This is a genomic window from Providencia alcalifaciens DSM 30120 (assembly GCF_000173415.1).
Taxonomy (GTDB): Bacteria; Pseudomonadota; Gammaproteobacteria; order Enterobacterales; family Enterobacteriaceae; genus Providencia; species Providencia alcalifaciens.
On record NZ_ABXW01000052.1, the window covers coordinates 173,015 to 230,685 of the forward strand.

The 57,671-nt window shown below is 41.4% G+C and carries 54 protein-coding genes (2 of these 54 running past the window's edge); 29 read left to right on the forward strand and 25 right to left on the reverse strand.

Going from position 1 to position 57,671, the window contains the following annotated elements:
- From paaF to paaY, 8 genes are all read left to right on the forward strand, one after another.
- Positions 1–397 carry the 3' portion of a 2,3-dehydroadipyl-CoA hydratase PaaF gene (gene paaF, locus PROVALCAL_RS12715; RefSeq protein WP_006659689.1) on the forward strand. Its footprint begins 377 nt before the window's first position, so 397 of the gene's 774 nt are visible here — the last part of the coding sequence; its start codon lies off the left edge, out of view; it ends in the stop codon at positions 395–397.
- A gap of 2 nt (positions 398–399) precedes the next feature.
- Positions 400–1,209, forward strand: a complete 810-nt coding sequence (paaG, locus tag PROVALCAL_RS12720) for a 2-(1,2-epoxy-1,2-dihydrophenyl)acetyl-CoA isomerase PaaG (RefSeq protein ID WP_006659690.1) — start codon at positions 400–402, stop codon at positions 1,207–1,209.
- Between the two features lie 2 nt (positions 1,210–1,211).
- Complete coding sequence (locus PROVALCAL_RS12725) at positions 1,212–2,780, forward strand: 3-hydroxyacyl-CoA dehydrogenase (RefSeq protein ID WP_006659691.1); 1,569 nt, start codon at positions 1,212–1,214, stop codon at positions 2,778–2,780.
- On the forward strand, positions 2,777–3,217 hold the full coding sequence (paaI, locus tag PROVALCAL_RS12730; RefSeq protein ID WP_006659692.1) for a hydroxyphenylacetyl-CoA thioesterase PaaI: 441 nt from the start codon (positions 2,777–2,779) through the stop codon (positions 3,215–3,217). The genes PROVALCAL_RS12725 and paaI overlap by 4 nt, the downstream gene beginning before the upstream one ends.
- Positions 3,214–4,416 carry a 3-oxoadipyl-CoA thiolase gene (pcaF, locus tag PROVALCAL_RS12735; RefSeq protein ID WP_006659693.1) on the forward strand — a complete coding sequence of 401 codons (1,203 nt, stop codon included), beginning with the start codon at positions 3,214–3,216 and terminating at the stop codon, positions 4,414–4,416. Before paaI ends, pcaF begins: the two co-directional genes overlap by 4 nt.
- A gap of 111 nt (positions 4,417–4,527) precedes the next feature.
- Positions 4,528–5,877, forward strand: a complete 1,350-nt coding sequence (paaK, locus tag PROVALCAL_RS12740; RefSeq protein WP_006659694.1) for a phenylacetate--CoA ligase PaaK — start codon at positions 4,528–4,530, stop codon at positions 5,875–5,877.
- Positions 5,878–6,081: 204 nt separating this feature from the next.
- The gene (gene paaX / locus PROVALCAL_RS12745; RefSeq protein WP_226890347.1) at positions 6,082–6,972 is read left to right on the forward strand and encodes a phenylacetic acid degradation operon negative regulatory protein PaaX; all 891 of its coding nucleotides are present in this window, start codon (positions 6,082–6,084) and stop codon (positions 6,970–6,972) included.
- A gap of 22 nt (positions 6,973–6,994) precedes the next feature.
- Positions 6,995–7,588, forward strand: coding sequence for a phenylacetic acid degradation protein PaaY (paaY, locus tag PROVALCAL_RS12750; RefSeq protein WP_006659697.1), 594 nt, complete (start codon positions 6,995–6,997; stop codon positions 7,586–7,588).
- Positions 7,589–7,640: 52 nt separating this feature from the next.
- On the opposite strand, the gene PROVALCAL_RS12755 is transcribed toward paaY, so the two are convergent.
- Both PROVALCAL_RS12755 and emrA read right to left on the reverse strand, forming a co-directional pair.
- Positions 7,641–9,170 (reverse strand): DHA2 family efflux MFS transporter permease subunit, encoded by a 1,530-nt coding sequence (locus PROVALCAL_RS12755; protein WP_006659698.1) that lies wholly within the window; start codon positions 9,168–9,170, stop codon positions 7,641–7,643.
- Between the two features lie 4 nt (positions 9,171–9,174).
- Positions 9,175–10,347 carry a multidrug efflux MFS transporter periplasmic adaptor subunit EmrA gene (gene emrA / locus PROVALCAL_RS12760; RefSeq protein ID WP_006659699.1) on the reverse strand — a complete coding sequence of 391 codons (1,173 nt, stop codon included), beginning with the start codon at positions 10,345–10,347 and terminating at the stop codon, positions 9,175–9,177.
- A gap of 477 nt (positions 10,348–10,824) precedes the next feature.
- Between emrA and PROVALCAL_RS12765 the strand changes: the two genes are divergently transcribed.
- The gene (locus PROVALCAL_RS12765) at positions 10,825–12,876 is read left to right on the forward strand and encodes a TonB-dependent receptor domain-containing protein (protein WP_006659700.1); all 2,052 of its coding nucleotides are present in this window, start codon (positions 10,825–10,827) and stop codon (positions 12,874–12,876) included.
- 15 nt (positions 12,877–12,891) lie between these two features.
- On the forward strand, positions 12,892–13,812 hold the full coding sequence (locus PROVALCAL_RS12770; protein ID WP_006659701.1) for an alpha/beta hydrolase: 921 nt from the start codon (positions 12,892–12,894) through the stop codon (positions 13,810–13,812).
- Positions 13,813–13,868: 56 nt separating this feature from the next.
- On the opposite strand, the gene PROVALCAL_RS12775 is transcribed toward PROVALCAL_RS12770, so the two are convergent.
- The 19 genes from PROVALCAL_RS12775 to PROVALCAL_RS12865 all read right to left on the reverse strand — a co-directional run bounded on the left by PROVALCAL_RS12775 (position 13,869) and on the right by PROVALCAL_RS12865 (position 34,004).
- Positions 13,869–14,120, reverse strand: a complete 252-nt coding sequence (locus PROVALCAL_RS12775) for an acyl carrier protein (RefSeq protein ID WP_006659702.1) — start codon at positions 14,118–14,120, stop codon at positions 13,869–13,871.
- Between the two features lie 9 nt (positions 14,121–14,129).
- A complete protein-coding gene (locus tag PROVALCAL_RS12780; RefSeq protein ID WP_006659703.1) occupies positions 14,130–15,935 on the reverse strand; it encodes a hypothetical protein in 1,806 nt (601 codons plus the stop codon).
- A gap of 53 nt (positions 15,936–15,988) precedes the next feature.
- The gene (locus tag PROVALCAL_RS12785) at positions 15,989–17,098 is read right to left on the reverse strand and encodes an IpaD/SipD/SspD family type III secretion system needle tip protein (protein ID WP_006659704.1); all 1,110 of its coding nucleotides are present in this window, start codon (positions 17,096–17,098) and stop codon (positions 15,989–15,991) included.
- Between the two features lie 6 nt (positions 17,099–17,104).
- Positions 17,105–18,418 carry a hypothetical protein gene (locus tag PROVALCAL_RS12790; RefSeq protein ID WP_006659705.1) on the reverse strand — a complete coding sequence of 438 codons (1,314 nt, stop codon included), beginning with the start codon at positions 18,416–18,418 and terminating at the stop codon, positions 17,105–17,107.
- Positions 18,419–18,437: 19 nt separating this feature from the next.
- Positions 18,438–20,582: a type III secretion system translocon subunit SseC family protein gene (sctE, locus tag PROVALCAL_RS12795; protein WP_006659706.1), complete on the reverse strand. Its 2,145-nt coding sequence runs from the start codon at positions 20,580–20,582 to the stop codon at positions 18,438–18,440.
- Positions 20,583–20,592: 10 nt separating this feature from the next.
- On the reverse strand, positions 20,593–21,111 hold the full coding sequence (gene sicA, locus PROVALCAL_RS12800) for a type III secretion system translocator chaperone SicA (RefSeq protein ID WP_006659707.1): 519 nt from the start codon (positions 21,109–21,111) through the stop codon (positions 20,593–20,595).
- 128 nt (positions 21,112–21,239) lie between these two features.
- On the reverse strand, positions 21,240–22,325 hold the full coding sequence (locus PROVALCAL_RS12805) for an EscU/YscU/HrcU family type III secretion system export apparatus switch protein (RefSeq protein ID WP_006659708.1): 1,086 nt from the start codon (positions 22,323–22,325) through the stop codon (positions 21,240–21,242).
- 17 nt (positions 22,326–22,342) lie between these two features.
- A complete protein-coding gene (sctT, locus tag PROVALCAL_RS12810) occupies positions 22,343–23,137 on the reverse strand; it encodes a type III secretion system export apparatus subunit SctT (protein ID WP_006659709.1) in 795 nt (264 codons plus the stop codon).
- Positions 23,134–23,406 (reverse strand): type III secretion system export apparatus subunit SctS, encoded by a 273-nt coding sequence (gene sctS / locus PROVALCAL_RS12815; RefSeq protein WP_006659710.1) that lies wholly within the window; start codon positions 23,404–23,406, stop codon positions 23,134–23,136. The genes sctT and sctS overlap by 4 nt, the downstream gene beginning before the upstream one ends.
- A 16-nt stretch (positions 23,407–23,422) precedes the next feature.
- Positions 23,423–24,088: an EscR/YscR/HrcR family type III secretion system export apparatus protein gene (locus tag PROVALCAL_RS12820; RefSeq protein WP_006659711.1), complete on the reverse strand. Its 666-nt coding sequence runs from the start codon at positions 24,086–24,088 to the stop codon at positions 23,423–23,425.
- Positions 24,089–24,090: 2 nt separating this feature from the next.
- Positions 24,091–25,020, reverse strand: a complete 930-nt coding sequence (locus PROVALCAL_RS12825) for a FliM/FliN family flagellar motor switch protein (RefSeq protein WP_006659712.1) — start codon at positions 25,018–25,020, stop codon at positions 24,091–24,093.
- Positions 25,020–26,216: a SpaN/EivJ family type III secretion system needle length determinant gene (locus PROVALCAL_RS12830; RefSeq protein ID WP_039861997.1), complete on the reverse strand. Its 1,197-nt coding sequence runs from the start codon at positions 26,214–26,216 to the stop codon at positions 25,020–25,022. Before PROVALCAL_RS12830 ends, PROVALCAL_RS12825 begins: the two co-directional genes overlap by 1 nt.
- Positions 26,188–26,643, reverse strand: coding sequence for a hypothetical protein (locus PROVALCAL_RS12835; RefSeq protein ID WP_006659714.1), 456 nt, complete (start codon positions 26,641–26,643; stop codon positions 26,188–26,190). The genes PROVALCAL_RS12830 and PROVALCAL_RS12835 overlap by 29 nt, the downstream gene beginning before the upstream one ends.
- The gene (gene sctN / locus PROVALCAL_RS12840; protein ID WP_006659715.1) at positions 26,643–27,935 is read right to left on the reverse strand and encodes a type III secretion system ATPase SctN; all 1,293 of its coding nucleotides are present in this window, start codon (positions 27,933–27,935) and stop codon (positions 26,643–26,645) included. The genes PROVALCAL_RS12835 and sctN overlap by 1 nt, the downstream gene beginning before the upstream one ends.
- A gap of 2 nt (positions 27,936–27,937) precedes the next feature.
- Positions 27,938–28,342: an InvB/SpaK family type III secretion system chaperone gene (locus PROVALCAL_RS12845; RefSeq protein ID WP_006659716.1), complete on the reverse strand. Its 405-nt coding sequence runs from the start codon at positions 28,340–28,342 to the stop codon at positions 27,938–27,940.
- Between the two features lie 11 nt (positions 28,343–28,353).
- A complete protein-coding gene (locus PROVALCAL_RS12850; RefSeq protein WP_006659717.1) occupies positions 28,354–30,420 on the reverse strand; it encodes an EscV/YscV/HrcV family type III secretion system export apparatus protein in 2,067 nt (688 codons plus the stop codon).
- Between the two features lie 23 nt (positions 30,421–30,443).
- Entirely contained in the window at positions 30,444–31,541 is a 1,098-nt protein-coding gene (sctW, locus tag PROVALCAL_RS12855; RefSeq protein ID WP_006659718.1) for a type III secretion system gatekeeper subunit SctW, read from the reverse strand.
- Complete coding sequence (gene sctC, locus PROVALCAL_RS12860; RefSeq protein ID WP_006659719.1) at positions 31,532–33,235, reverse strand: type III secretion system outer membrane ring subunit SctC; 1,704 nt, start codon at positions 33,233–33,235, stop codon at positions 31,532–31,534. The genes sctW and sctC overlap by 10 nt, the downstream gene beginning before the upstream one ends.
- Complete coding sequence (locus tag PROVALCAL_RS12865) at positions 33,225–34,004, reverse strand: AraC family transcriptional regulator (protein ID WP_006659720.1); 780 nt, start codon at positions 34,002–34,004, stop codon at positions 33,225–33,227. The genes sctC and PROVALCAL_RS12865 overlap by 11 nt, the downstream gene beginning before the upstream one ends.
- Positions 34,005–34,222: 218 nt before the next feature.
- Here PROVALCAL_RS12865 and PROVALCAL_RS12870 point away from each other — a divergent pair, with 218 nt between their 5' ends.
- From PROVALCAL_RS12870 to PROVALCAL_RS12930, 13 genes are all read left to right on the forward strand, one after another.
- A complete protein-coding gene (locus PROVALCAL_RS12870; protein ID WP_006659721.1) occupies positions 34,223–35,416 on the forward strand; it encodes a PrgH/EprH family type III secretion apparatus protein in 1,194 nt (397 codons plus the stop codon).
- A 13-nt stretch (positions 35,417–35,429) separates the two neighbouring features.
- Positions 35,430–35,741, forward strand: a complete 312-nt coding sequence (locus tag PROVALCAL_RS12875; protein WP_006659722.1) for an EscF/YscF/HrpA family type III secretion system needle major subunit — start codon at positions 35,430–35,432, stop codon at positions 35,739–35,741.
- Between the two features lie 55 nt (positions 35,742–35,796).
- Positions 35,797–36,090 carry a type III secretion system inner rod subunit SctI gene (sctI, locus tag PROVALCAL_RS12880; RefSeq protein ID WP_006659723.1) on the forward strand — a complete coding sequence of 98 codons (294 nt, stop codon included), beginning with the start codon at positions 35,797–35,799 and terminating at the stop codon, positions 36,088–36,090.
- Between the two features lie 26 nt (positions 36,091–36,116).
- Positions 36,117–36,839 carry a type III secretion system inner membrane ring lipoprotein SctJ gene (sctJ, locus tag PROVALCAL_RS12885; protein ID WP_006659724.1) on the forward strand — a complete coding sequence of 241 codons (723 nt, stop codon included), beginning with the start codon at positions 36,117–36,119 and terminating at the stop codon, positions 36,837–36,839.
- Entirely contained in the window at positions 36,823–37,374 is a 552-nt protein-coding gene (locus PROVALCAL_RS12890; RefSeq protein ID WP_006659725.1) for a hypothetical protein, read from the forward strand. The genes sctJ and PROVALCAL_RS12890 overlap by 17 nt, the downstream gene beginning before the upstream one ends.
- The gene (locus PROVALCAL_RS12895; protein WP_006659726.1) at positions 37,352–37,996 is read left to right on the forward strand and encodes a hypothetical protein; all 645 of its coding nucleotides are present in this window, start codon (positions 37,352–37,354) and stop codon (positions 37,994–37,996) included. Before PROVALCAL_RS12890 ends, PROVALCAL_RS12895 begins: the two co-directional genes overlap by 23 nt.
- Positions 37,986–38,468, forward strand: a complete 483-nt coding sequence (locus PROVALCAL_RS12900) for a hypothetical protein (protein ID WP_006659727.1) — start codon at positions 37,986–37,988, stop codon at positions 38,466–38,468. The genes PROVALCAL_RS12895 and PROVALCAL_RS12900 overlap by 11 nt, the downstream gene beginning before the upstream one ends.
- 339 nt (positions 38,469–38,807) lie before the next feature.
- Positions 38,808–39,236, forward strand: a complete 429-nt coding sequence (locus tag PROVALCAL_RS12905; protein ID WP_006659729.1) for a winged helix-turn-helix domain-containing protein — start codon at positions 38,808–38,810, stop codon at positions 39,234–39,236.
- Between the two features lie 26 nt (positions 39,237–39,262).
- Positions 39,263–39,688, forward strand: coding sequence for a YbaY family lipoprotein (locus tag PROVALCAL_RS12910; RefSeq protein ID WP_006659730.1), 426 nt, complete (start codon positions 39,263–39,265; stop codon positions 39,686–39,688).
- Positions 39,689–39,939: 251 nt separating this feature from the next.
- Positions 39,940–41,673 (forward strand): inverse autotransporter beta domain-containing protein, encoded by a 1,734-nt coding sequence (locus tag PROVALCAL_RS12915; protein WP_039862008.1) that lies wholly within the window; start codon positions 39,940–39,942, stop codon positions 41,671–41,673.
- 870 nt (positions 41,674–42,543) lie between these two features.
- Positions 42,544–42,828 carry a helix-turn-helix domain-containing protein gene (locus tag PROVALCAL_RS12920; protein WP_006659732.1) on the forward strand — a complete coding sequence of 95 codons (285 nt, stop codon included), beginning with the start codon at positions 42,544–42,546 and terminating at the stop codon, positions 42,826–42,828.
- 228 nt (positions 42,829–43,056) lie between these two features.
- Positions 43,057–44,883, forward strand: a complete 1,827-nt coding sequence (locus PROVALCAL_RS12925) for an FUSC family protein (RefSeq protein WP_039862010.1) — start codon at positions 43,057–43,059, stop codon at positions 44,881–44,883.
- A 406-nt stretch (positions 44,884–45,289) separates the two neighbouring features.
- Positions 45,290–46,531 carry a Zn-dependent hydrolase gene (locus PROVALCAL_RS12930; RefSeq protein WP_006659735.1) on the forward strand — a complete coding sequence of 414 codons (1,242 nt, stop codon included), beginning with the start codon at positions 45,290–45,292 and terminating at the stop codon, positions 46,529–46,531.
- 82 nt (positions 46,532–46,613) lie between these two features.
- Here PROVALCAL_RS12930 and PROVALCAL_RS12935 read toward each other — a convergent pair whose 3' ends face one another.
- A complete protein-coding gene (locus tag PROVALCAL_RS12935; protein WP_006659736.1) occupies positions 46,614–47,879 on the reverse strand; it encodes an amidohydrolase in 1,266 nt (421 codons plus the stop codon).
- Between the two features lie 15 nt (positions 47,880–47,894).
- On the reverse strand, positions 47,895–49,169 hold the full coding sequence (gene dcuC, locus PROVALCAL_RS12940; RefSeq protein WP_006663154.1) for a C4-dicarboxylate transporter DcuC: 1,275 nt from the start codon (positions 49,167–49,169) through the stop codon (positions 47,895–47,897).
- Positions 49,170–49,966: 797 nt separating this feature from the next.
- Between dcuC and codB the strand changes: the two genes are divergently transcribed.
- From codB to PROVALCAL_RS12970, 6 genes are all read left to right on the forward strand, one after another.
- Complete coding sequence (gene codB / locus PROVALCAL_RS12945; protein WP_036966377.1) at positions 49,967–51,214, forward strand: cytosine permease; 1,248 nt, start codon at positions 49,967–49,969, stop codon at positions 51,212–51,214.
- Positions 51,207–52,505, forward strand: coding sequence for a cytosine deaminase (locus PROVALCAL_RS12950; RefSeq protein ID WP_006659739.1), 1,299 nt, complete (start codon positions 51,207–51,209; stop codon positions 52,503–52,505). The genes codB and PROVALCAL_RS12950 overlap by 8 nt, the downstream gene beginning before the upstream one ends.
- Positions 52,506–52,682: 177 nt before the next feature.
- Complete coding sequence (locus PROVALCAL_RS12955; protein ID WP_006659740.1) at positions 52,683–53,354, forward strand: heavy metal response regulator transcription factor; 672 nt, start codon at positions 52,683–52,685, stop codon at positions 53,352–53,354.
- Positions 53,351–54,715: a heavy metal sensor histidine kinase gene (locus PROVALCAL_RS12960; protein ID WP_006659741.1), complete on the forward strand. Its 1,365-nt coding sequence runs from the start codon at positions 53,351–53,353 to the stop codon at positions 54,713–54,715. Before PROVALCAL_RS12955 ends, PROVALCAL_RS12960 begins: the two co-directional genes overlap by 4 nt.
- Positions 54,716–54,804: 89 nt before the next feature.
- On the forward strand, positions 54,805–55,812 hold the full coding sequence (gene msrP / locus PROVALCAL_RS12965; protein ID WP_006663158.1) for a protein-methionine-sulfoxide reductase catalytic subunit MsrP: 1,008 nt from the start codon (positions 54,805–54,807) through the stop codon (positions 55,810–55,812).
- Positions 55,812–56,420, forward strand: a complete 609-nt coding sequence (locus PROVALCAL_RS12970) for a protein-methionine-sulfoxide reductase heme-binding subunit MsrQ (RefSeq protein ID WP_006659743.1) — start codon at positions 55,812–55,814, stop codon at positions 56,418–56,420. The genes msrP and PROVALCAL_RS12970 overlap by 1 nt, the downstream gene beginning before the upstream one ends.
- A gap of 37 nt (positions 56,421–56,457) precedes the next feature.
- Here the strand turns inward: PROVALCAL_RS12970 and dmsD are convergent, their stop codons facing one another.
- Both dmsD and PROVALCAL_RS12980 read right to left on the reverse strand, forming a co-directional pair.
- Positions 56,458–57,072, reverse strand: a complete 615-nt coding sequence (gene dmsD / locus PROVALCAL_RS12975; RefSeq protein ID WP_006659744.1) for a Tat proofreading chaperone DmsD — start codon at positions 57,070–57,072, stop codon at positions 56,458–56,460.
- Positions 57,073–57,175: 103 nt separating this feature from the next.
- Positions 57,176–57,671, reverse strand: partial view of a DmsC/YnfH family molybdoenzyme membrane anchor subunit gene (locus tag PROVALCAL_RS12980; RefSeq protein WP_006659745.1) — the 3' portion only. Its footprint extends 362 nt past the window's final position; the window shows 496 of its 858 coding nt (coding positions 363–858); its start codon lies beyond the right edge, outside the window — the gene reads right to left on this strand; it ends in the stop codon at positions 57,176–57,178.

Here is a 57,671-nt window from a genome sequence, read left to right on the forward strand (position 1 = left end):
TTTTGGTCTGCCTGAAATTACCCTTGGGCTCATCCCCGGAGCCGGCGGAACCCAGCGTCTTATCCGCGCAGTGGGTAAGTCCCTCGCCATGCAAATGGTACTGACGGGAGAAACCATTAGTGCTCAACAAGCGCAACAAGCCGGACTCATCAGCGAAGTGTGTGTGGACGCTCTCACTCTCGAACGTGCTCAAACCATCGCCAAACGCATTGCAGGGCATGCGCCTTTAGCCGTAAACGCCGCCAAAGCTGCGCTAGTGAGCGCCCAAGAATCTCACCTGACCGAAGGCTTAAAACTGGAGCGCCAATACTTTGTCAGCCTTGCGGGTACTGACGATCGCCAAGAGGGGATCGCCGCCTTTTTCGAAAAACGATCCCCGCAATTTACAGGACGCTAATCATGATAAATGACACCACTCTCACCGAAGAGATGATCCTTACCTCACTGCAAGATGGCGTATTAACGATTACGTTGAATCGCCCTGAGCGCCTCAATAGCTTTAACGACGAGATGCATCGACAATTGAGCGCAGCGATTAAAATCGCCGAACAAGACGAAAGCGTCCGTTGCTTAGTGATCACCGGAGCGGGTCGCGGTTTCTGCGCGGGGCAAGATCTTAACGATCGCAATGTCGCCGTCGGATCCGAAGCCCCTGATCTGGGCTTTTCAGTCGAAACTTACTACAACCCGCTGATCCGCCGTTTAACATCATTACCGAAACCCATTATTTGTGCTGTTAACGGTGTTGCTGCGGGTGCAGGTGCCGCCATTGCCCTTGCAGGGGATATTGTCATCGCCGCAAAAAATGCCAGTTTTATTCAATCATTCTGCCGGCTTGGGTTAGTGCCAGACTCGGGTGGAAGCTGGTTCCTGCCGCAACTTGCGGGTCGTGCTCGTGCCATGGGAATGGCAATGCTGGGAGACAAAATTAGCGCCGAACAAGCACTACAATGGGGCATGATTTGGCAAGTCACTGACCATGATCAGCTTGCTGCTACCGTCAATAATCTCGCCAAACACCTTGCAACTCAGCCAACTTATGGATTGGGGTTAATCAAGAAAGCCATTCATAGCGCAGCCACCAATACCCTCGATCAGCAACTGGATTTAGAGCGTGATTTACAGCGTTTAGGTGGTCGTAGTCACGATTACCGTGAGGGCGTAGATGCATTCTTAAACAAACGCGAACCGACGTTCCAAGGGAAATAGCCATGACGGTACCTTCAAGTTTATCCCTACAAAACGTTGCCGTTATTGGTGCAGGCACCATGGGGATTGGCATTGCGCAAGTTGCCGCAAATGCGGGTCTACACGTGCAACTTTTCGATATGAATGCTCAGGTATTGCAGCAATCTGTTACCGCACTCACAGTGCGCTTACGCAAACGGGTTGAACAAGGAAAAGCGGATGCAAAAAGCACAGAAGAAACCTTGAGTCGCCTCCATGTGGTTGACAATCTTGCTGCGCTAACATCTGCTGACTTAGTGATTGAAGCCGTGGCAGAAAAATTGTCAGTCAAGCAGGCTATCTTTAGTGAACTTGAAGGTATTTGCCGCGAAAACACTATTTTTGCAAGCAATACATCATCTTTATCGATTACCGCCATCGCCAGTGTACTTAAGCGCCCTGAGCGCATGGCTGGCTTGCATTTTTTTAACCCTGCGCCTGTGATGAAACTGGTTGAAGTGATCAGAGGGTTAGATACTGCCGAAAATGTCATTGAATGCCTAAAAAAGCTGACGCTTGCGTTTAATAAGATCCCCGTTATTTGTCGCTCAACACCGGGGTTTATTGTGAATCGTGTGGCAAGACCCTTCTATGCGGAAACATTGCGAGCGTTGGAGGAGCAAGTCGGTACACCCGCTACATTAGACAGTGTTATTCGTGATGCAGGGGGCTTTTCAATGGGACCTTTGCAACTGACGGATTTAATCGGGCATGACGTCAATTATGCGGTGACAGAATCCGTGTTTCAGGCATTTGGCTATGACCCGCGCTTTCAGACTTCCTTTGCGCAATTAGCACTGGTACAAGCGGGTTATTTAGGGCGTAAATCGGGTCGCGGGTTTTACCCTTATTCTTCCGATAATCATGATGATCATAATAAATCGTCATCTGAGATTGAAGTGACTCCTACTGTCGTACTGTCACACCCGCTTAACGTGAAAGCCTTCGGAAATTGGCAAATATTTCCTGAGCTTAAGCAACTTTTGCAGCAAAACGGGATCAGCATCGAAGAAGCTGAACAAAAAACACGCCAACCTCCATCACTGGTTGTTAATGACGTTATTATTATATTAACAAATGGTGAACTTACATCCACACTTGCGCAAAAGCTTAAGCAACCCGTCGTGCAATTTGACTTATCCGCCAACTATGTTGCGGCAACCACGATAGTTATCAGTTGCGCGACACAAAATAGCCACCAGCAAAACCAAGATGCCATTGCCTTTTTTCAATCCATTGGTAAGCGCGTCATTGTGCTGCCAGATTACCCAGCACTCTTAACCTTACGTACCGTTGCAATGCTCTGCAATGAAGCGCTGGATGTGGTGAACAAAGGGATCGCTAGCGCCCAAGATAGCGATTTGGCGATGCGCTTTGGGGTTAACTACCCAAAAGGTCCTTTAGCATGGGGAGCGCAAATTGGTTGGGCGCATATTTTGCAAACGCTTGAGCATTTAGCCCATTTCTATGGCGATGGGCGCTATCGCCCTAATCCATTACTGCGCCAGCTCGCTGCCGGTTTTCAGTCATTATCATTGGAGGCATTACCATGAATTCACTGCCTAACATCACCCTCGCTCAGCAAGCTGCTCATGCTATGTATCGTGATGACACGTGTGCTAAAGCGATGGGAATGGTGATTGAAGAAGTCGCCGATGGCTATGCGCAACTCACCATGGTAGTCACGCACAATATGCTCAACGGACATAAAACCTGCCATGGCGGACAGTTATTCAGTCTAGCGGATACGGCTTTTGCTTACGCGTGTAATAGTCAAGGTTATGCCGCCGTTGCCTCTATGTGTTCCATCGATTTTTTACGTCCCGGTTTTGAAGGGGACACCCTCACCGCTATCGCCAAAATGCAACACCAAGGCAAACGTAGCGGACTATATGAAGTGGAGATCATCAATCAAGATGGCAAACCACTTGCGCTGTTTCAAGGTCGTTCCCACCGTCTAGGTCACCGTTTAGTTGGAGAAGCATCATGAATGACGCCTACATTTGCGATGGTATTCGCACCCCGATTGGTCGCTATGGTGGCGCTTTATCTTCTTTGCGTCCCGATGACCTCTCCGCCATTACGCTCAAAGCACTGATGGTACGTAACCCACAATTGGACTGGAGCCTAACCGATGACATTATCCTCGGATGCGCCAACCAAGCGGGTGAAGATAATCGCAATGTTGCACGAATGGCAGGTTTACTTTCCGGCTTACCCATTTCTGTTTCAGGCACCACGATCAACCGTCTATGCGGTTCAGGCTTAGATGCCATCGCCCTTGCCGCACGTAGCATCAAAGCAGGTGAATCTGGCTTGATGATCGCAGGCGGTGTGGAGTCGATGAGCCGCGCCCCATTTGTCATGGGAAAACAAGACGCGGCGTTTTCTCGCCAAGCCCAAATGTTTGATACCACAATTGGCTGGCGGTTTATCAATCCGCTGATGGAGCAACAATTCTCCACCGACTCGATGCCTGAAACTGCTGAAAACGTCGCGCAGACCTACAATATCAGCCGAGAAGACCAAGATGCATTTGCGCTGCGCAGTCAGCAACGTACCGAAGTCGCGCGTCTCAACGGTGTGTTTGCCGAAGAAATTGTGCCAGTCACCGTGAAGCAGCGCAAAGCCGAGCAACAGGTTACGGAAGACGAACATCCACGCCCTGAAACCACGCCCGAGCAGCTACAAAAACTGAAAACACCCTTTCGTGAAAATGGCAGTGTCACCGCAGGTAACGCCTCTGGCGTCAATGATGGCGCAGCTGCGCTGATCATCGCCTCAGAAAATGTCGCTAAGCAGCAAGGATTAACACCACGCGCACGCGTGATAGCAACCGCAACCTGTGGTGTCGAACCGCGTTTAATGGGGATTGGTCCCCTACCTGCCACCCAAAAAGTATTGAAAATGGCAGGACTGACTATCGAACAAATGGATGTGATTGAGCTAAACGAAGCCTTTGCCGCTCAAGCACTCGCTGTTTTACGGGGTTTAGGTCTTCCTGATGATGCACCGCAGGTAAACCCTAATGGGGGCGCTATCTCCTTGGGTCATCCACTCGGTATGAGTGGGTCTCGCTTGGTGATTTCCGCCATGAATGAGCTGCACCGTAAGCAAGGTCGCTACGGGTTATGCACGATGTGCATCGGTGTGGGTCAAGGCATTGCAATGATTATTGAACGCGTCTGAATAACAAGAAAACCGCCGAGTTACCTTACACCTGCTCAGGCGGATAACAGACCTTTTGAACGGCATTTGTCACCTAAGTGCAGATAGCAATAATAATAAGGATTGGCAATTATGAGCATGACACAACATAACCGTCTTGATACAACAAAAAGTCTCGATCCAAGAGAAAATATCGACCCGATCGAGTTTGCTTCTCGCGATGAGATCGAGGCACTGCAATTCTCGCGAATGAAGTGGACACTCACTCACGCATACGAAAATGTGCCAATGTACCGCAAAAAATTCGATGCCGCGGGCGTACACCCTGACGATTTTAAACAGCTTAGTGATATCGAAAAATTTCCCTATACCACTAAGCAAGATTTACGTGAAAACTACCCATTCGACACCTTTGCTGTGCCAATGGACCAAATTACCCGCATTCACGCCTCTTCCGGGACGACGGGTCGCCCAACCGTAGTGGGTTATACCCAGCAAGATATTGATAATTGGGCAGACTTAATTGCACGTAGCCTACGATCTGCTGGCGCTACCCGAGGTGACAAAGTCCACGTTGCTTATGGCTATGGATTATTCACAGGCGGATTAGGGGCGCACTATGGCGCAGAACGCCTTGGTGCGGCGGTTATTCCGATGTCTGGCGGTCAAACCGAGAAACAAGCACAATTAATTGTCGATTTTAAACCTGACATCATCATGGTTACCCCATCTTACTGCCTCAGTATCATTGATGAACTTGAGAAAATCATGGGTGGAGATGCTAGTAAGTGCTCACTAAGGATCGGGGTCTTTGGTGCGGAACCTTGGACCGAATCACTGAGAGCCGAAATTGAAACGCGCTTAGGAATCAAAGCGTTAGATATTTATGGTTTATCTGAAGTCATGGGACCTGGCGTTGCCATGGAATGCGCAGACTCAAGTGAAAGCGGTCCTACCATCTGGGAAGACCATTTTTACCCTGAAATTATCTGCCCTAATACCCTAAAAACCCTCGGTGATGGAGAGCATGGTGAGTTAGTGTTCACTACCTTGACAAAAGAAGCCATGCCAGTGATCCGCTACCGAACCCGCGACCTTACCCACCTAAAAGCAGGGGAAAATCGCCAGATGCGCAGCATCGGTAAAATCACAGGTCGCTCCGATGACATGATGATTATCCGAGGCGTTAACGTATTCCCTTCACAAATTGAAGAGCAAATCATGCAATTCAAAGAGTTATCGCCACACTACCAATTGGAAATAGGTCGCAAAGGCAATATGGATAACCTCTCTGTTCGCGTCGAGTTAAAACACCCTGATCAACTCACATTCGACGAACGTTGTAATATCTGCCATAACCTCAAACACCGCATCAAATCCATGGTAGGGATCAGTACCCGTGTCAGTATCGTCAATTGTGGTGATATTCCCCGCTCGCAGGGCAAAGCTCAACGAGTGATTGATACACGAATTGCCATTTAATTTTAAAGGATTAGGCATATTCATCAAGAATGCGCCTAATCCCTAGTTTCCCTACTGTACTCACACTCTTTAGCGTGAAAACAAGACAACCCTCTCGTTTTTGTCTAAGATTTGCAAAGTATCTGATACATAAATTTTAGGGATAAGCCCATAATGGAAACCAAACTCACCCAGTTCATACAGCATGCTATCGGCAACCAATAGATCAGCGGAACCTCGCTGATCAGCTCTTTATATGGTGACGCCCTACACCATCGGGGTGGCGAAGTCTGGCTCGGCAGCTTAACCAAATTGCTTGAACCTATGGGTTTTTCTGACCGCTTTGTTCGTACTTCGGTCTTCCGTTTGCAAAAGGAAGGCTGGCTAGATGTTGAAAAAATGGGACGTCGCAGCTACTACCGCATATCAGAGCGTGGGCAAAACCGCTTCCGTCGAGCTGAGAACAAAATCTACCTCAGCGAACAACCTGAGTGGGATGGAAAATGGGATTTACTGTTGTTGGATAGTGCCGATAAAGACGAAAAAATCCGTCTTAAAAAAGAATTTAGCTGGTTAGGCTTTGGGCAATTTAACAGTGGATTAATGGCTGCACCGAGTCGAACACAAAGCGATATTCCTGCCTTATTGGGAGAACTGAATGCCGCTGAACACGTGATTTACTTCCGAGCAGATTATCCGTTTAATCGCTCAGAAAAGAACTTAAAAGAGTTGGTTTTTAATGCATGGTCACTCCCCGATATTTCAGAGCATTATCACCAATTTATCGACTTGTTCCGCCCAGTGGCACTCTTGCTAAAAGAGCATGCTGAACACGTTATTTCCCCAGAATTATGTTTCCAACTACGCTTATTACTGATCCATTTTTATCGACGCGTCGTATTGAAAGACCCATTGCTCCCAGATGAGTTACTACCAACTCAGTGGGAAGGGCACATTGCGCGCCACTTATGTACCAATATCTACCAACGTATCGACCAAGGTGCTACCCAATACGTCACCGAGATGTGTGAAACCACCGTGGGCGAGCTGCCGCAACCGTCTAGCGCCTATTACCGCCGTTTTGGCGGTATTATTCGGGATCTGGTCGCCGCATAATCACTTTGCTAGAGGAGCCACAATGCCATTTTATCAAATTGATGGAATTACCCCTGTTGTCAGTCCAGAAAGCTTTGTCCATCCCACCGCGGTAATCATCGGTGATGTGATCATTGGTAAGCGAGTTTATATTGGACCCAATGCCAGTCTGCGTGGGGATTTTGGACGCTTGATCATTAAAGATGGCGCGAATGTGCAGGATAACTGTGTGATGCATGGTTTTCCGCAATTCGATACCATCATCGAGGAAGATGGGCACATTGGTCACGGTGCTATTTTGCATGGCTGCCATATCAAACGTAATGCACTCGTCGGCATGAACAGTGTCATCATGGATGGTGCAGTTGTTGGCGAAAATTCGATTGTTGGGGCTTGCGCATTTATCAAAGCCGATGCGCAATTTCCTGATAACAGTTTAATTGTGGGTACACCAGCCAAAGTGCTGCGCAATCTTTCAGAGCAAGAAATTGAATGGAAAAGTAAAGGCACACTGGATTACCAAGCGTTAGTTACCCGCTGCCTAAATACTTTCCAAGAAGTGACACCACTTGCGGAAGAAGAGCCGAACCGTCCAAAACTGGTATTTGACGATATCATTCCAAAATCCAGATTGTAAAACTATTCCGTAAAAGATAGGGCGCGTGCCAACAACTCCGCGCCCTATCCTGTTAATGTTTATTCGCTTTGCTGCCAAAAGGCGGCTTAGCAAACCACACCGTCACAATCAGTGCGATAAACACCCAGCCACATAGCCAGAAAATTTCGTTCGCGGCAATAATCAGCCCTTGGCTGGTGATCTGCTGGGCAATAAAACCAGATGTTTGCTCCGTCGTCATACCATGAGCCGCCATGCTTTGGTACATATCAAGAGACTCTGGATTATAATCAGTAATAAATTCAGTTAATTGGCTATGATGTACGGATTCTCGATCGCTCCACATTGTGGTGGTAATTGATGTGCCGATAGAGCCTGCCAAGGTACGGAAAAAGTTTGCCAAACTGGACGCCGATGCTAATTTTTCTGGAGGCAACCCTGACAAGGTCAACGTGGTGAGCGGCATAAAGAAACAGGCGACTGCCATGCCCTGCACTAATTGCGGCCATACGACTGCAGTAAAATCCATTGCGGGTTCAAAGGTGTACGCTCGCCAGAAGAAACAAATTGCATAGAACACAAAACTGAAGGTGACTATCCACCGAATGTCTAAAAAGTCAGATAGTTTTGCCACAGGCGCCGAGAATAAAACAGGTAAAAGACCAATTGGAGCCAGTGCTAATCCAGCCCACGTCGCGGTATAGCCATACACTTCCTGCAATAACTGAGGTAATAAGACAATCGCCCCAAAATACGCCATATACGCCAAACTGACTGAAATCGTGCCGATAGTAAAATTACGAGATTTAAACAGTGCTAATTCAACAATCGGGTTCTTGTCCGTTAGCTCCCAAATGACTAAGAAAATTAAGGCAACCGCAGAAATTACCGCCAAAATGATAATTTCATTGGATGCTAACCAACCCAGCTCTTTTCCTTTATCCAGAAGCACTTGCAAACAACCTACACCAACGGATAACAGTGCCAAACCAATCACATTAAATGGCACTTTGATCACCTTGGACTCCATTCCTTTAAGAACGATCGCACCCACAATGATCACGAAGATCCCTAGCGGGATATTCATAAAGAAGATCCAGCTCCAATGGAAATTATCACTAATATATCCACCGAAAATAGGACCAAAAACAGGCGCTAAGATAATCGTCATCGACCAAAATGCCAGTGCCATATTTTGCATTTTAGGTGGGTAGCAGCGCATGATTAAGCTCTGCGAGAGTGGAATAACCGGTCCCGCCACCGCGCCCTGTAAGACGCGATATAAAATCAGCATACCAAGGCTGTCAGAGAAACCACACAGCAAAGAAAAGAGCGTGAACAGTGCCGTCGCCCATAGGAAGACTCTTATCTCACCAAACCGTTTAGCAAGAAAACCCGAAATCGCGATAGAAATTGCATTCGATACCCCGAATGAGGTGATCACCCAGGTTCCTTGAGAGACCGACACTCCCAAGTTTCCTGCAATGGTTGGAATGGCGACGTTTGCAATCGTCGAATCGAGCACTTGCATAAATGTCGCCAGAGATAGGGCAATCGTCGCCCAGACTAATTTGGCGCCTTTTAGCGGTTGAATATCGGCCATGGGGCTAGTCCGCGTTATCACTAATAATGGTGTTGATGACTTGGTCTACGTCATTCAACTTCAGTACAAGCACATCGCTTTCAAACGCTGGCGTGGTACGTTGAACTTCTGACAACACAGGACCATTTTGGTCTTTAATATCAATGGTCACATTCATTGATAAGCCAATACGTAGTGGATACTTCGCCACTTGCTCAGGGTCAAGTTCGACACGCACTGGCAAACGTTGCACGACTTTAATCCAGTTTCCTGTCGCATTTTGCGCTGGTAGCAATGAAAACGCACTTCCCGTTCCCATATCCAACCCGACCACCGTACCTTTATAGCTGACATTGCTACCATAAAAATCACTGTTGATAGTAACAGGCTGACCGATACGCACATTTTCGAGCTGAGTCTCTTTAAAGTTGGCATCGACCCACACTGGCTGAACAGGCACAATTGCCATTAACGAACTTTGCGAACTGACTTGTGAACCCACCTGTACATTGCGGCGAGAAACATATCCCGTCATGGGGCTTTTTATCTCTGTCCTCTGCAAGTTGATCCATGCGCTACGCACACTGTCTGCGGCTTGTTGTACTGCGGGCTGATTTTTCAATGCGGTGTTACGCAACAACGCGCGGTTTGCATTATATTGTTGAATTGAAATGTCCAATGCGGCTTGCGCCAATTGCACCGCTTCTTGCGAATGCTGCAAATCTTCTTTTGAAATGGTACCACTGCGCCCTAATGCAGCACGGCGTTGATAATCTTTTTGCGCTTGCGCAAGCGAGACACGATTTTGTTGGATCTGGGCTTGGTATTGGTCGCCATTAATATACAGCTCCTTGGTTTTGCGCACCGTTGAAGCTAAGTCATGTTTCGCCTGCTCATATGCCAGTTGTGCATTGGTTTTATCCAATACCACCAACACATCACCCGCTTTTACCAAATCGGTATTTTCAAAGTTTACCTGTGTGACATTTCCCGTGGTTTGCGCAACGATAGGAATTTGTAAGCCCGACACATAAGCATCGTCGGTATATTCTTGAAAACGCAGTACCAAGAACCAATAGACACCATAAGCAACAAATAATAGAACGATGATAATCGTAGCAATGATCATCCATAGCGTTCTTTTATTTTCTTTATTCGTTTTCTGATGCTCTTCAATTGAATTTGTCGGTTGTTCCATAATAACTCTCAAGGAAAATAAACTTAATTTTAGCAATAATCCTATCTTTACGAAGTCACCGTAATAATGCAATAGCCAACGGTTTTATATTAACTAAATATCGATTTTAATTTTTAATTTCTGTTTTAAATCAATCTTTAATTGATTCTTTAATTCGAAAAATCAATGCCAGTCAAAAAAAGAAGTAATTATTAAATCATTATTGGAGCAATACTCTAAATAAGATAATCAATGTTGATTAAATAATTGCTGATATTTGTCCATGACATGAACGATTGATAGCGCATCACTTTTATAACTCTATTTTCGCCCCTTCGCACCGCGTTTCACCACCATCCCTTCGTGCACAAAAATGTTAACCGCGATCAAACTTTGCCCAAAAATTAGCACGCTAATTATTTATTTTCGATCCATATCGGTGATAGTATTCGCAAGCATTATGATTATCATTATCATTTGGTTTCGCTAGGGAAAAATATGAAAAAGCACTATCACTACTCTTTACTTGCTGCTGGTGTTTGCGCAGCAATTGCTTCATTTAGCGCCACAGCAGAAGAAAATTCAGACAAAATGATTGTCACGGCATCGGGTTATTCCCAGCAATTGCGTGATGCCCCTGCCAGTGTGACCGTCATTACCGCCGAACAGTTACAAAACAAACCCGTCCGCGACTTAGCCGATGCAGTCAAGGATGTGGAAGGCGTGAGTGTGGTCGGCAGCGCCAACAAACAAGACATTAATATTCGCGGATTATCCGGTGAATACACCCTGATTCTAGTGGATGGTCGCCGCCAAAATAGCCGCGAATCTCGCCCAAATGGGAGCGGTGGTTTTGAAGCGGGCTTTATGCCACCGGTTGAAGCTATCGAGCGAATCGAAGTGATCCGTGGACCTATGTCCTCACTGTATGGATCTGATGCCATGGGTGGCGTCATTAATATCATCACCAAAAAAGTGACGAATGAGTGGCACGGCAGTGTCACTACAGGGGCAATTATTCAGGAAAACAGCGAAAGCGGTGATTCCATGGATGGTAACTTCTATCTTTCTGGTCCGCTGATTAAAGATAAATTAGGTCTACAACTGTATGGCGGTGGCGATTACCGCAAAGAAGATAAAATTCCGGATGGTCATGATAAGAAAGATAATAAAAGCCTGACGGCAAAATTAACTTTCACGCCAATGGAAAACCAAACCTTCTTATTTGAAGCGGGTAGAACAACCCAAGAACGCTATGCTGAACCGGGTAAATCCCTCGCTGAATACTCCATGTTTAATGGTGTAAAACGCGATAATACCAAATCAGAAACTCACAATAACCGTAATCATATGGCGCTGACGTACAAAGGCGACTGGGATGTGATTCAAACAGAAGTGAGTGTGTACCAAGAACAGACCAAACGCAAAACGAAAGCAGAAACCAAAGACGCGAAAACAGGGTTGTATAATTACGCTTATGAGGCTCGCGTACCTGAAATCACGAATACCGTCGTGGATGGTAAAGTGGTCGCTTTCCTACCAGACAATATTTTGACGGCAGGTACCCAATACCAGCATGCGAAGCTGAAAGATACCTCAGCGACAGGCGCAAAAACCACTGAAAATGTCTCTCTGACTGCAGATCAGTACGCACTGTTTTTAGAAGATGAGTTTACTGCCACTGAAAATCTGATTTTAACCGGTGGTATCCGTTTAGATCATCATGAATTCTATGGTGACCACTGGAACCCACGCGGTTATGCCATTTACCATCTAACTGATGAAATCACCATCAAGGGTGGGGTATCTCAAGCCTTCCGCGCACCCACTCTGCGTGAAATTAGTCCGAACTACAAAACATCGACAGAAAAAGGCAAAGGAATCATTTACGGTAACGACAATCTGAAACCGGAAAAAAGCTTCAACCAAGAAATTGGTATCGCCTATGACCATGAATCTGGTTTCAATGCGAGCGTCATGTTCTTCAATACCGATTTCAAAAATAAACTCACCAGCTACTACACTGGCGACAAAGACCCTGTAACAGGTTTAAACCTGTATACCTATGACAACGTGGGTGAAGCGAATATTAAAGGGGTTGAAGTGGCAGCAGGCATCCCATTCGCCGAAGATTGGAACCTGAGCTTGAACTACACCTACACCGATTCCGAACGTAAAAGCAATGATGAAAAGCTAACGAGTGGGGAATCACTCAAAGGTTATCCATTGGATAAAACGCCAAAACACTTAGCCAATGCCAAACTGGATTGGCAATATAGTCCTGATCTCAACCTGTACACTCGTGCGCATTACGAAGGTGAACAAGTTTGGGCAGCACAACGTAATGGCTCTTCCGTTCCTCGTTATCGTAAAGGCTACACCACGATGGACGTAGGCGCGACATATCAGCTGCTGAAAAATACCAAGCTGAACTTTGCTGTCTTAAACATCGCTAACGAGAAAGGCTCTAAAATTGATGCCGAAAATGGTGGAAACTGGGATGTTGAAGACGGTCGCCGTTACTGGGCGAATGTCAACGTGACATTCTAATCCCTGAGAGCGGGTATGACGCAAACAGCCGATTACCCGCCGATTCTTTTTCGTTCGATGGCAATCCCAATGATAAAAAAACTGTTTATGGCGAGCCTATTGATGTGTATCGCAAACAATACTTGGGCACGTCCCAGCCCCAATATTCCCGAATTTGATGCGCGCGTGGCTGAGGTTTATACCGTACAGCACCATGATATGCGCAATGGTCAGCGTGAACTACGTATCTATAGTGCCGTTCCTAAAGACGTTTCAGGAAAACGTCCGGTGCTATTTATGCTTGATGGTAATGGGCTCTACCCATTAGCGGTAAACCAAGCGGCTCAACAATTTGCCCGCGATAAATTGCCGATTATTATTGGTATTGGCTACCCCAGCCCTGAAGCGTTCCCGAAAAAAGAACGGACATACGACTACACGCCAAAAGTCGCTGGAGAAGCCTTTCAACATGGTGGTGGTGCAGAATCGCTTTATCAGTTTCTCACCTTCACTGTTCGCCCATGGGCTGAACAACAGTTTCCGATTGATACCCAACGAGAAACCCTATTTGGACACTCATTTGGCGGTCTCTTTACGTTAATGGTTTACCAAAATCACCCAACCGATTTTCAGCATTTTGTTTCTGCTAGCCCATCATTATGGTGGGGAGAGGGAGAAATGGTGGATTTGGACAAATTGACGCGTTCATCAACAGCATCACCCATTGCCATCACGCTTGGAGAGCTAGAAGAAACACCGGATTTAAGCCGTTTAACCGATGAACAAAAACAGAATTATCAAACCCGTAAAAGTTGGATTTCCCCTCGGGAAGTGTGTGAGGCAATCAGCAGCCATCAGCGATCTTGCGAGTTTACTTTATTTGCCGGAAAAACCCATGGCAGCGTCATTCCCGATGCCATCCATAAAGCTTTAGACCTTACAGTGGCTCAACCATAAAAAATAGGTTTCCTGCATGATGTGCAAGAAACCTATTGGCAATATAAAAAACTATCTCAAGCGGTGGCGTTAATAAGATAATCAACAATATCTTGTAAATGCCGCCATTTCATCCATACTTCATCCCGTAATGGCTGCTCAGTATACTCTTCGATAGCGGCTATCAATTCCAATAGCTCTAAAGAATCGATATGTACATCGCGAATGAGCTCATCGTCCATTGAGTACGTTTGGTTAATACCGGAATATTCACGTATCTTCTTGAGATGAGTTTCTAACCAGTGCTGTGCTGTGTCCTGCGTTGTCATTGCGTTACCTTACGAGAAGTGTTTTCCATTGTCGTCATACTTCTCTTTGCCGACTTGGTCACGGGTTAGCGCCCCCATTTCCGTTAAAGTCACAGGTTTGCTGGTTTTTGCGTCCGCTAATTGCCATGTTTTTTTACGCTGTCCAGTGAGCTCATCTGTCACTTCAACAGCTTCAAATCGATTAGCAAACACCGTATTTTGAGCCGAACTGTCTGTCTCTGTTGTCTGTTGATAGCGCTCTTGCGCCGATTGATCTCGTGTTAATGCCCCACGCTCGCTTAACGTCACTGAGCTTGTCCCTGCATTTTCTGAAAGCCAAGAACTCCGTGTATTTCCTGTCACAGAGTCCACCGCTAAAACTCGTGAATATTTATTGGGTGATACCTCTGTGTGAAGTTTTTCAGCCATCAACACAGGCTGGCTTGTGAGCTCATTTTCATCCACTAGCTTCCAAGAACTACGCGTATTTCCCGTTACAGGATCGATATCTAATACTTTCGTATACCGATTCGCAAAAGATCCCATTGGCACGTTTTCTGTCGGTATAGACTGACGACTCAAGGTCGCTTTTGCATCAATTTTTGGTTCTTCAATTTTTGGCTCATCAACCGTTCGTTGTTGATAATCAACTGTAGGAATATCGGGTTGTGTTACGGTATAACCTGATTTTTCTACTGCCGTTGGTGGCGTTAACTCGATATTCATCACTGATTTAAATGACGTTGGTAGTAATGGTGCTTTCTCTTTATTATCATTGTTCGACTGAACAGAATTGATGTGGGTGTTTTCTGCCGGTGATGTATAGTAATTGTTTGTAATATAAGTATTATACATATTTTCATTATGGCTAGTATTACTTGGCAATAATGGTGCAGTCGGCGTTAATAGCTCGGGTGAGGATGGTGCAAAACGCGGTTTAACTCCATCAACCTCATCATCGGTAACTGGCGTTTTTTCCGGAGACAAAGCAGGTGAGGAAGCTAAGTCCATGTGAACTGTCAACGGTCGGATTGTTTCAATTTTCTCTTCTAACGCTAAAAACAAGTTATGAATTTGACACGCTTTATCCACAAACGATTTACGTGTATGTTTCTGATACTCTTGAATAGCAGCATTCGCCCTCATATCACAGCCATGGCTGAGAGAGCTCACTAGAAAATCGCTAACAGGATGGAGAGCAATCTCATCCTTGCTAAAATAATGACCAAGCGATTCCTTAATTGCGGGGTCGACATACCTTTGTTGGTAACGCTGCCCCAATATTTGCAACTGATCTTTTCCTAACGTCGAAATAGCAGATTCAATTAACTTATCAAACAGTTTTTCTTCATGGCTTAATAAATGTTTTGCTTGCGTATTTTTTTCACCCATTTTATTCAATTTCTGAATCAAATTAGCCGCTGCATCCAGCAAGCCAGTTTCTTGGCTCAATTCTTCTGGTTTTAAAAGTGCTAAAATAATTAAATGATTCTCTGGTCGATAATTAATTTCTTGCTGGGCTAAATTTCCACTCGCCCCTGCGCATAATACAGAGTTAATCATCTCTTTCGTAATCTCAGGGTGAGACTGCGTTAATATCTGGTGAATATCTTCAGATTGCTGAACATGATTATGCTGATGTAATGTATTACGATTTCCAGAGATGGAAACTTGATTATTCATTTCTTGATATAAAGGTAAAATGCTTTCACTACCAGCAGAGTGTACCGATGCAATTTGTGAGGCAACTGAATCAGTTTTGGTAATCTGCATGGGCGTTAATTGCGCATTTGAAAAACGCCGATTTTCAGATACAGTGCTTCCATTAATAGGCATAACAACTCCTCATAATTACTTATGATAAAATTTATAATTTTTATTCGCTTAAATCAGATATTGATTAAACTCATATTGTTTTGATTTAAGTCTTTTATCAATTGAATTAACAACTGCACCAAAGTTTCGAAATGACTATTATCTTGGCGGAATGTTTCTAATAACCTCGAGACACTGCTATTCACCGAGTTTTTTTGGGCATCTATCGCTGTTTGTAAACTTTGGAATGATTGAGACATCATATCGCTTCCGTCCCAGTCAACCGGTGCATTTCTGATACTTAAGTAAATTTCCCTGATTGCTTTGAAGTCTGGATAAACATGTATTTCTTTTCCAATTTTTTTAACCACAAAACCTTGCCCAGATAATTTTTTTTCCCAAAAATTAAATTCAGTATCGATGTCTGAACCAGCTTTAATTGTATATAACTGTGGGGTTCTCTTTCCATATTCGCTGGAATCTAGAGTACTAAGATACTCCCTCATACTACCTTTACTGCTGGTATTGTTATCCGTTGTATTTTTCTTGCCGAGATCTTGCCCCCACATTTCACAATATTCAGCTAATAATTCACTTTCAGAATATGAAGATGACTCGTAAAAAGAGTAATAATCTCCATATGACATCCCTGAATATTTTGATACGACTTTGTCAAAATCCATCAGAAACGCTTTGGGTTTGAATTTTATTTTTCCGTCACTACCAGAGCTAATATTAGCGCTCAACTTACTTAATGCAGTATTGATGTCTTGCATATATTGTGTCGAGGCTTTAACAATTTCGCCGTATTTTTTCTGGTAATCTTCGTGAATTTCGCTAATTAAATTTTGTGTTGCCGTAATATGACTTCGACCATCCTCAATAGGTTGGGAAGCTCGTTTATACCCATCGGATGAGTATTTCATCGCCATCATTACTGAGCGGTATTGCTCTTTAATTTTATCAAGATTATCCGAAATAGACTCTTCACGGAATGGAACATCAGTGGCTGGCGCCCCCAATTGTAATGCCAGCTGAGCACCTTTTTGATAAACATCTAAAGATGAATCCAATGCCAAACTTTCCCCCATAATGGGCGAATGATTCTGAACATTTGTGCTTTCTGTTACTGGCACTTTTACTGAAACAACCTGATTTGAATGTACATATGGGGTAATATTCATCGCAAGTTAGCCTCTCACCACACTTTGGAAGGTGCGTAATTGGCTCTCACGGATTTCACGCAAATGTTCATTCATCTGTTTGACTAAATCACTGCTTTTATCGACTTGCTTATCTTTATCAGCAGATACGCTACGCGCCATATCCGCAACGGATTGCTGGGTCATTTTGTTGGCTTCTTCTGATTTTACATTCACCTGATTCGCTGAAGTCACCATTTGACCTGCATTATCTGACATGCGAGAGCCTTGCTCAGCCATACCTATCTGAGTACGCGTTTTGTTCATGATGCGTTCATGCTCATCTCGCTCCGCTAATCCTAATTTATTGGTACGCTGAGCGGCCTCTGTACCACGCTGATTAGCCAGTGCTTGCTGTGCGGGTGTCGCTTGGTCTGCCAGCTCCACTTTTACGCCGTTTTTAGTTTTTAATTCAAGAGAATTACTTTTAGGTGATGACAGTGAATTCGTATTAAGTTCATTTAAACGATCCGCAGCGGCACCATTTTGGTTTGCTTTGACTAAATTGTTTTTAATTGACTGATTCTGTTTATGCAGTCCTCGTGCTTGAAAAGCCGTTCCTGCCGCGGTAATCGCTAAAGAGGTGAAAAAGCCGGTCAGCGCGCCACTGAACATCTCCTTACCTTCTTTAATCGTCGAGTCAGCAGCTGCTTCAACCTTTTTCGCATTCAGAGTCAAAAAATCCGCACTGATACGACGGTCCGATATATTTAGCTCAGCAACCACTTTACAAACAATCTTAAGTAATTCCAGCATGATATCACTGCTGATAATGCCAACAAATTGCTGTTCTTTTGCCCCTTCTACTGATTTAGCTGATTTCTGATCAGTCTCAATCATGCCTGAATTTTGTGGCACTCTATCAAAGAAGCTACTGCCTATCATGACTTGAATGGCAAGAGCAATTTGTTTGTAATCACCTTCATCAAGTTGCTGATTATTTGATAACACTTGATTAAGTGTTTTACTTTCTGCCGCAAAGACTTTCTCTACAGCTTGTTGCGTTTGTTCCGGTGTTACTCGAATAAAACCATATAAGTCATTTAATAGCGTATTTTTTTCCACAGACCCCAATTCGGATAATGCAACTTGCATTTGCGTTGCAGCCATCATGGATGTAGGAACAGATAATGCAGGCTTTTCAATAGAATTTTCAGCGAAATTAGCGGAAACATCATGTAATTTAACGTCCTGACGTACTCCATTTGTTGTAAAAGACTGCGTTTTAGGCATCAGCGCAAATTCAGCGCCATTCTGTTGAATCTGTGCAGGTAAGTTTAATGATTGAGCGATAGTCGTCATATAAAAATTCTCCAAAAATTTAAGCGAAGCGAGCCGTTTTCAGCATATCGACTTTATTGTTATTTGATTGAGTAAGAGAGGTCATCATGCCACTGAACATGTCATCCAGTTGGGCATAGCTTTTTGACAAGGATTTGATTAACTCCTCAAGTAATGCCGTTAGGGCTTGAATAGTTTCATCATTCAACATCATACCCGCTAACATCTCTTTCATATCACGCATCTGAGCCGATGCTTCTAGGCGTAAGCCTCCGGAAGTTGCCGCGTTTGCAACAGAAAGGCCCGCGCCAGTTCCTTTCATTCCAACTTCTAAACGTGCCATTTTTACGCTTTGTGCTTTTCCTGAAAAAGCCGCTTTTTCTACTGTCTTACCAATGTCTTTGACATCATCAAGTTTGTCAGCAACCTTAGCGACTTTGGCAGAATCACCAACTTTCACCATTTGCCCACCCAAGGATACATAATCAGAGGATTTATCAGCGGCTTTGGCGACATTTTGAACGTCGTCGAATTTATCGGCTAATTTAGAGAATTTGGTCAGTTTCACCATTTCATCACTACTATCAGCCACAGAATGACCCACTTTTGAGCCTTTCGTTGCTATATTCCCCAATGCATTTGTTAAACTTTTTGGCATCGCTTTAATTGCGCTTTTCAACAATGCCCCTGCATTTTTTACAAGAATTTTCGCGACGTTTTTAACGGTATTGGCGATATTTTTGACAAAAGAGGACATAGAAAGCAAAGAGATAGCTAAAAAAGCAACAGCGGCTAGTACCATCCCCACGATGCTACCAATTTTCTTCGCTTCTGCTTCCGGCACACCAAAAGTGATCAACATGTCAGTGACTGCATTAGAGATTTCAGTTGCTAACATTTGCATCAAACTGCCCTGACCGGTCTCTTCCAGTACAATGTCGGCAATAGACATCGCAATACCAATCGCGGCAACCGCAAGCGTTAGAGGCGCAGCAGCACCGAATGTTGCTACCGTCGCGATTACCGATACCGCAAGCATCACATAACTAAAAATTTTACTGGCACAAGAGGCAGCCTTGTTAGCATCTGCCGCTTTACGCTCAGCCTCTGCAGCTTCTTTCGCCTTTTTATCTGAATCTTTACGAGAGGCTTCATTGATTTTCATCATCACCTCTTCTTGCTCTTTCATATTGCGAAGCGAATCTTCATTCATCGCTTTTTTTAATTGAGCCGTTAACATCGTCAAGAGCGATAATGTGTTTTCCCACTTATCACCTTCAACTTCGAGAGAACGAGGGGCAGAATCAATAAATTGATTAAGTTTTTGACGATCAGCATCTGCGACCGCTGTAATATCAGAAGCTTGATCTAGTAATGTCTCTAATGAGGTTTGTAGCTGATTTACTTCCAACTGCAATGCATCACCTTGATGAATCAGAGTATTTTCACTTGCAACCAACTCATGCTGTTGCTGAGTTAATACATCTATTTGCATCGCTAAATGGGTGATATTCGCTTCTAACGTAACAACTTGCTGATGTACAGCCTCTGTGTGAGGTTTTGGTTGTGCATCAACTTGAGCCAACAACGCTTTTTCAGTCGATAGCTGCTTTTCTAAATGCGTCAATTGCCCTTGATTAGCCTGTAATTTTATTTTTTGATTCTGGTGCTGGGCTGCAACTGTCGATAATTGGGATTTCGCCGAGGATAAATTATCTTTACTGATATTCACTTGATGCGTGAATTCACTTAATTGTTTCGTCGAAGAGGAAAACGTATCGAGTAACTTCTTCCCTTGTTCACGCAAAGCTTCGGTCTCAAAATTAAGAAACTGAATACGATTACTCAATTCATTCAAGTTACCTTCATGCAACAATTGACGTAATGATACAAAAGATTCAATCAGTAATGCATTAACATTAAAGCCTTTCATTTGTGCAGTTTCTGGTGATGATTTCATCGCCATCATTTTGGGTTTTAACAACTTTGGAAGGCTTTCACTGCGTTGGTTCTTTAGTTGTTCATTAGATGCTAGTTCACCACATGCCGCTTCTAATGCCAGCACAGCTTTAACACTTTCATCCGCCAAACCAAGGGGGTTCGCCCCCTGTAAAAATTTGTGAATATTATTAATTCGCTCACTTGTCGATGTACTAGAAGCATTTGACGTTACAACTTGGCTCATGTTGTTTCCTTTATTCCGTATTTGAGTCTGCAGAGGCAGGCTCAACTTGCTCAAGGTTTTTCTTTAAGGCTGTTAAATACGCTTCCGATTTTTTCTGTAAATCGATATCGGTGCTATTTTCAACCACACTTTCAAAACAATGGATGGCAGCACTGCTTTTTTTCAGCATCAAATTACATTGCCCTGCATGGAACAAGGGACGGTAATCATTTTTCGCCAATACAAATGCAAGCGCGTATAATTCTGTCGCTTTCTCATAACGTTTCGTTAGTTGGTATACGGCGGCCAGACCCATCACGTAGTCTGTATTGTAGAAATCGTAAATACTTAAGAATCGAAAGAATGTTTCCGCTTCTTCTAATTTTCCTTGCTGATAAAATTCATAGGCATAAGCATAAATACCATCCATAGTTGCCTGTGGAATACCATGAATATCTTTATATGTTGCACCATCCATAAGCGCTGTTGTAATTCCGTCTAGTAATGTTTCCATTTCAATTTGTGTATTTTCTGTTTCAGTATGATTCATATTTTCACCTCGTTTATCATGCGTGACATATGATGCAGACCGCTACCTTGCATCATAATTAATCAAATTCTTCATTTCTTATAAAAAACGATTTAATATGCAAATAATTAATTTACAGTGAAATCATTTTATGAATGAGAGTGGGATGGAATAAGTTTTTCCAATACTTCATCCACATCAATTCCTAATTTTTCTAATTCAATACGGATTAACCACGTCACTATTTGCATTACGTCCTGTAATCCTTGTTCATCAATAAAACTATCCTTTTTATAATTCCGCCATATTTGGCGGGCTAATATAATATCTCTCACTACAGGTATGTTTTGTTCTTCCGCATATTTAATTACTGCTTTCGCTTGTAAGCCCCGAGTCTTAAACATTAAGAACGGTAATGGTGAAATATTCGCATCGTAATAAATCAACATGGCAATATGCGTCGGATTCGCCATAACAAATGTTGAGTTCTGAATACTTGACTTAACTTCTTCTGACAAAATTTCTTGGTGCAAACCTTTGCGAGCACTTTTAAGATGCGGATCCCCTTCATTATCCTTATGCTCTTTCTTGACCTCTTGTTTTTCCATTTTTAGGTTTTTAATAAACAAGAAAAATTCAGCTATCGCATCCACTAATACAATGATGACAGCAACAGCCAAAAAAACAAAAACAAATATAATACAAAGGGTTACCCATTGTGTTGTCATACCGTTAATTGTCGTTCGATATAACATAAAAATTTCGTGTCGCCATACAATAAAAAATGTTGTGGCAGAGACACTAAATACCAATAAGTACAGAATGGCTTTAATGAATTCCTTTAAGGAATTCAAAGAAAATATTTTTTTAAATCCCGCGATTGGGTTTAACTTTGTAAAATCTAACTTTACTGCTTCCGTTGCCAATCTAAATCGACTTTGTAATAAAGAAATAATGGCACCAGACAAAAAACAAGCGATTAAAATCGGTAAAACAATGCTCATAAATATTTTTGAAAATTGCCACAGCAAGTCATCAATATAAATATCATTAGGGTTTAATAATATCTTCTTCATTAAACCGCCAAGGTTATACAAGCTGGACATACCATCAACAACAAATGCACCAGTGACTAATACAATTGCTGCAATCGAGTCTTTACTTTTATAACTTTGTCCTTTTTTAGCGGAATCTTTTATTTTTTTGTCGGTAGGCTTTTCTGTTTTTTCAGCCATGCAAACCCCTACCTTAATTAAGGAGAAAGAAATATTTCATGTAACGGTGATAACGAAATCATATTAACCAAGATATCTGGAACTTCATTTTGAAAATAAAGTAAAAATACAATAAACGCGATAATCGATTTAATCGCTAGCGATAATGAAAACGCATTCAATTGTGGACAAAATCGAGAATATAATCCCAATGCAACTTCAGAAATAAATAGAGTGACAATAATGGGTGCTGTTAAAATCACACCGTTAACAATCGCTTTATTTAACCACTCACCTAAAGGCAAACTCTTGAATGACGTAAATCCATGGGCAAATGGCAATAGCTGGTAACTTTGAGCAAATACATTTGCCAGTTGATACATGCCACCTTGTGCAAGGAAAACCATACAAACAATATAGCTAATAAAAACGGCTAATTCAGAGGCTTCGCTACCACTTGCTGGGTCCACAATACTACTAATTGTTTCCCCTCGTTGAGTATCAATCAATTCACCAATAACATTAGCAATCATAAAAGGCAGACCTAAAATGAATGCTAATACCAACCCAATGCATACCTCATACAGAAAGACCTCACTGATGTTCATTTCACCCCAATTAATTTCATTGGTCGAAAGATAAGGCCACATTCCTAATGCTAAATACGCCACGACACAGTTCTTAATAATCCCGCCATTGAGCAACTTATTGCTCAGGAAAGGTAAGAAAAACATCACCGGAGCGATTCGCAACCAAGCAAATGCAATTTTAATTAACCCCTGCTGGAACGTGAAATACATGGAGGACACTAATCCAAGCATCTCCTGGTTCATCCAAATAATCCTATTGCAGGTAATGCCGTTGTCATCACTTCAAGGGTGTAATTCATCACTTTATCGGCAAGCCAGCCTGAAATCATAAATAGAGAGCCAAATACCGCTAACAATTTGATTCCAAATGGCAAAGTTTGCTCTTGAAGCTGAGTCACTGTCTGTAAAAGACCCACTAATACTCCAACAACCGTCGCAACGATGACAGGAATAGCCGACAGTATCACGATCAACAGCATCGCTTTATTACTGACATAAATGATTGCATCCATCTTCTATTCCTCTAGGTCAATGCTGCGCAAGTTCGAAATACTGCATCACTAATCCTTTAGAAATCAGCGACCAACCATCAATTGCTACAAACAAAATCAATTTCACAGGAACGGAAATAGTCACAGGGCTCATCATCATCATACCGAGTGCCAGTAAGATACTCGAAATGACTAAATCGATAACCACAAAAGGCAAATAGATATAAAAACCGATTTCAAAAGCCGATTTAATTTCACTTAATGCATAAGCAGGTAACAATGAAAATAGCGTAGGCTCAGCCTGTTCTTCTTGAACTTCTATTTCCGTTTTACCTTGCTGGACGGACTCAAAAAAGGTGACCAACTGAGGGTCTGAATATTTCATTAAGTAACTTTTATACCGCCCTAAACCGTTATCTACAAAGTTATCAACCGATTCAACATTGCTAAAATCAACACTTTCATGACGCATATACTGATTCACGTCTTGCAAGACAGGCATCATCACAAAGATAGACAGTAACAAAGCGATGCCATTCAGTGCCATTGTAGAAGGTACTTGCTGCACCCCCATCGCATTACGCACCATAATCAATACAATCGATATTTTTAAGTAACAGGTTCCTGCTGCAATAATAAACGGCAGTAATGTCGATAATGCGATAATAGCTAATAAAGGGATTTCATTTGGAACCGTTGGCATGCTTATAACCTTTTATCCCCTAAGCTCACCAATCTTTTGATTTCTAAGCCCAATTCATCGCTATCGCCAATATAAGTTAGCTCACCTTCAGCAATCAGCTGCTTATTCGCATACACCTTAACTTCACGCTCTTTATTTTCCCCAATGGAATAGACTGTCCCTGGTTGAAGCGTATCGAGTTCACCCACTGTGATATCTGAATGGCCCAGTACAAACGTTAATTTCACAGTAAGACCATGCAAATGAAACGGACGAACCGTCTCATCAACAAACTCCTCTTCCATTGCAGAGTCTATTTGCTCATCTTCTGCTACCGCTAACTGTTCAATCATAAAAATGCCTTCTTGTTGTTTCTTAAAATGAGCAACTAAACGCCCCGCTACAGACATATGAAGCTGTAAATTTTGAATTCGTAATACGTCTCGCAATGCCAGAGATTGCAATATTTTCCCACTGATGTGGCTATAACCTAGAATCCACTCTGCTTGTAATGTGAGCGTCTCAGATAGACCATTCATCGGTTTGGCTTCCTTCAATCCCTTTATCGGCTCTGCTAATAGCACAATGCCAAGCGATTTTTCTTTGAGTGTTAGCCATGGTTGTTGAGGCTGTTCATCATCAATAATTTCGACATGGTGACAACGGAATTGCTCGGAGAAAAATGCATTTCCAGTATTTTCATAAGTAAAAACTTTGCATAAGCTCTTGGTATCCAAAAGATCCCAAGCATAATGAGCCAATTTAGGCCAACGGTGACGACACCAATCCTCCGCGTTCACCAACACTTGAATTTGCTGCTTTTCGCTATTCAACGTAATTTGGAAATAACGCTCTCCCACTTGAGGGATATAGGGAGCTAAATCCTGTTGGAAACGTTGCTGCCACTCGCCAATTTGTTTTTCACGATGGCTAATACGACGAATATTCAGCATTAAAACTCCTCGTCTTGTTGTTTATTCTGCTGTTGCTGTTGACGATGCTGACCTTCACGCTCTTCACGCTCTTCACGCTTAATCACCATTTTCTGCTCACCAGTAAACAAATGCCGATTGTCTTCTAAAGCCTGTTGAACTTCATGACTATAGGTAGAAGCAACCATGTTTTCATGACTTGCCTGAGCTAAAGAAAACGAGACTGATGGCATATTTTGCCATTGGCTAAAGGTGTAACTTAGTGTGCGTTCAGGTGCCACGTTCAATGTTTCACTTGCCATCATTGTTGCTACAAGCTCTGCTGTCAGCTTTGGCGATGTCTGAGGAGACTGCACTTGCGAACTTACCGCAGATCTTACAGCCGATTCTGATTTCATTTGCGCTAGGATATTTTTAGTTATATCCATCTCATCAGATTGAACTAATTCCGATTTTTCAATATTAAAATTTTGTACATCAGAAAATTTTTGCATTTCCAGAGATTCATTTGATGCTAGCTCTAGCTTTCCTGTATTTATTTCTCGTGTGTTCTTATTTGCCTGTACATCTTCATAGGGGCCAGCAGCACTCTGTGTTTGCGTAATTAACTCAGATTCTGTTGAGACCTTTACCTCAGAGGATAAATTTAATGCACTATCGTGCTGAGATGATTTCAATGTTGTCATCTCCGTCAATTCAGCTGACTGCACTAATGAAATCTCCTTCCATTGAGATTGGTGGTCACTCATCGAATGGTTTGACAAAAAGCGAACAATTTTCTGTTCCATTGTTTTCGTGTTAAAAACGGGTGCCACGGATACAGCTGCAACATGGGTAGGTACATTTCCCAGAGGTATATTGTCTTCTTGTGCCTTTTGCCCATTAATCAGTTCACCCGCCGTCTGATTCGCCGAATGACTTTTTACCTCAGCCACAATTCCAGAGGATAAGAACGCCACTTTTGTATCAACGTAAACATTTTGAACTTGCGCTGAAACATTCAGCAAAACAGGAATAGCTAGCTCCTCAGCCGGTTTTTTTTGCTTTTTCTGATTATTGTTTCTTTGGGTCAGTGTTTTTTGCAAAATTTCCTGAGCGTTTTTTTTCACGGAATGCTGCTGACTATATTTTTGATGATTAAAGCCGAATGATGAACTTTTCGCTTCCATTACGGAATTAAACGTACTGTCACTTGGCAGTGATTTGATTGTCGACATGAACAAACAGCTCCTCGATTTCATTCTGTTGCTGGAGCTCTAATTTTAACCACCGAGCCCTACGTTGTTGTTTGAGATATTTTTGGAATTTCTCGCACTTATTACGCAAAATGAGCATCCGTTCTATCATTTGCTGCTTCAATAAATGGTACTTCGATAATTCAGCGTCTAAATTTTCTATCTGATATTCAAATTGGGCTACTTCTGCTAAAACCACGGCTTTTTGTCGTTGACGCTCCCAAAAATCCATTTGTGTTAACTCTTCAGATTTTTCATAGACACTCACCTGAGTGACCAAGATGGCGATACGTTGGCGAATATCCTGATGCTGCTGCTGTAACTGTAAAATGGCGTTGTGTAATTTATTTTGATCTAATTGCACCCTTTCAAGGCGTTTCTCAGTCAATGCTAATAATGAGCTAATCATCAGGATGCCAAACGACCTAAGTGGGTTAACATTCCATCAAAATCTTCTGACTCATCCATACTTTGCTGTAAAAACTGATTGATATTCGATTGCTTATCTAAGGCTCGGTCATTCTCCTGACTTTCACCTCGTTGATATTCCCCTAGCTCGAGATACAACTGAATCTGTTCTAGGCGAGATAAATTTTCGCGCACATCTACGGCAAACTGACGATGCTCTGGCGTTGTCACCTTTTGAAAAACTCGGCTAATACTGTGTAAGATATCAATCGCAGGGTAATGCCCACGCCCCGCTAATTTATGGCTAAGGTAAATATGTCCATCAAGAATAGAACGAATTTCATCACCAATCGGATCCGCCTCGTCCTCGCTTTCTAACAATACGGTGTAAAATGCCGTGATTGCCCCCTGTTTTACACGCCCAGGGCGCTCAAGTAACAACGGTAATTGCTCGAAAACAGAAGCTGGATAGCCTCTCCGCGCAGGTAGCTCTCCCGTCGCGAGCGCCACATCGCGTAACGCCCTTGCGTAACGAGTCATTGAGTCGACATATAACAAAACATGACGCCCAAGATCGCGAAAGTATTCCGCCATCGCGGTCGCCAATAGCGCTGCATTACAACGCTCAATGGGCGGACTGTCGGAAGTGGCATAGACTAAAATAGTTTTATCTGCATGAGGCGACTGCTTAAGTTCCTCAATAAATTCAATTACTTCTCGACCACGCTCACCAATCAATGCCACAATATGAATATCACCATGGGCCTGGTTAATCAGCATGTTCATCAGGGAGGTTTTTCCGCTCCCCGCCGCCGCAAAAATACCCATTCGCTGCCCTAACCCACAGGTTAATAACCCATCAATGGCGCGAATGCCCGTGACCATCGGTTCATTGATGGGACGACGCATATTCACATTCACTGGCGGATTATCAATACGCTGTAATTTGGTTTTTAATTGGGTCACTTCGCTAGGCTTCTGGCTTAATGGACCTTCTAACTCTCCGGACGCATTAAAAATATTACCTGCTAAATGCTCACCCATTTGAAACACAAACGGATACCCACTAGGTCGAATAACGACTTCACGGGTTAAGCCTTGCGCACGACCAATTAAGCTCAGAACCGTTAACCCTTCTTTAAAACCAATCACTTGCGCTTTGGCGATAATATTAGGCTGTGCTAACGACTGCTCAATAAAGCAGATTTCACCGATGAATACCCCATCTAGCGGGGCTTCAATCAAGCATCCATGAATGCGCACAGGATGTGCGCACGAGTCAAATAGCTTCATAATTACGATAATTGAGTCCGTAATTCATTTGCACGTTCAAAAAACTCTTCGAACGAGTCTGCAAATAACTGCATGTTATCTAGCGATGTTGTTTTTAATACCGCCGAAAGCACTAAGTTATCCTCAGCTAAACTTAATGCGGGCTGCCCCACATAAAAATTACGCGGTGGATACTCCAGCATATTTTTTAATAATGCCGCACTGGATGAATCTAAGCGGCTATGGTTACACTCATCTAAACTGCACCAAATAATTAAATCATCCGTAGATAAATCAATATTAATTGCCGGAGCATCACTCATTTCTAATTGAATATTCGAATGGCAATCTAACTGTGAATTCACTAAATCACCACGCCCCATTGAATTCAGAAATGCATTTAATTGTTCAACAAAACGGTATTTCATTCTCGCGTTCCTTATATAGTTTTAATGACGTTTACCCTGACCATTTCAGAGACTTCATTAAATGAAAGCACCTCAAGTTCAGGGAAACGACCTTCCAAGATTTTTTTCACAAATCGGCGGATATCCACGGGAACCAATACATTGACATCCCTCGCAGATAAGTAACTGTTTTCTAATGCCACTTCAGCAGCTTGAATAAGCTCGTTGCTTTTTTCAGGTTCTAAATGCAGGTAAACTCCACCTGATGATTGACGAATACCTTGGCGAATGGTGTCTTCCAGCTCAGCATTAACCATTAATACATTCAGACGCCCTTCCACTGAAAAACGCGAAGAGATATAGCGCGCCATGGAACTTCGAATGTGCTCCACCAACATCATGCTGTCTTTTTCTTTAGGTACCCATTGCACTAAGGTTTCGATGATCAATTTCATATTGCGCACTGAGATTTTTTCCATCAATAACCGCTGGAAAACCTCCGTCACTTTCTGCACCGTGGCATGGCGATAGCATTCTTTCAGTAATTCAGGGTATTTTCTTTCAAGATCATCCAGTAAATTTTTAGTTTCTTGAATCCCAAAGAACTCATTAATGTGTCGGAGTAATAGCGTACTAACACAATCAATCATTTCGGTAATGTCATCTCGTACCAATAAGCCAAGTTGCTCTACATTTTCAAGATATTGGTTATCGAACCATGTATTAACAAAGCCATACTCATCGGTATATTTGGTCAGCTCTAACCCAAGATATTCCAGTTCATCATTTGCCGTCAGTAAGCGATGACCATGGAAATAGACATCATATTCGCCCGCTTTCACTTCATTAATCAGCACAACAATTTTGTTTTCAGGTACGATGGGGGAATAGTTAATCGCGATATCAGGAATGCGATATCCATAACGAATAAATACATCCTTTTTCATACGTGATAAGAAATTATTCTCTTCCAAATGCTGCTTATACTCTTGATTAACAGAAATAATGACGGGTAAGGTTTCAGGAATATATTCATCATCAAAATCATCATTTGCGCGTTGAGTTTCCCCTTCCGTTGCTTCTGTTTGCAGATTTTCTTGCCCTGATTGCTGGTCTTTTCGTTGAGCTTTGCGTTTTTTGAAATAACGTGTCGCAAATAACCCCATCAGCAGCGCGGCAAGGAAGAGGAAAATTGGTGTTGGGAACCCGGGAAGAAAGCCCATAAATAGCACAATCAGCGCCGTGATTAAGATCGTAAAATCATTGTCAAAAAGTTCGGAGACAATGTTTTCACCTAAATTTTTGTCGTTTCCACCGACTCGGGTCACGATAAAACCCGCACTGATAGAAATAAGCAGAGCAGGAATTTGTGCGACCAGCCCATCCCCGATCGTTAACAAAGTAAATGTGTTTAATGCGGTTGAAATATCCATGCCTTGCTGGGCTGTACCCACTGAAATGCCGCCAATCAAATTGACGAAAATGATCACGATACCCGCAATCGCATCTCCTTTAATAAACTTCATCGCACCATCAAAAGAACCAAATAATTGACTTTCTTTTTCCAGCTCACCACGCTTAATTTTCACGGTGGCTTCATCAATCACACCGGCGCGTAAATCTGCATCAATGCTCATTTGCTTTCCGGGCATGGCATCCAATGAAAATCGAGCTGCCACTTCCGCAATACGCTCTGAACCCTTTGTGATAACAATAAATTGCACAATGGTCACAATGGCAAAAACCACCATCCCAACAACCAAATTATCTTGAATAACAAATTCGCCGAAAGTATCGATAATATCGCCAGCATCTGCTTCTAATAAAATAAGGCGGCTGGTACTAATCGACAGTGCCAATCTAAATAACGTGCTAATAAGTAAAATAGAAGGAAATGATTGGAAGTTAAGCACTCGAGTAATATAAAACGAGCTCATAAAGATCAGCACAGAAATCATAATATTCAATGCAATCAAGAAATCGACCAATACGGTGGGTAATGGAATAATCAGCATCGCAATAACCATTACCATGATGACTAATACCATCAATTCAGGGCGATTACGGATCTGTAATAAAAATCCGGTGAAGTTTTTCATGAAATCGTTTATTTCCTATTAAATCATGGCTGTCTGCGCAAACGCTGTTCTTGCACTAACAGTTGAGCCATCTGTTTTTTTAATTGGTCGAGTAATTCATCCCGCGCTTCCAATGAGTGAAAGACCGCTACAGGTATGATTGAAAATGCAATAATTAACAGCTGAACAAAGCGAGCACGTAAATCCGTCGTCATGATTTTTAATTGCTCATCAATAAAACTAATCAGTTTTTCGTTAAAACTCTCTTGGCTACGAATACCGCAAGTAAACAATTGGCTTAGCACTTTTTCTAAATGGCTCTGCTGTAATTCGACACTCTGGCGAAATAGACCTGATTGGAAAAATTGCTGACTAAATACTCGGTCTAAAGATTGCAATTCACGCAATCGACCAATTCGAGTAAAGAAACTCCCAAACTCACTGATATTAAGATCCCCTAAAGGGAGTGCTTGTAAATCACACGCGAGAGCACGCGCTAAATAACGCATCATGTTTTCACGCTGGGTCATTTCCATCTCTTCAACCCACTGTTCATATAGATAAACAACAGGACCGTCGTAACCAATAAACTCACGGTAGAGTGCTCTTAGATTTCCCGCGTTTTCACGTAAAGTTTGCGCAAATGCTTTTGCAATTAAGGCGATATTGACGCCAGCTTGCGCAGCTCGCTGAGTATCCTCCGTAAGGAGCAATCGCTCTAACTCTTGTAAAGCCTCTATCTGTTCTTGCTTAAGTTTCTTTCGGTTAATCAGTGCAGCTAATACCATTAATAAATCACTGGGATCCGTGAAATACTGCAATAGAAATGCGCGTAATTGCTGCGGAGTCATCATTTGGCGATTTAAAATCCCCTCAATGTGCAACACTTTTTCATCCGCATTATTTTCTAGGATGCGCTCTGCAAACTGCATCCACTCTTCATCCTGTCCTTGCTTTGAACCACTGCGACGAACGTGGCTCGCTGCAAGCATCGCCATGGAGGCGTATTCGCTTGAGCTATCAATAACACCCGCACCACGGGCAACTTCATCGGAATCATCACGACTTTTTGCTGCTGCTCGGCTCTTGTCTTGCGTATTGAGCAGCATGCGATTGCCATAATTCAGTGGCGTTATTGCCATGAATCCCTCATATATTGCTGTAAGAACTCCACCGTGCCGTGAAGCTGGCTATTTTTTTGAGTAATGCGCGTTTTATCCGAGAATTGTCGTCCATCCCAAACCTCGTTTTCATCTAATAAACGCGGCTGGATAAGAAATAAGCGCACCATTTTTTGTTGGTTTGTTGAGGAATGACGAAACAGTCCACCAATCCAAGGAATATCCCCAAGAAGTGGGATTTTACTTTCGTTATCAATATATTGGTCGCGAGTATAGCCACCGATTAACAAACTGCTATCTTTCGCAATACGTGCAACAGTATTGATGCTGGTTCGGTTAACAGAGGGCAACCCTTCGACGTTTGACGTTTTTCCGCTGCTATCTCGGCTTTCAGCACCATCTTCAATATTGACTTCCATCTCAACGCTTTGCCCACCAGAGATGCGAGGCATCACGCTGATCATCGTGCCGTAAGTGACCTGCTCAAGCGTCGCAATACGTTCACCTTGTAATTTGGCGTAGAAACTGGTGTTGTTATCGAATAATGCAGGCACATTTTCTTGAGTTAATAGAACTGGGCGCGAAACAATTTGGCTATTACCATTTTTGCTAAGCGCATCAATTTGAACTAAAAATTTACTGCTATCCGGTAATGTACTGCGGTTGAAAGAAATAGACCCACCGCCCGCTTTAAAGGAACCGACCTCCCAATTCACACCTAAGTTATCCAACTCTGAGCGAGTGATATCAATGATCCACAAAGAGAGTTCCACTTGGCGGCGACGATTATCTAAATTTTTAACTAAATCTCGCACATAACGAATTTGGCTTTGGCTACCTTTTACAATCAAGCTATTGCTATCAGGATGGGCAACTAACGAAAATGCACTGTTCGATGCATTACCACGCTTCACGATGAGTTGACGATTTTCGACAGGACTACCACCGCCAATCGGTGTATCCATCAATGCATCAATGTCATCACCCGATGTATTGAGCTTGATAGGTTCAACATTCAGCGCTTCTTCAACGCTACCGCCCCCATTTTTAAACAAATCACTAATCACCGTTAGCATGCCGGGAACAGTGACGGATTGTCCTCTTAAAGAATAAGTACGATCAGTCACAGAAGCGTGTTTCAACGGAATAACGGCGACATTACCACTGCGTTTTTCTTCACTTTGGCTCTGTTCTCCAAGATATAATGCGGCGCCTTTAATCAACTCCACATAGAGCGGGGGACCAGAAACAAATAACATCGTATCGCCACCTTGAGAACGGACAGGGAAGCGAGCGTCATAAATGCCATTTCGTTGAATATAACTCAGTACCTGTTGGCTACTGACTTTCTGAGTTGGAATAATTAAGCTACGCATTTCACTGTTGTCGTAGACATAAATACCCGCACCATCGTCATACCACACCAACGCGATACGACGCGTTAACGCTTTAAACATTTCATCCGCATTACCCAGATTAAAATTTCCCGTCACTTTCTTTTGAGAGGCTAATTTACTTAAAATAATGGGTTTATTAATACGCTCAGCAACAGCCTCAAAGACTTTTCCTACCGCAATATTATTAGCGACAAATGTATCGAGACTTCTTGCCTGTGTAACAGGTTCAGCAATCAACATCTCTGATTGCGCTGTATTGATATTTACACTCAGTAAAAACAGCGAAATAGCAACCGCTGTAAATTTTTTACTGTTCATATAACATTGCTCCAAGGTGCCTTATTTCTGATGGGGTAAGACCCAACTCTTTTTTTAAATCATTTGTAAAATGAGAGGCAGAGCAATAACCCGCTTCTAGCCCTACATCTAAAATGGAATGTTCACTTTCAATTAATTGCAAAATAGCCGCCCCCATACGCACGCCCATAATTTTGCGCTTAGCTGTTTTATTGAAATTTTCTCGATACAGTTGCCTGAAATAAGAAGCGGAAATACCATAGCGATCGCATAATTGATTAATATTGGCATTTTTATCTTGTTGAGCAGCTGAAATTAAAAACCGCATCATTCCATAGGCTTCATAACGCCTTAATACATCACACCACTCTTCAAATAATGGTTGTTTTTTAATAATCATATCGATAACAACATTCTTTATTAAATTCGGTGATGATATTTCATCATCAAATAAAATAAATTCACCTAAATGACTATTGTCATTATTTTTCCGCGCTTTTTTTGCAAGAAAGGATTGTCCCATTGCAGTATCAATAATAGCGAGAGTTTCAACCAGTTCTGATAATCCTAGGGTATAAATATCCCATTGACTTTCATCTTCTGTTATTAGCTCATCATATTTGCAGATAAATATAACGGGTTTATCTACCTTAATATTTAATTTTGTATACAGAGATTTATAAAAAAGCGTCGCTGTATTTTTCTTTGGTATTGACAAGACCAATGTGTCTTGTAAAGAAAAGCAACTATTCCCACCCTCTAATAATTTAGCAATATCTCCATTCGACATTATAAATCAGTCCTATTCATTTGGCTTTTACTAAACCTAGAGTCAATGATAAAAACAAAAAAAACAAATGAATAGTCCGGAATAGATCGGAACACTTTACCAATATATAAAGTGTGAATGAATAAGATAAATTCAGCTGACTATTTAATCTATTTATATTTAACTACTGTCATTGAGTGGTGAATAACTCACCATTTTTATTAATTGAGATTGTCTTTATGATAGAACCAAAACTCCACACATGTATAATTAAAATTATTAGTGGACCAATGAGCGGTCAAGAACTAATGATTAATATTGATAAAAACATCATTATCACTGATAGAAACATTAGTTATAAAACAGAAATAGATGAAAATGGGTTTACTACGTATTATATTCCAAGTGAAAAGGAAAAGTGTGAATTTTCTATTCTTTCTGATCAAGAATCAAACAATGGACTTACAATTCATCTTACCCAAGAAAATAGTACACAGGTGTTTCCAATAACATTTCAAGACATATTATTGATTGATAGATTTCCATTTATCATCAAGAAACTAAATGATGAATGGAAGACGCATCATGCAGTCCTTGATCCCAATGAAATCCCAGTGATACACCCAGAGAACCATTCGGATTATATTAAAAGATATAAGGTTACTTTTAATAAAAAATGGTTAATACTTATTTTGTTATTTTTAACCATTATTTTATCAATAACCTTTGCATTCCAAATTAATCCAAAAAATGATGCTGAAAAACGTATTCAAAGTATTGATAATATATTGAAAGGTAGTCAACATCCAATTATATACACGCAAGGAATAAATGGGAAAACACTTATTTTAGTTAGAACACAACGAGATGCAGACTGGAGCCAACAAATATTATTAAAAGAAAATCATCCTGAAAATTATACGATCTTAAAGATAAAAAAACTTGAAGAAGAGATTGAAGAAAAACTGATAGACACTGTTCCTAACTTACTAAAGGTTGATATTGAAAACCCTTGCCAGCCAATTATTAGAGTGATTAAAAGTCCATTACCGAATAGCAATGAAAAAAATATTAATCAACTATTTTCAACATATTTTCATTGTTATAAGCAAAGTAAAATAGTAGAAACATCCTTTAACGAACTTATTAAAAAATCAGAGCTAGGTTTAGCTGAAAGTAACGTTAAGTGGCAAAAAATAACCAAAGATAACAAAGTTATCTTTGTTATAAGAGATAGTTTAAATGATAAACAAACTCTCTCTTTAATTAGCTTCACAAATTCATTTAGTCAAAAGTGGGGAACTAAGCAAATTCAATTCTCTGTTTCCCTTGCCAATAATGAACTTGCTGGAAAATCGTTTATCACCCATACCAATGGTATTACTCTACTAGGGAATAATCATTGGTTGTTTAACTCAAACCAACCTAATTAGTAAGGTAATAAATATGGCAACTCCAGGTATTAGTAATGCAGAGGGCAATTGGGATGCATCTGCATTAGAACAAGAGTCTACCACAGCAACAGATAACAAATGGGGCATGATGTATCGCAGCTCCGCTGGTATTAGCGAAAGAACTAAGACTATCGCTGATGAATTAAAGTCTATGATTGACAACCCAAATCTGGAAGTCGATAACCCGCGCGTTTTGGGTAAAATCACAGCTTTAAGCGGCAACTATAATATGGCACGTCAATTACAAAGTAACGTAATGAAGTCCATTAAAGATGCGGCACAAGCCATTATACGTAACGTTTAATTTTAATTTGAGCATCATATATCTTGATGCTCTTTATTATTTATAGGAAATATCTATGCTACCTATTTCATCAATAAGTCCTATTGCAACCGTAGTTGATACTGTTTCTCCTGTTTCAGTCTCATCTTTAGAAGAAACCGTTAAAAAATTATTTTCTGAGTATGCAGCCAATGCAAATGCAGAAAAGAAAAATATTATTGAAAAATCACAAAGTATTGACCCAAGTAATCCCGTACAAGTACTCAATTTACAGGATCAAGTTGGCAAATACACATTAGCCTTAAATATGGTCAGTACACTTACACATAAAGTGACATCAAGTATTGATTCTGTCATAAAAGCACAATAAACCATGAGCATATTAAAAAATTTTTATTGATTAGTTTTATTGGTTTATTGCTTGGTTGTGATAATCAATTATTACTGAGCAATCTCAGCCAGCGCCAAAGTAATGAAGTTCTCGCAATTTTGCAGGAGCATGGTGTCGATGCCAACCGTAAACAAGATTCCAAAAATGGGGACTCTATACGCGTGGCACCCAATGACTTTGTGATTGCTGTTGATTTACTGCGCCAATATAACTTGCCATCGAAAGATCCCGTGGAAATTATTGATGCTTTCCCTGGTGACTCTCTTGTCGCATCACCACAGGCAGAACGTACACGACTCCTTTCTCTCATTGAACAGCGTCTGGAACAATCATTACTGACTATCCCCAATGTCGTGAATGCTCGCGTGCATGTCAGTTACCCTATTTCCGGTAATGGTCCCGTGAAACAGGCACAAAAAGTCTCGAGCTTAGTCACTTATTCTGGAAATGAAGATCCGAAAGTCATGATGAACAAGATTAAACTGTTTTTAAACAATAGTTTTGCCGAAACAACGTATGACAATGTCTCTGTTGTGATTGTTAGCCGCCCTCCTTTACTCTACCAAACCAAAAATGGTCCAACACCTGCATTTAACCCTGTCATTGCATCCGCTTTAGTCACAGCGTTAATTGGTTTGTTAATCGCACTCGGCTTGTATCTGTATCAACGCAATAATAAACAGCACGAAGAAGAAACGGAGAAATCAAGCCATGCCCCTGTTGAGTAAACTACTCGTTGACCAAAAAAATATTTTCTTAGCGCCCGGAGAGTATTTTCACTCTGAGTTTATCGGTACTCACTATCATCAATTACCCCCACTGTTACAAAAACAGCAGAATTCTCAGCTTATTGAGCAATATCAGTTGGGGTTACCGAATGAAAATACGCCTATTTTACCGGAGGTCTTGGCGGATAATTGGTCACGAATACCCTCTATTGCATGGGGATTAGGTGTTATACAACATTCATCTCCACTCCCTTGGTGGGGCGAGTTAACTCAATATCATCAACTACATAGACAATTTACTCATCCGTTATGGCAAAGCCAAATACACCAAATTGAAACGCCAGAACAGCTACTTGCGCTAGGCGCAGAGCAACTTTTAATGTGTTTAAACACGTTTGGTGATTGCTATACCACACGCGCGAAATACATGTTTAGTCGTAGTACACAAGCGGTCATTAATGATTCTGTCAGTGTATTACTACCTTGGAATATTATCGAAGAAACTTGCCATTATGTCAGAGAACACGCAGCCTAATATCCAGCAAACCATCATTGAAGATGTATTAATTAAACACCATGCTTTGAATTCTAACCAATATGCGCAATCTGTCGTTAAATACGCTCAACGCAAAGCAAAAGAACATATCCAACATGCCCAACAAGCCGAGGAAACTCTTTATACCGCAGCATATCAACACGGTTACCAAGATGGGTTACAACAACTGTTACAGGATTTTATTGCCGTATTAGAAGTCAGTGAAAAGCACTATCAATATACCGTCAACAAAACGGAAGAACGCTTAACGAAAGTGCTAACACATTTATTTGCGGATTTACGTTTGCAAGAAATCATTGCGGAATACTTTACACAGCTACAACCTGAAACTGCCAAGACACAATTGCACTTACCTACAGAGTTACAGACTAAATTAGGAAAAAAAATCAATGGTATCAAGATATTAAACAGCCAAAATAATCATATTTCTCTAGAAGTTGGCAATAAAATCACTCATTTTTCACCCGATGTTGCCGCCAAAAATATACAACCACAAATCCTATCGATTTCGGCTCGTTGTCAAATACAACAGCAGCACAAGGAAGCTTATAGTCGCTTGATTCAGCAACTATCAATCTCAAGGAAGCATAATGAAAATTAATCCAAACTCACTAAATCTTTTATCAACACCGCGTACTTATGAAACTCCACCAGTAAGTACATCTGATCTACATACAAGAATGAATACCCGCAGGAAACCTAATCACATCATGAAAGACATACAAAATTACCACGAAAAAAACATACCTCACATTTCAGAGAATGCAGAAGAAAAATTAAACCTATTTATTCAAGAATTTACTAATCAAGATAGTCAAAAATCACAATTTCTTCTTGTGTTTAAAACCATGATTAATTTAAACCGTAAAGACAAAGAATCATTCATTGCAAACGTCGCACAGACATTAAAATCTTCATCTGAAGCCTCCCCGTCTTTATATGAAGATTTTACTAAATCACTTCAACGTTATATGGCAATAACATTCATGAATGCCCCATTTACAGAGCAATTAAACAAAAATATGACGAATTTTAATATTGAAGGTGATGATGAGGATATAAATGAATTATAGTATATATAAACTGAATGATTAATTTCCCCTTTATTCTTATTCATATCATATCCCCCTCTTCCGACGAATAACTATAAGCCTAGGTTATGTTTTTTATAATCTATGCTTTTTCATATTATCTTTTTCAAAAAATATAAAAAAAACAAATTTGAAATTGATATATACAATCACTGGTAGTAGTTTAAATTTACATCACCAAAACACATTGTTTGATTTAAAAAAACGCTTTAATTTTTCATCTATCCGATACTTACTGTTTTTTTATATTGAACACTATTTTACTGGCAGTTACGATGTCTATATTTAATTTTATATTGAACTATATTTGTGGGAAATACTATGAATAACATGGAATACAATAAAATAGAACCAATGATACTTTTATGTGGTCAAGTCGTGTATGACCCATTAAAGAGAACATTATCCCGTGGAAAAAGAACAGTAAATTTATCAGAAAATGAATCCTGCCTTTTAAAACTTTTACTATTAAAAACCAATAGTAAACGCGAAGTAATGCATGAGATTTGGGAAAAACGCGGAACCATTGTGACCGAAAGCAGTTATTACAAGCTTGTTAGACAGTTACGCCAATCCTTCAAAAAAGTAGAATTAGATGAAAACTTGATAATGACACTACCAAGGATTGGTGTTTTATACACAGGCGAAAAATCAGAAATGCCAATTTTATCAAGGTCTAATGAACAAAAAAACATGTACTCATATGTTCGTTGTTTCTTCCAAAAAGTATTTAATCGCTCGTTTCAATAAGATAGCCTTACCATAGAAGATTAATCATGCCAAAAATTGTTATATCAAAAAATATTCTACATTCTCTATTTATATTGACCTGCTGCTTATTTCTATTTGCATGCAATAACCCCATAAACAAAAAAGAAAATACATTTAATATTCAGGGTGACATCTATAGCCAATCTCACGATATTCCAGGAGAAGCATTAGTCACACTCTCTGTTACAGAGATAAATGGGAATAGTTATTCAGCAAAAAGTCATTACGATTATACGATGACTACACGTCAACCAAGCCGCACTGTGAATTTTTCAATTAACCTACCTGAAAAAATCTCAGCCAAAAATCATTACTTTGGCTTAAGTATACGTATTGAAAAAAATGGTGAATTATTAATGATGAGTAATCAGATTACGCCACTCAATAAAGATTCATCAGATAGATTATCACTGCGTGTCAATAGCCTTTAAACCAACATTATAAAATCTTATTAAATTAGAACACCTAGCAGGAATTCGATTAATTCTTTTTATTTCCAAACTATTCAATAAAAAATGGAATAAATAGCAAATATAATCATCTTGAATAAATCAGAGCGGTGCCTTTTCCCCATTTAATTCGATGCATCAATTTAACATTCGAATTAAATGGGTCATCGTGATTCTTTTCAACAAACACCTCTGAATTCTATTATGCCAATCTTATTTATTGGAGTTATTTCATGTATTACAGGTCAAGGAATTTAATTCCTCGTCGTTTAAAATTCACTGCATGGATAAACATAGCGATACAAATTAGCTTCCCACTCGTGTCGATCTTCATCCCAATGGTAGCAAGTGCCTTTACTGAAGATAGAAATAAGCATCAGAAGCCATTATCGCAGAATAATAAATATTTTTTCTTTAAAGAAACGCAAGCCTATACCTTACAAATTGGTGAGACAACAAGAAGCATTGCTGAAAAATACCATATAAACCTACAGCAACTCCAACAGCTCAATCAATTTAGAACGTTTGCTTATTCTTTTGAGAATATAAAACCGGGCACTGAAATTGATATTCCCACTTCACCTTTATCACCACGTGAACAGGAGAACCTACGACCTATAGTGGCACCTGAAGCATCCACTGAAAACCAACTTATTTTGGCACAGTTTGTCTCAAAGACAGGGCAATTTTTCACAACTAAACCCACAAATGAAAAGACCAAAGCCTTTGCGCGTGAACTCGTCACAACTACAGCAAGTAGCTACCTACAAGATTGGTTTAATCATTTTGGAAGTTCACAGATTAAACTCGAAGCAGATAAAAAGTTCTCATTAAAAAACTCACAAATTGACTTACTGCTTCCACTTTACGAAACAGAAAATAATTTATTGTTCACCCAAACAAGCTTGCACCGTAAAGAAGGACGTATCGAAACCAACCTTGGATTAGGGACTCGTTGGTATGGTGAAAACCAGATGATCGGTGGAAATAGTTTTTTTGACTATGATATCTCTCGTAAACACTCCCGTTTAGGGTTAGGTGTCGAGTACCGCCGTGACTTTTTAAAACTTTCCGCTAACAGCTACCACCGATTAAGTGGCTGGCGTAATTCCCGCGATTTAGCCGATTATTCCACTCGCCCTGCTAATGGTTGGGATCTTCGAGCTGAAGGTTGGCTACCCATTTATCCACATATAGGGGGTAAACTGACATATGAACAGTTTTATGGAGAAGAAGCCGCTCTATTTGGTACTAAAAATCGCCAAAATAACCCTTATTCAATTACAGCTGGCATTAATTATACCCCAATTCCATTGATCACATTGAATGGAGAACATCGTCAAGGTAAGGCGAGTAAGCAAGATTCGCGTATTGGTTTAAAGCTGAGCTACCAATTTGGAAAATCGTTCAAACAACACTTAGATCCTGATGCAGTCGGAGAATTCCGCTCGTTAATGGGCAATCGTTATGACTTTGTCAGTCGCAACAACCATATCTTGTTAGATTACAAAAAAAACGACACTATTTATCTCAACATGAACGCATCCATAACAGGTATTTCAGGGGAAAAAATCCCCCTGAAATATACCATTAATAGTCAATATGGTTTTAACCGCATCAATTGGCATGCCGATAGCCTCGTTGCCGCTGGCGGTCAAGTTATTGATGAAAAAAATGGTGCGTATAGCATTATTCTCCCGACCTATAAATCCGGAGGAAAAGTACAAAACCGCTATACCATAAACGCTGTTGCGGTTGATTCGAAAGGTAATATTTCTCCAAATGCTATATTACAAGTACAAGTTACACAACCTACTATTTTTTCTGCTAATAGCCCTCTTACACCTACAATCAATTTAGTTACGAACGGTACACCTGCTTTTACAGGCATAAAAGATAATAAACCAGCGAGCAAGCTGTTAAAAATGGCAGACCCATATATACATAACAACCACCACAAGATTTGAAGAAACACACTCTTTTCATTTTTACCCTAGAAAATTGTAATACCGATATAGTGCTCATAAATTATTAGTGATTTTTAGATATACCTATAAGTCATAATATGAGTTTAGTCACATCTATATAATGGTTTTCAAATCAAAAAATGTAATGAAAAATCCTTTACTACTAAAGTAGCATACTGCTTAGTAACAATTTGACTTAAAAGGACTGATGGCCATTTTTAATGCCAATCATCATAAAAAGCACTCAATTATCTTTTTCATTTTGAGTGCTAAAATAACTATCACGCTAGAAACAAAAAAATACAACTCATGAATAAGGATATTATGACTTTCATCGTAACACTATTACTTGGCATATTTGAAAGAACAACAAAAAATCGATCAAATAATGATCCTCCTAGTTTGACTCATTAGTGGAATAAACTTATAGCATGAAAGAAACAAACCAAATTAAGGGTAATTAAATATAAAAACCCAATATTGTTAATATTTTATTTCCTGTTTTTTTGGCATCAAATATCGAAATATGACAAATTCACAACACATCATGTTGATCAAAAACAATACATTAAAATTTACATTTGTTCTAACATTACGTAAATTCAAATTCAAATCATTGAAAATGATAACTTAATTTTAGGATTAAATATTTAAGAAAAATAATAATAGGTATGTGGATATTTAAAACGTCATTTTGAGACTAATTGAAAACAATTATAAGTATAGTATATCATTCAGTGAGTGGCACTTGATGGTCACTATATATTTAACCAAAAATGAAAAAACACAGATTATATTAAATGTCATTTATAGAATCTGAGAACCCACATTGATTGTTATCTCAACAATATAATTTAATAGAGAATATTTATGAATAGAAAATTTCCTGTAGCTTATGCCGTTGGACAAAAAATAAAATCATTAAGAAAATCTCAAGGTTATACTGTATTCCAGTTAGCAAGAGAGTGTAATATCAGCGAACAACAGCTATTTCGTTATGAACGTGGTGTTAATCGAATTGATATAGATTGCTTAGCAAGAGTAACAAAAATATTAGATGTTAATATCAGTGATATATTTTGTGATATATTCCAAGACAATCAAGATATTAAATATGAAAATAAAAACCAAGAATCCGTTGAGTCTTACGCATAGATCGCGTAATTATCATTCAATATTTACACCAACGATTTCTTGATTTGAGAAAGTTACTCTATATATGATGCATCCGTATAAAAAGTAAAAGCCTATTCAAAGGCTTTTACTTTTTATTTCATTTCAAATTCTGCCATTACAATATAGACGCTGTTAGACCTCTATTTGCGATTTTCCTTCACAAGCACTACCCTATACACTGTTTTACTCATCCATCTGCGAAAAACCATGTCACAACCAACCACATTCATGCAACGGCTCGGATTTGATTCTGACCGTTTACGTTTTGCTATGATTACTGCCTGCGCATCGATTTTAGCGCTATTTATTGCTGAATATGCCGGACTTGCTCATCCTCAATGGGCCGCAATGACCGTTTGGGCATCCGCACAACCATGGCGAGAAAACCTATTAGAAAAAAGTTGGTGGCGTTTTGCCGGCACCGTCAGTGGTGTACTGGCTGGCGTGATGCTTATTCAACTTCATCAGATCAGCCCTTTATTGTTTGTGATCAGTTTAGCTGGATGGCTAGGTGCATGCAGTGGAATCGGTCAATTACAAAAAGGCTTTGTGGCCTATGGGACATTCTTGGCTGGATATTCCGCGGTTATGGTGAGCATGCTCAGTGTCCACGCGACTAACAATCTTTTCTTTGTTGCTTGGGATCGATTTTGGACCATATTAGTCGGGGTGTTATGCGCTATTGTGTTTAATTTTCTGTTTACACCTAAACGCGAACAAACCGCAATCATCGCTTTAAAACAGAAAATTGATACTCAGTTTTACACTATTTTGCATCGTTCGTTATACAAAAAAGAACCTATTGCTAAGCACGAAATTGACACACTTTGGCAGCAAATGACGACCTATGATGAACAGCTTGAGGCAAACCGTATTGGCTGGCGTTATCACCGTAAACAAGTCGCAAAAGCACGCCAGCAATTATTTTTCCAAAGTCAAATTCTGCTGCAATTAGAACATGTTAAAAATATCGCTGCTTTCCCATTCCCCAAAATACAACCCACTGAACAACAATGGAAACATATCCTTTCCGTGTGTCCTAATGGCGTATTAAAGAATCTCCTGATCCCTCTGTTTTATGTCTCAAAAGGGGTGTCTATCAAAGCACATTACCGCGTCGATAAATTGAAATTACACCATGACCGAATTTCGGCTTGGCAAGCCTTCGCCCGTGCTTTTGTCACCATTGCCACCGTTGGTTTTTTGTGGCTAGTGACCCAATGGCAAGCACTTGCCTATCTGACATTAGGGTTATCAGTCATGATAGCGTTGTTTGCTTCTCTCGATTATCCCGCTAAGTTCATGAAAAATATATTTACAGGACAGTCTCTTGGCGCAATTGCTGCCTTAATTTGTACGTGGTGTTTATGGCCATTTGCATCATCTTCATGGCAAATGAGCGTCTTTATTGTCCCCGTGATCATTAGTGGTATTTTTGTTTTTGCCCACAGTAAACTGATTTTAATCGCCTTTGATTACATCATGGTCTCTTTGATCTTACTGCAACCGAGTTATCCTTTTACCTTGAGTTTTCCTGAAAGCCTCGGTAATGCCATCGCTATTGTTTGTGGACCACTAGTCGTAATGGGGGCTTTTTATTGGATTTACCCAACCAACCCCAAAAAACGTTACCAAAACCTAATTTTACTTAGTGAACAACAAGTTAAACTTGGACTTAATAAAATTATTACCGGACAGAAACCCTCTACATCTCAAATGAGCCATCGCCTATTTAGTGGGTTAATATTAGCTCGAAAAAATGACACTTCATTTGATAAAACCCTACAATTCTTCGCTATCCGACATGGAATTTGGCTCAATTTGATGCAAGTTTATAAACAATTTTCTGCTTGTGAATCGCATAAACGAGCCCTAAAAGGACTCGTGTTACATTTACAACGTCCACACCCTGATACTGTAAAAATTCATCGATTCACACAAAGGCTACGACGCAAAGCAAAAAATAGCGGTGAGCTATGTCTTCTGCTCGATAAAGTTCAGTTATATCTCCATAATTTAAACGCTAACAATTAAAGACAAAAAATAACAATTAATGAAGGTATGAAAAAAATAAAATAAACGATCAATCTAGATTAATTATTTAAAATAAATATCTTCTTTAATTTAAAATCACCCAATATAAGTGCTATATACAATAAAAAATTACGGTGTAATTTAAAATTTTTTTTAATTTCACGCGAAATTATCGGCATATTCAAAAAACGTAAAATTTGTTTAATTTTCGTTTAAAATCAGCATATTGATAAAAATCATACAATACCCATATTCCTGCTTTTCTATTTGACTTCATGACCTTTAATTTGCCATAGTAATTATTCAATATAAATATTTATATATTTCAACATTCCTTATTTTTATTCACTTTTTATTTTCACCAAAATAAAACATATCTGATTACTATTTTATAACAGAGGTTTTCATGACTAGGGAATTATTTTCTACTAATGAAATGAAAGTATTATTTGAAAAATTAGCATCCTTTACTTCTTATCCTGAAAATAAAGGCGTCACACGTTTAGCTTATACGCCAATAGACCAATCTGCACATCAATACATGATAGATATCATGCAAAAAGCAGGCTTTATCGTACGCCAAGATGCAGTCGGTAATATCTTTTGCCGATTGCCGGGAAAAAATCTCGATTTACCCGCCGTTGGAACAGGTTCCCATCTCGATACCGTACCCAATGGCGGTGCATATGACGGCACCCTTGGTGTTGTTGCTGGATTTTATGCACTCATGCAATTTCAGCCGCAACAATTATCCCGATCCCTTGAGCTCGTGATTTTTAGAGCAGAAGAATCCAGTCGATTTGGTTTTTCATGTATTGGTAGCAAAGTGTTACTTGGAAAAGTCGACCGTGAAAAATGGTCACTCAATCGCGATGACGATGGACGTAATTTTTTCGACGTACTTGATAGCCTTGGCTACCCAAGCCAAGATATTGAACAGTGCCAATTAACCGATGATACCTATTCTGCGTTTATTGAGATGCACATTGAGCAAGGTCGACGTCTTGAGCTAGCAGGAAAACCCGTAGGAATTGTTAACGGTATTGCCGCCCCCACCCGATTCCAAGTGCAAGTGACGGGGCATGCCGACCATTCCGGAGCAACCCCCATGTACCAGCGCCATGATGCTTTAGTGGCGAGTGCGGCTATCATCAGTGATCTCAACCGCGCTGCATGCCGAGAAGCCGTCTGGGGAACTGTCGGCACGATTGGAAAACTCAATGTTTATCCAAACTCCATGAATGTGATCCCCGGAGAAGTGAATTTCTTAGTCGATATCCGCGGTATTGAGTCAGAAAGTATTGCTCGTGTTGCCAATCACTTGAAAAATTCCATTAAAAAGTCTGAACAAGACAACGATGTTTCCATTCAACTTCGTGAAATTTCTGCCGAAGCTCCAGTGAAATTAGATAGCAATATTTGTCACCTAATTGAGCAACTCTGTATTGAACACAACATCGACTATATGACCATGCTAAGCGGTGCAGGGCATGACTCCATGAACCTCGCCCAACGATTTCCGACCGCAATGATTTTTACACCATCAAAAGAAGGCATAAGCCATCATCCCGATGAATTCACCGACTTCGACAATATTATCGTTGCCGCCAATCTATTGAAAGACACGCTATATGCCTTAGCGAAATAAAAAAAGCCGCTGGGATATTCCTTTCCCAGCGGTTTTTCTCTATCACTTAACTACCTAGCACTTAAATACCTATCAATTTAAATTACATTAAGGACACTAAACATCCGGTATACAGCTGATAGGCTGTTAACATCTGTTTCTCATCAAAATCAAAGTTAGCTTGGTGATGCCCCGCGGTTCTGTCCGCACCCACAACGAAATACAGTGATTTACCACCATGGCGCTGAACACGCTTAGCCAAAATTGTCGCATCTTCACTGCCACCAAATGGTCGAGTTGCAACCGCTGTTAATTCAGCATGTTGTCCCACCACACTTGCCAGAGTATCAATCAGTTCTTGGTCATTGGTTAAATCCACCGCTTCCCCCATCACTTCACTTTCCATTTCTAATTGGAAGCTATGTGCGGAGCCTTCAGCCATGCGAATGGCATTTTCGCTCATAAAGCGGTTAATTTCTTCGTTTTCCCCACGCACTTCTACCTGCATTTGGGCATACGATGGCGTGACATTACGCCCTTCCCCTGCATTCAACACCCCAACATTAATGCGTGACATGCCTTTACCGTGTCGTGAGATGCCTAGCATTTGCGTTGTTGCATGACAGGCGCCCGCTAATGCATTACGACCTAATTCAGGTTCAGCTCCCGCATGGGAAGGTGCTCCTTTGAAACGAAAATCCAACTTAGTGGTGCACAAGAAATGGGTAGGGTTAATCACAATTTCACCGCTATTGGCGATAAATCCTAGGTGAGCCCCTAAGAAGTAATCAACATCATCCACGATCCCACTTTCTGCCATCGCTCTTGCACCACGAACCCCTTCTTCAGCAGGTTGGAATAACAATTTTACCTTGCCAGATAAGCTGGCTTTATTTGCCACTAGCCAATGGGCAACAGCTAGACCAATTGCAATGTGTCCATCATGACCACAGGCATGCATCTCACCAGGGTGGCAAGAACTAAAATTATCATTTTTTGGGCGATGAGTTTCTTGGGTACTCTCAGTCACCCCAACACAGTCAATATCGAAGCGTAGTGCAATTGTCGGACCGGCTTTACCACTATCAAAAATAGCAACGCATCCCGTTAGTTCCTGCATTTCAGCTAACAGATCTTCATTCACTTGGTGTTTTCTTGCAACCGCTAAACCTTTCTCAACCACGTTTTGTTGGCGTCCAAAAGCGTATTCAGGATTAATCACCTGTGGACCCACTTTCACGTCTAAACCTAAGCCACGCAGTTCTTCAACAATTTTCGCGGTCGTTAAAAATTCAGACCAACCAATCTCTGGATATTGATGGAATTCACGACGCCATTCGGTCAATTTTTCTAATGTGATGTTCGACATGTTATCTCCTTACAATTAAAGCATGATGAGCGCAATAAAGATCACCCCAACAATCATGCCGGGCGCAGTACGCTTAACAATCTCCATCGGGTTAACATTGGCTAAACCCGCACAAACGATAGCTGCACCCGCTAACGGTGACATGGTTCTACCCAAGGCGCCAGAAATTGCAGATGCCATTCCCAAATCAGGAATTTCGTAACCAAATTGCTGAGCAAACGGCGTGACAGTTTCATTGAAAGCAAATGCCGCTGCATCGCCTGAGCCCGTAATAATCCCCATTAAGAATGGACCCAAAGTCCCTCCCCAACGTGCAAATTCAGGAGAATGAATCAGAAAACCAATAAAGGAATCAATTAAACCAGATGCTTTTAAGCCCGCAGAGAATACTGCAGCCGCAATGATAATCCCGAGGACATCCCCATAAGCATTCCCCATTCCTTTAAAGAACTCTTTCGTGATCGTAGAAGGGTTAGTGCGAGTAATCACTAATGCATAAATAGCCCCGATCACCATCGCTGCGGGTACGCTGATTTGATAAGCTTTCAATGCATCCATGAACGGAAGAATCAATAAAATCAACGGAATAAAAGGTGCTGTTGCATACAGGTAATTTGGCTGCTCTGCCGGCGTATTTGGCTCAGTTCCCGCAGCGCCATTCACCTCTACCACGGCTTTCATGTTGTACTCTTTTTTCACCAACGCGACGACCGCTAACGAAACAGCTGCGATACCCCCCACCGATAAACTGTATGGTCCATGGCGAGCAATTAAGTCAACAATACTCATATTCGACATTTGTGCCACAAATGGGTTATGAGACAAACCTGGACTCAACATAGAACCGATAGTACCGCACAGCACGGCACCGCCAGCAATAGCAGGATGAATACGTGCAGCAATCAACAATGGAATTAATGTTGCACCTACCGCAGCGGCACACCCTGCCGCAGAAGGAATTGCAATATTAATGAAGAAGGTCAATACAACGGCGGCGGGGATCAAGAAAAAACCTAATCGTGTTAAAACCTTAGATAACACAAGCACTAAGTGTTTATCACACTTGGTATATTTCATGACATAGGCAAAACCCATACTGGAACAAATGGCTTGAATCAGAGGGGCTGAAACCATACGCTCACTAAATGCATTTAAGGCATCCATTGGCACAAGGCTGACAATACACAGCACCAGCCCCGCAGCAATTAACACCATTCGGGTTTCATATTTTTTTATTAAAAGATAAATTGTAACAACAATAATTAATGCCGCGATAATTTGTATTATCATGACTGCACCTCTTTTATCCCTGGATAAATAGATAAGAAAAACAAAATGAAGAGTAATTTTTAATTGGTGATTCATTGTGAGCTTTAATGGCTTTATTTAATTGAGGGATATCAATTTTAATTCCCTATTTTGAAATTAACCGTCATTTTGTGATCCACACAATGTTTATCATAAAAAAATCCACCAAAAATTAAAAATATCCTTTAAAAACATAGCCATGAATAACGCAAAGGAAACATTAAGTTTCGTTAAAATAACGATAAAATTAACGTCCTTATCATTTTGTTAAAATTAGAACGATTTTTTCAAACTTCATTTATTTAATATAAAACCATTAATTTTAGTAAATAATAAAAATTATATATTTGACTATTAAATTGGATTTAAATCATTCCTTACAAAAAAATTGAAGTAATAAATTCCACATAACAAATTAAAAGAGTAGTTATAAATAAATATAAAAACCAACTTACCTATAATATTTGTTTGCGTAAATATAAATAAAAATAGCAATGTATTAAAATCCACATGATCGGAAGTCTTTTATTTTTATTTTACGCTTATTTTCTTGTATTGAGAGTCATTTTCATTTCGTCCTTGCTTTGTCATTTTATCCATTCACTCGATTTATTATCGCTTCATCCCCCACCCTCCAACCATGCTCACTAGAGTAAAAAATACGCAAAAACACCATTCATTAATTCTTTTTAAGCATGTATGAAATCGTTTGCTTTTTATTTTTACGGCTATAAACTGCGTCGGATTTTTTGGCTAGAGAAAAGCAACAGGAGGTCATTGTGTCCGGCGATAAAAATTATAGTCATGAGCCAGTACCCATATCCGCGCGAAAAGGCGGGCTCGCATTAACCTTTGTAATGCTGGGTTTAACGTTCTTTTCCGCCAGCATGTGGACCGGAGGCGCTCTCGGTACCGGTCTTAGTTTCAACGATTTCTTCCTCGCAGTTCTCATTGGTAATCTTATTCTTGGTGTCTACACCGCCTTTCTTGGTTTCATTGGTTCAAAAACCGGCTTAACAACCCACCTTCTTGCTCGTTATTCATTTGGTATCCGCGGCTCTTGGCTCCCTTCATTCTTACTTGGCGGTACACAGGTCGGCTGGTTCGGTGTCGGCGTTGCCATGTTCGCCATTCCCGTCGGTAAAGCTACTGGCTGGGATATCAACTTACTGATTGGTATTTCCGGTATTTTGATGACCATCACCGTGTTCTTCGGAATCTCGGCATTAACCGTTCTGTCAATTGTTGCTGTTCCTGCTATTGCTATCTTAGGTAGCTACTCCGTATATCTTGCCGTCACTGATGCCGGCGGCTTAAGCGCACTACAAACCATTAAACCTGCCCAACCTATCGATTTTAACCTTGCGCTCGCCATGGTGGTTGGTTCGTTTGTCAGCGCCGGAACGTTAACCGCCGACTTCGTTCGCTTCGGGCGCAAACCAAAGATCGCGGTACTGGTTGCCATTGTGGCGTTCTTTTTGGGTAACTCACTCATGTTTATCTTTGGTGCTGCGGGTGCCGCTTCCCTCGGCATGGCAGACATCTCTGATGTGATGATCGCGCAAGGGCTGCTCATTCCCGCGATTATTGTGCTTGGTTTAAACATTTGGACCACCAATGACAATGCGCTATACGCTTCCGGTTTGGGCTTCGCAAACATCACGGGTTTATCCAGTAAAACATTATCCATTATCAACGGCTTAGTGGGCACACTCTGCGCACTGTGGCTGTATAACAACTTTGTCAGCTGGCTGACCTTTTTATCCGCAGCCATTCCACCGATTGGTGGCATTATCATTGCGGATTACTTAATGTATCGTCATCGTTATGCCACTTTTGACATGAGCAAAATGCGCGATGTGAATATCAGTGCGTTAATCGCTGTTGCTGCGGGCGTTGCCGCAGGACATTGGTTACCGGGGATTGTCCCTGTGAACGCTGTGCTTGGCGGTGCTATCTGCTACGCCATCCTAAATCCACTATTGAATCGCGTGCGCGCCACTAATTCGGAGATGACCCGTGCTTAATCAACATATTCAACATATCCACAATGTCCGTTTGCCTGAACGTGAAGGTCTGTGGCGAATCGATATTGAAAATCAGCAAATCAAAGCTATCGTTCCTCAGCCCGCAGGTGAAGTATTAGCCAACAGCCTAGACGGCGAAGGCGGTTTAGCTATTCCACCGTTTGTTGAGCCACACATCCATTTGGATACGACCCAAACCGCTGGGCAGCCAAATTGGAACCAATCGGGTACGCTGTTTGAAGGAATTGAACGTTGGGCAGAGCGCAAAGCGATGCTGACCCATGACGATGTGAAAGAGCGCGCTTGGCAAACTCTAAAATGGCAAATTGCTAACGGTATCCAACATGTTCGTACCCACGTTGACGTTTCCGATGCCACTTTAACGGCACTGAAAGCCATGCTGGAAGTGAAAAAAGAAGTTGCGCCGTGGGTGGATATGCAAATCGTTGCCTTCCCACAAGAAGGGATCATGTCCTATCCAAACGGCGAAGAGCTATTAGAAGAAGCATTACGCTTAGGCGCCGATGTTGTCGGCGCCATTCCGCACTTTGAATTCACTCGTGAATATGGCGTGGAATCACTGCATAAAACCTTCGCTCTGGCACAGAAATACGACCGTTTAATCGATGTTCATTGTGATGAAATTGATGATGAACAGTCACGCTTTGTTGAAACCGTTGCCGCTCTCGCTCACCGTGAAAATATGGGCTCACGCGTCACCGCTAGCCATACCACAGCCATGCACTCATACAATGGGGCTTATGCATCCCGTTTATTCCGTCTGCTGAAAATGTCTGGCATTAACTTTGTCGCCAACCCGTTAGTGAATATTCACTTACAAGGTCGTTTCGATACCTATCCAAAACGTCGTGGGATCACCCGTGTCAAAGAGATGCTCTCTGCCAATATTAATGTCTGCTTCGGTCATGACGATGTATTCGACCCGTGGTATCCACTGGGTACAGCCAATATGCTGCAAGTGCTGCACATGGGACTGCATGTTTGCCAATTGATGGGTTATGGTCAGATTAACGATGGTCTCAAACTGATTACTGAGCACAGTGCAAAAACGCTGAACTTACAAAACTACGGTATCAATGAAGGGAAACGTGCCAGCCTACTGATCCTGCCTGCTGAAAACGGTTTTGATGCAGTTCGTCGCCAAGTGCCTGTACGTTACTCCATCCGTGATGGTCGCGTTATCGCCACCACACAGCCTACCATCACCCAGATTCAACTCGACGACGTCGAAACCATCCGTTACGGCTATCAGCCACATAGCGGAAACTAAGTTTTATCCCCCAACACGGGGCTTATTGAGCCTGCAATCAATGAGAACCCCGTGTTGTTTCTTCCTATTGGTCTTTCACATCGCATCTTAGGACTAAATTCCTAGCCATTTCTTTAACGTTAAAATTTCTTTAAGATGAAATAAAATTAAGTCAAATAATGTCATTGTTAGGTTGCCATGAGAATACTATTAATTGAAGATCACCTAAAAACGCAAGGTTGGGTCAAAAATGGTTTAGAAGAAGCCGGATTTCTTGTGGATGTCGCTGATGATGGTCGCGATGGACTCTATTTTGCCTTAGAAAACAATTATCAATTAGTGATCCTCGACATCATGCTGCCGGGTATGAATGGCTGGGAGATTTTAAAGATCCTACGCACAGCTAAAAATATTCCGGTCATTTGTCTCACGGCTCGAGATGCTGTTGATGACCGGATTAAAGGTTTAGAGCTCGGCGCCAATGACTATCTTGTTAAACCGTTTTCATTTTCTGAATTATTAGCACGGGTTAAAAACCAATTAAAAGTTAACCAGCCCGTCTCAACCACCATGACCATTGCAGATCTCAAAATTGACTTAACTCGCCATGAGGTTGAGCGTGGTGGACAAAAAATTATCCTAACCCGACAAGAGTTTTCCTTATTACTGTTTTTTGTCCTACATTGCGATGAAATTTTACCGAGAACTTTAATTGCTAGCGAAGTCTGGGGGATCGATTTTGACAGTGATACCAATATCATCGATGTCGCCATCCGTCGATTGAGAAAGAAAATTGATGATGAGTTTGAAATTAAGCTTATCGAAACCATCCGTGGGATGGGGTATCGCTTAAATAGGCCAATAGAATGAAAAAGAAGTCACTTCGCTTTAAACTTATTTCTCTGTTTATCATTTTGATGGTTGCTAATGCCGGTGTAGTGACATGGATTTTGTATCATTCACTCAAAAATGAATTATCTGAGCAAGATAACAATTTATTGGTTAACCGTGCGGAACAGCTTGCCAAACTCATCGCAGGTGGCATTGATATCAAAACGCTTCCCATGTATTTCCAAAGTATGATGGACATGCGCCAAGACTTGATTCAAATTTCTGATACAACAGGGCACATACTGGTCACCACCAATCGAGAATTACTGGATACGCAACCACTTCAGATAGTCAATCTTGAACAACTCAATATCAATGCCATCAACCATTGGCAAACCGCTCAAGGTATCCCCATTTCCGCAGTTTATTTCGCAATGAATTCCCCAATAGGGCCGCTCCATGTGGTGCTTGGTAAAGTCTCCGTCGACCGCAGCGGCGTATTGACCCAGTACCTCACCCAAAGCTTACTTATTTCTGCCTTATCGATTTTGCTAATGGGTCTGCTCAGTTTATGGCTCTTGAAAAAAGGCTTATCCGATATTCAGGCATTGAGCCAGATCACGATCAAAACGGATGTTCATGCGTTGAATGATCCGATCGATATTGATCAGCTACCACAGGAGTTGAAAGTGCTGGGCGAGTCAATGAACACCATGCGCCAACAGCTAAAACACGATTTTGTTAAGCTCACTCAATTTGCCGATGACTTGGCGCATGAGCTGAGAACCCCCATCAATGCTATTCGGGTGCAAAATGAAATTACACTCCAGCGCTCACGTAGTGTTAGTGAATATGAAATGATGATTGTCAGTAATATTGAGGAGCTCGATAAACTGGCGAAAATGATCCAAAGTTCCTTGTTTATTGCCCGTGCTGAAAATAAAAACATTACCTTAAATCGAGAGAGTCTTTCTCTATATTCAATCGTTAACGATGTTTATGAGCTCTTTTCCGCGTATGCGGAAGAGAAACAAATTGAGCTCTATTGCGAGCCTTCATCCGTAACGATTGATGCTGATCCTGTATTACTCAGCCGAGTTTTTGTGAATATCGTATCCAACGCGATTAAGTATTCGCACTCAGGCACCCGCGTTGTTACCCAAATTATTGCCCTGCCGCAACAACGGGAAATTAACATTACCAACCAAGGCGAACCGCTACAAAATAGTAATGAGATTTTCACCCGTTTTTGGCGCGGAGATAATGCCAGAACCACGGAGGGAACTGGGCTGGGGCTGGCGATTGTCAAAGCCATTGTTGAACTGCATGGCGGCTCAGTTAGCTTTGAACACCATGCAGGTACCAGCACTATTACGCTAAAGTTTCCTACAATTAAGTAAGATGACAAATTTGTCATCTTACTGTCAGCCACTTTTATCGCGCTTTCGGTATAACTGATTTCATTCCTCTTTTTGCTATGGAGCGCATGATGAAAAAGTTACCTAAAATTCCCGCCACTCACATCACGGATGAATCTGTCTTTTTTATGAAACGCCGACAGTTGCTTAAAGCCTTAGGCGTTGGGGCTGCGGGTTTAACCATTGCGACGAATGCAAATGCGGGGCTCTTTTCATGGTTTAATGATGACACCCCAGCAGCTCCTACGGTGCCAAGAAAAGTGCTGACATTTACTCAGCCTACCGAATTTCAGTCATCCTTAACGCTCACCCCTGAAGATAAAGTGACGGGTTATAATAACTTTTATGAATTTGGGCTGGGTAAATCTGATCCTGCCGAGAATGCCCATACTTTAGTCACAGATGAGTGGACAGTGACCATTGATGGCGAAGTGAATCGCCCCCTCACTCTTAATTTAGATGACATCAATACTAAGTTCCCCTTAGAGGAGCGTATCTATCGTATGCGCTGCGTTGAGGCTTGGTCGATGGTCATCCCCTGGATTGGCTTTCCTTTAGCAAAATTATTGGCGTTAGTCGAACCCACCAGTAAGGCCAAATATGTGGCGTTTGAAACCCGCTATGCCCCCGAACAAATGCCAGGACAAAAAAGCCGCTATGTTGGCGGAGGCTTAGACTACCCTTATGTTGAAGGATTGCGCTTAGACGAAGCCATGAATCCACTGACTCTACTTGCTACAGGCGTTTATGGGAAAACATTACCCAACCAAAACGGTGCGCCGATCCGGTTGGTCGTCCCGTGGAAATATGGCTTCAAGGGGATTAAATCCATTGTCAAAATTCGTCTTACTGAGCAAATGCCGGATACCACATGGAACCTATCCGCCCCGAGTGAATATGGCTTTTTTGCCAACGTGAATCCAGATGTTGATCACCCTCGTTGGTCACAAGCGACCGAGCGTTTTATTGGTGCAGGAGGCTTAGGTCAAGTCACCCGCCAGCCTACATTGCTGTTTAATGGATATGGCGACCAAGTGGCAAGCTTATATCAAGGAATGGATTTGCGGAGATACTATTGATGCCCCAAGACAGTAGGCTAATCGTTGCATTAACCAAAGGAGGCTTTCATCTGATTGCACTGCTCCCTTTGGCATGGCTGATTTTTTTAATCGACGCTCAACGGCTTGGCGCTGATCCTGCTAAAGATATTCAACATTTTACGGGAATAGCCGCTTTACGTTTGCTGCTCATTATCGTGCTAATTCCACTGGCTGCGAGGTTATTGCGATTTACTACCCTGTTTCAAACGCGAAAATTACTGGGATTATGGTGTTTCTTCTGGGCTGTACTGCATTTAACTAGTTATCTATTACTGGAGATTGGCGTCAATAATTTGGCGTTATTTTTCGACGAGATTTTTTCGCGGATCTATTTAGTGATTGGCGCAATAGCTTGGCTATGTTTAATGTTGATGGCGGTCAGTTCATTCAACCGAATACGCCTTTCTTTGGGCGTATGGTGGAAAAGAATTCATATGTTACTCTATCCGACGTCCTTACTCGCACTTTGCCACTATGCTTTATCATTAAAAACCCTAACGCCTGAGCCATTTATCTATTTAGGGTTAGTGGGTAGTGCGTTCGCTTACCGTGTTTGGATCCAACAAAAACAGCAGATCAAACCTTAGGATAAGTTGGCGACCGCCAAGATCGCCAACCAATTCATCAGCGATAAAAAATCAGCTTTTTATCTACTTCAATATTCATCGAATCTTGCCAAGCCACCAGCGTTAAGTGAGCAAGCTTGCTCAGCCCCACATAAAATGGAGAATTGCCTTTTTCCTGCATTTTCTCTAAATACAGCAAGCCCCATGGCAAAATATGTTTCCCCAGTAATTCGGCGAGTTTTTCGGGTTGATGCTCTGCCACCCAAGCCACCATCATCATCAGTAAGCCAAAATGGTCTTCGGGTTCATTCTGTGTGAGATGAATATCAATTTGATTTGCTTGCATCCATTCGCGCAGTTGTAAGGTTGATTCCCCGAAAAGTACATTTTCTTTATCTAACCAGACCGAACCCCAAGGTGGCGAAGGGAGTGCGTAAGGACCGATAAAAAGGCGTTGGTATGCTTCATCCAGTGTTTCGTCATCACGTTGAACCACTGCCATTTCTGTCGCTATTGCCTGTTTTTGCTCTTCAGACCCATAATGCCAGTCTGACACCCACTCACCTGATGCCAGTAATTCGATAATGTCGGGCACCTGATCAGGAGAATAATAGAATGCCGCACCAAGGATCCGAGCTGTAACGGAAATATCATTTAAAGCGAGTTCGTTCATGGTGTGTAATCCACTGTTTATTTATCGTTTGGCTTATTATTAATAAAAAATTATAAATAAAAAGGCTTAGCAAAACATCTTGCTAAGCCTCATACAGAAAGACTTAATTAACTGCCATACCAACGGTCATGTGCAGACCATAGAACACACCGCGTCCGATAATCTCACCTGCCAGTACGAACAAAGTCCCTATGCCTAAATTAGCAACAGAGGGATTACGTCTCGCAATTAACGGCATGACCCAGCAACCCAAGCCCATCGCAATGGCGACAATCTTAATATCCATTAAGAAACCGTAGTCAGGGACTAAATCTGTTGCTTTTTGGACAGCAGTTTCAATGCTCGCCAAATCAAACCCTTGGGAAATTGCCACTGCTGCACTCACCAACAACGCCACCGCACTCAATGCAGGAAGACGGCGAATACATTGTAGGTCAAACCCAGCCACGCGCAGCAGCAATGCCGCGAGGATTGGTCCACCCAAGAATGCCGTTAACACGAAGTTGATCATGGTGTAGCTGTTATTCCACGTTGGTACCGTTGGGATTTGGTACACACGAGAGGTCGCGACCACAAAAATAGCCGCTAATACCGCCACT

Excerpts from the sequence above, each read along its gene's own strand:
- paaG (WP_006659690.1), top strand. The coding sequence starts at position 400 with ATGATAAATGACACCACTCTCACCGAAGAGATGATCCTTACCTCACTG.
- PROVALCAL_RS12725 (WP_006659691.1), top strand. The coding sequence starts at position 1,212 with ATGACGGTACCTTCAAGTTTATCCCTACAAAACGTTGCCGTTATTGGT.
- paaI (WP_006659692.1), top strand. The coding sequence starts at position 2,777 with ATGAATTCACTGCCTAACATCACCCTCGCTCAGCAAGCTGCTCATGCT.
- pcaF (WP_006659693.1), top strand. The coding sequence starts at position 3,214 with ATGAATGACGCCTACATTTGCGATGGTATTCGCACCCCGATTGGTCGC.
- paaK (WP_006659694.1), top strand. The coding sequence starts at position 4,528 with ATGAGCATGACACAACATAACCGTCTTGATACAACAAAAAGTCTCGAT.
- paaY (WP_006659697.1), top strand. The coding sequence starts at position 6,995 with ATGCCATTTTATCAAATTGATGGAATTACCCCTGTTGTCAGTCCAGAA.
- PROVALCAL_RS12755 (WP_006659698.1), bottom strand. The coding sequence starts at position 9,170 with ATGGCCGATATTCAACCGCTAAAAGGCGCCAAATTAGTCTGGGCGACG.
- emrA (WP_006659699.1), bottom strand. The coding sequence starts at position 10,347 with ATGGAACAACCGACAAATTCAATTGAAGAGCATCAGAAAACGAATAAA.
- PROVALCAL_RS12765 (WP_006659700.1), top strand. The coding sequence starts at position 10,825 with ATGAAAAAGCACTATCACTACTCTTTACTTGCTGCTGGTGTTTGCGCA.
- PROVALCAL_RS12770 (WP_006659701.1), top strand. The coding sequence starts at position 12,892 with ATGACGCAAACAGCCGATTACCCGCCGATTCTTTTTCGTTCGATGGCA.
- PROVALCAL_RS12775 (WP_006659702.1), bottom strand. The coding sequence starts at position 14,120 with ATGACAACGCAGGACACAGCACAGCACTGGTTAGAAACTCATCTCAAG.
- PROVALCAL_RS12780 (WP_006659703.1), bottom strand. The coding sequence starts at position 15,935 with ATGCCTATTAATGGAAGCACTGTATCTGAAAATCGGCGTTTTTCAAAT.
- PROVALCAL_RS12785 (WP_006659704.1), bottom strand. The coding sequence starts at position 17,098 with ATGAATATTACCCCATATGTACATTCAAATCAGGTTGTTTCAGTAAAA.
- PROVALCAL_RS12790 (WP_006659705.1), bottom strand. The coding sequence starts at position 18,418 with ATGACGACTATCGCTCAATCATTAAACTTACCTGCACAGATTCAACAG.
- sctE (WP_006659706.1), bottom strand. The coding sequence starts at position 20,582 with ATGAGCCAAGTTGTAACGTCAAATGCTTCTAGTACATCGACAAGTGAG.
- sicA (WP_006659707.1), bottom strand. The coding sequence starts at position 21,111 with ATGAATCATACTGAAACAGAAAATACACAAATTGAAATGGAAACATTA.
- PROVALCAL_RS12805 (WP_006659708.1), bottom strand. The coding sequence starts at position 22,325 with ATGGCTGAAAAAACAGAAAAGCCTACCGACAAAAAAATAAAAGATTCC.
- sctT (WP_006659709.1), bottom strand. The coding sequence starts at position 23,137 with ATGAACCAGGAGATGCTTGGATTAGTGTCCTCCATGTATTTCACGTTC.
- sctS (WP_006659710.1), bottom strand. The coding sequence starts at position 23,406 with ATGGATGCAATCATTTATGTCAGTAATAAAGCGATGCTGTTGATCGTG.
- PROVALCAL_RS12820 (WP_006659711.1), bottom strand. The coding sequence starts at position 24,088 with ATGCCAACGGTTCCAAATGAAATCCCTTTATTAGCTATTATCGCATTA.
- PROVALCAL_RS12825 (WP_006659712.1), bottom strand. The coding sequence starts at position 25,020 with ATGCTGAATATTCGTCGTATTAGCCATCGTGAAAAACAAATTGGCGAG.
- PROVALCAL_RS12830 (WP_039861997.1), bottom strand. The coding sequence starts at position 26,216 with ATGTCGACAATCAAATCACTGCCAAGTGACAGTACGTTTAATTCCGTA.
- PROVALCAL_RS12835 (WP_006659714.1), bottom strand. The coding sequence starts at position 26,643 with ATGATTAGCTCATTATTAGCATTGACTGAGAAACGCCTTGAAAGGGTG.
- sctN (WP_006659715.1), bottom strand. The coding sequence starts at position 27,935 with ATGAAGCTATTTGACTCGTGCGCACATCCTGTGCGCATTCATGGATGC.
- PROVALCAL_RS12845 (WP_006659716.1), bottom strand. The coding sequence starts at position 28,342 with ATGAAATACCGTTTTGTTGAACAATTAAATGCATTTCTGAATTCAATG.
- PROVALCAL_RS12850 (WP_006659717.1), bottom strand. The coding sequence starts at position 30,420 with ATGAAAAACTTCACCGGATTTTTATTACAGATCCGTAATCGCCCTGAA.
- sctW (WP_006659718.1), bottom strand. The coding sequence starts at position 31,541 with ATGGCAATAACGCCACTGAATTATGGCAATCGCATGCTGCTCAATACG.
- sctC (WP_006659719.1), bottom strand. The coding sequence starts at position 33,235 with ATGAACAGTAAAAAATTTACAGCGGTTGCTATTTCGCTGTTTTTACTG.
- PROVALCAL_RS12865 (WP_006659720.1), bottom strand. The coding sequence starts at position 34,004 with ATGTCGAATGGAGATATTGCTAAATTATTAGAGGGTGGGAATAGTTGC.
- PROVALCAL_RS12870 (WP_006659721.1), top strand. The coding sequence starts at position 34,223 with ATGATAGAACCAAAACTCCACACATGTATAATTAAAATTATTAGTGGA.
- PROVALCAL_RS12875 (WP_006659722.1), top strand. The coding sequence starts at position 35,430 with ATGGCAACTCCAGGTATTAGTAATGCAGAGGGCAATTGGGATGCATCT.
- sctI (WP_006659723.1), top strand. The coding sequence starts at position 35,797 with ATGCTACCTATTTCATCAATAAGTCCTATTGCAACCGTAGTTGATACT.
- PROVALCAL_RS12890 (WP_006659725.1), top strand. The coding sequence starts at position 36,823 with ATGCCCCTGTTGAGTAAACTACTCGTTGACCAAAAAAATATTTTCTTA.
- PROVALCAL_RS12895 (WP_006659726.1), top strand. The coding sequence starts at position 37,352 with ATGTCAGAGAACACGCAGCCTAATATCCAGCAAACCATCATTGAAGAT.
- PROVALCAL_RS12900 (WP_006659727.1), top strand. The coding sequence starts at position 37,986 with ATGAAAATTAATCCAAACTCACTAAATCTTTTATCAACACCGCGTACT.
- PROVALCAL_RS12905 (WP_006659729.1), top strand. The coding sequence starts at position 38,808 with ATGAATAACATGGAATACAATAAAATAGAACCAATGATACTTTTATGT.
- PROVALCAL_RS12910 (WP_006659730.1), top strand. The coding sequence starts at position 39,263 with ATGCCAAAAATTGTTATATCAAAAAATATTCTACATTCTCTATTTATA.
- PROVALCAL_RS12915 (WP_039862008.1), top strand. The coding sequence starts at position 39,940 with ATGTATTACAGGTCAAGGAATTTAATTCCTCGTCGTTTAAAATTCACT.
- PROVALCAL_RS12920 (WP_006659732.1), top strand. The coding sequence starts at position 42,544 with ATGAATAGAAAATTTCCTGTAGCTTATGCCGTTGGACAAAAAATAAAA.
- PROVALCAL_RS12925 (WP_039862010.1), top strand. The coding sequence starts at position 43,057 with ATGTCACAACCAACCACATTCATGCAACGGCTCGGATTTGATTCTGAC.
- PROVALCAL_RS12930 (WP_006659735.1), top strand. The coding sequence starts at position 45,290 with ATGACTAGGGAATTATTTTCTACTAATGAAATGAAAGTATTATTTGAA.
- PROVALCAL_RS12935 (WP_006659736.1), bottom strand. The coding sequence starts at position 47,879 with ATGTCGAACATCACATTAGAAAAATTGACCGAATGGCGTCGTGAATTC.
- dcuC (WP_006663154.1), bottom strand. The coding sequence starts at position 49,169 with ATGATAATACAAATTATCGCGGCATTAATTATTGTTGTTACAATTTAT.
- PROVALCAL_RS12955 (WP_006659740.1), top strand. The coding sequence starts at position 52,683 with ATGAGAATACTATTAATTGAAGATCACCTAAAAACGCAAGGTTGGGTC.
- PROVALCAL_RS12960 (WP_006659741.1), top strand. The coding sequence starts at position 53,351 with ATGAAAAAGAAGTCACTTCGCTTTAAACTTATTTCTCTGTTTATCATT.
- msrP (WP_006663158.1), top strand. The coding sequence starts at position 54,805 with ATGAAAAAGTTACCTAAAATTCCCGCCACTCACATCACGGATGAATCT.
- PROVALCAL_RS12970 (WP_006659743.1), top strand. The coding sequence starts at position 55,812 with ATGCCCCAAGACAGTAGGCTAATCGTTGCATTAACCAAAGGAGGCTTT.
- dmsD (WP_006659744.1), bottom strand. The coding sequence starts at position 57,072 with ATGAACGAACTCGCTTTAAATGATATTTCCGTTACAGCTCGGATCCTT.